We start from the raw sequence: 55,475 nt of genomic DNA, 5'->3' as shown, positions 1-55,475 counted from the left end.
CCTTCGCCGGTGATCACCACGCTGCGGACGTCGGGATTGTTCTCGGCCGCGTTCAGCGCCTCAACGCCGGCGGCGTAGATGTCGGGACCCAGGGCGTTCTTGAACTCCGGGTTGCTGATCGTCAGGATAAGGGTCTGGCCCTCGCTGGTACTTTTGATTGCGCCTGCCATGCTAGTTCTTTCAAAAATGTTGACACCCCCGTCGGATGCTCACTTCGTGTAGCACCTTCCCCCTCTAGGGGGCGGCGCCTGCGGCCTGGCAAAGCCAGTTCCGCGGCCCCCGCTGGTGGGAACCTGCAAATTACAGCCTTTGGGCTTGATTCACTCTTCCTGATGTAGGAGGCTGAGGCCGATGGCGCCGCGGCGGCGCAGCCAGGGGGAAGGGCGGTAGCGCTGGTCGCCGTAGACGGTCTGCATGTTGAAGAGCACTTCCAGCACGTTGGTGGGGCCGTAGCGGTCACCCATGGCCAGAGGCCCCAAGGGATAACCCAGCCCGAGCGTCACGGCGGTTTCCAGGTCTTTCGGGCTGCAGATGCCCTGCTGGCAAATATCACTGGCGATGTTGACGATGGCGGCCACAACGCGCTGCGTCACGAAGCCGCCGCTGTCGCGGATCACGCTGACGGCCTTGCCGTCGCGGGCGAAGAGGGCATGGGCGGCGTCGCGCATGTCGCTGCGTGTGGCCGGGTTGGTGGCCAGCACGCGCCGTTTGGTGGCCGCGTCGTCGATCAACATGTCGATACCGATGGTGCGGGCCGGGTCCAGGCGCTCCACCACGGCGACCGTGGTGATGTCAAAACCCAGCGGCGCGACCAGCACCAGGGCCTGCGGCGACGCGGAGGCGCCGGTTTCGATTTTGGCGCCCAGGTTCTTGAGCAGCAACAGCAGTTCCGAACGCCGCGAAGCCCGGGGTGACACCCAGACGGGCGGGAATTCGGCGACCTCGGGAACGGCCGGCTCGGCAGGCACCTGCATGGCGCCGTCGGCGTAGCGGTAAAAGCCTTCACCGGTCTTGCGGCCCAGCACGCCGCCGGCCAGGCGCTGAGCCGTGATCACGCTGGGGCGGTAGCGGGCTTCTTCGTAGTACTGGTGGTAGATCGATTCCATCACCGGATGGGAGACGTCAAGCGCGGTCAGGTCCATCAACTCGAAGGGGCCCAGCTTGAAGCCGGCTTGGTCGCGCAGGATGCGGTCTATGGTGGCGAAGTCGGCGATGCCCTCGCTGACGATGCGCAGCGCCTCGGTGCCGTAGCCCCGGCCCGCGTGGTTGACGATGAAGCCGGGGGTGTCCTGCGCCCGCACGGGCGTGTGGCCCATCTGTTTGGCGTATTGGCTGAGGCCCTCGCACACCGCGGCGCTGGTCTTCAGGCCCGCGATCACTTCGACCACCTTCATCAGCGGAACCGGGTTGAAGAAGTGGTAGCCGGCCAGACGCTCAGGGTGCTTGAGCGCCGCCGCGATGGCCGTGACCGACAGCGAAGAGGTGTTGCTGGCCAGCACGGTGCTTGCGGGCACCAGCGCCTCGAGTTCGGCGAACAGGGCGCGCTTGACGTCCAGCCGCTCGACGATGGCCTCGATGATGAGGTCGCAGCCGGCCAGGTCGGCGAGGGTGCCGGCAAGCTGGAGCCTGTCCTTGTGCGCGGCGGCCACGCCGGCATCGATGCGGCCTTTTTCCACCAGCTTGTCCCATTGCGCGCAGATGGCTTCGCGCGCCTTTTCGGCGGCGCCCGCTTGCGCGTCCATCAGCTTGACGGTGCTGCCGGCCTGCGCCGCGATCTGCGCAATGCCTCGTCCCATCGCGCCAGTGCCAACTATTCCCACATTTGCAAAATTTACTTTCATGGCCGAATTATGGCTGAGCGTATTCGGTGAAGGTGCGTGGCAAAATTTGCACACCCCATGAAATTTGCCGAGAAGTCGCTCAAATACCTGTTCGGCGCCTTGCTGATGGGGCTTGCCGCCAGCACCCTGGCAGCGTCCTTGGGCCGCATCCGCGGCGCGGCCATCGTGGGGCGCCCGCTGGACGTCACCTTGTCCGTGCAACTGGACAGCTCTGAAAATCTTTCCTCGGTCTGCGTGGCCACCGATGTGTTTTTCGGCGACGGCCAGGTCGCCTCCGACAAAGTCCGCGCCCTGGCCTCGCAGGGTTCCAACGCCACTGAAGTCCTGGTCCGCATCCGCACCACCGCCGTGGTTGACGAGCCGGTGGTGACGCTTTACGTGCGCGAAGGGTGCGCGCAGCAGTACTCGCGCAAGTACGTGTTGCTGGCCGAAATGCTGGGCAGTGGCGCCGGTGCGGTTGCATCGACCCTTCCGCAGGCCGTGGCGGCACAGGTGCCGAATATCACCATTGACCGTGACGTCCGCGGCAAAGCCGGTGCGGTGAGCGCAGTACAGGCGGAGGCCGTACCCCGAGCCGGGAAAGCCTCCCGTACCAAACCGGAAGGCCGGGCGTTGGACAGGAGTGTTGAACCCCTTAGCAGCGCCGCCATGTCTTCTTCCCTGGCTGCGCCGCCTGCCCGCACGGCCGGCAAATCCTCAAACGCACAGTCGCGCCCGTCCCGCCCACGCCTGCAGCTCGATCCCGTTGACCTGACCGTCGATCGTGATCCCGTGCTCAAGTCGTCGCCGGAGTTGCTGACGCAGCCCTCCACCGATGCTCAGCAACGGTCCGTTGCCGCCGCGCTCTGGCACGCCCTCAATGCCCAGCCGCAGGACGTGCTGCGCGACAGCCAGCGGCTCAAGTCCCTGGAATCCGACGTGGCCGGCATGCTGGCGCAAAGCCGCAAAACCGAGCAAGCCGTGACGGAACTGCGGGGCCAGCTGGAGCAGGCGCGCCAGGAGCGCTATAGCAACTGGCTGGTCTATGTCTTGGGCGGTATCCTGGTGCTGGCACTGTTGGCCGCTGGTTTCCTCTGGAGGCGCAACCGTCAGCACGCACTGCAGTTCGGCCATGGCCCGTGGTGGGACAAGGATGCCAACGAAGGCCCGCTGAGCGGCTTTGAGAGCCGTTTTGCGACCGATGCGCAGACGGGTCCGCGGTCTACAGGCGCTTCGACTCTCGCAGGCCGCTCGCCGGGGCCTGCCGTCGACCTGGATATCGATGCGCTTCATTTTGAAAGCGCGCAGAAGTTGCCGGCGTCAAGCCCGTCTGCGCAAGACCGGCCGGCTGAACCGGTTGAAGCGGGGGAACGTCCGGAGTTCCTGCCCAGCCTCGGCGGTTTCAGCGGCATGCCTCGCATCGTCAATGCCGAAGAGTTGTTTGACGTGCAGCAGCAGGCGGATTTTTTTCTGTCCCTGGGCAATACCGACAAGGCGGTGGAGGTGCTGCGCATGCACATCACCGACAACGTGGAGACCAGCGCGCTGGTTTACCTGGACCTGTTCGACCTCTATCACAACCTCGGCCGCAAGGACGACTACGACGCGCTGCGCAAAGACTTCCATCGCATGTTCAACGCCCAGGTGCCGGCGTTTGACGACTATGCGGCGGACGCGCACGGGCTGGAGTTCTATGTGGCGGCCTTGACGCGCATCGAGTCCTTGTGGCCGACCCCCAAGGTGCTGGATGTCCTGGAAGAATCCATCTTCCGCAAACCCGACTCACGCAGCGAGGTCTTCAGCCTTGCGGCCTACCGCGAGCTGCTGCTGCTTCACTCTATCGCCAAGAAAATCATCGCCCGGCCCGCAGGACAAGGGGACAGCGGCGGTGAGCCGGCGACGGCTTCCGCGCTGGACGCGTTGTCTGCGCCGCGTACCACCAGCTTTGGCCCGACCAGCATCCAGCCCTTGTCCGCCAAGCTCAAGGAAACACCGCCGCCGCTCCCTACCGCGCTTCCTATCGTGCCTGCCATGGCGGCTCACCTGGAAATGGTGCCGGCGCCAGATCTGACGCGGCCCCCTGTTTCACCCAGGCTGGGCCTGGACATTGATTTGAGCCTGAATGCGGAGGGGCTGCTTGTGCCCCTGCCTCAGATCACCGCTGCCGATGCGCCGTTGGAGGACGTCGAGTTGAGCAACATGATTGAGTTCGACCTCGACACGCCCATTCCAGAACCCTTGCAGAAAGCCTAAGAGGCCAGGCGGCCTGGCTTTTGGTCGCCGCCCGGTATCGCCTCAGCGCCGCACTTGCAAGGCGCCGGGATTCACGATGTTGGTGGGCGTGCCCTTGATGAAGTTGACGACGTTGTCGAAAGCCGCGCCGAAGTACAACTCATAGCTGTCCTGCTCCACATAACCGATGTGCGGCGTGCAGATGCAGTTTTCGAGGCGAAGCAGCGCGTGGCCCTGCAGGATGGGCTCTGACTCAAACACGTCGATGGCCGCCAGGCCGGGCCGCCCGCGATTGAGCGAGGCGATCAGCGCTTCGGGTTCTATCAGCTCAGCGCGCGAGGTGTTGACCAGCAGCGAGGTGGTCTTCATGCGCGACAGGTCTTCCAGCGTGACCATGCCGCGGGTCTCGTCGTTCAGGCGCAGGTGCAGGCTGAGCACGTCGCTTTGCTCAAAAAATTCGGCTTTGCTGCCGGCAACTTCATAGCCGTCGGCCTGGGCCCGTTCACGCGAAGCATCTCGGCCCCAGACGATGACACGCATGCCGAAGGCACGGCCGTAGCCGGCCACAAGTTGCCCGATCTTTCCGTAACTCCAGATGCCCAGCGTCTTGCCTTTCAGGACCGAGCCTATGCCGAAATTGGGCGGCATGGAGGCTGACTTGAGGCCGGCCTGCTGCCAGGCGCCGTGCTTGAGGTGGGCCACATAGTGCGGGATGCGGCGCATGGCGGCCATCACCAGCGCCCAGGCCAGCTCGGCCGGCGCCGTGGGGGAGCCGGTGCCTTCAGCCACCGCAATGCCGCGTTCGGTGCAGGCGGCAACGTCAATGTGGCCGCCAACACGGCCGGTCTGCACGATCAGCTTGAGCTTGGGCAGCTTTTCGATGACCTGCCGGTTGAGCTGGGTTCGTTCCCGGATAAGGACGATGACGTCGGCATCTTTGAGCCGTACGGACAGCTGGCCTATGCCTTTGACCGTGTTGGTATAGACCTTGGCAGGGTAGGCCTCCAGTTTGGCAGCGCAGTTCAGTTTTCGCACTGCGTCCTGGTAGTCGTCGAGGATCACAATATTCATGCCGATATTGTGCCTGCAAGATTTTTATTCCTCGCGGGAAGGGCTACCCGAATGCGCGCATTTTGTATCGCAAGGAAACCCCTTCGCGGCATTTCGGTCTCGTGGCATGCAGCCAGGACAGTCTGATTCCATCAACCGTCATCCGCCGCGAGAATGCCAATCCCGCCGGCGGAAGGCCGCCCCGGCTCCTTACCGCAGGGTGGCCTCGCGTTGCGCCATGCGGTCCAGTTCGGCGCACACGTCGGCCATGCGGCCGGAGATGACCATGCGGCCGGCGCAAGCCGGGCTGACATTGGCGTCGAACTCCCGCACGATACGCAGGCGGCTGGGTGCGCTGCCTTTGGGCGTCGCCTTGGTTTTTGGGGTGGATTCACGGGGCACCGTAGCCGCGCCTGAGGCAAAAGGCAGGGCCAGCTGGCCCGATGCGCGCTGGGCCCGCGCGGGCGCGGAAAACCGGCCGGACCTGTCTTGCGCGGGCACAAACCAGGCTGCCAGCGCTTGCACGGGGGCCAGCAAAATCGAGAGGATGGGTGAATGTGAAAAACTGACGATTCCCATGATGAACTCCTGGATGAGAGAGGTTTACACAGGCAGGATTTCGGGCCGGCAAACAGGCCGGCAGGGCCGCCGCACCAGGGTGTTGGCCACTAGAGCCAAACGCCCGCCACCTGGTGCGTGGCCGGATCAGGTGAATTACATGAGCATGGTGTTGCGAATCAAACCGACGGCCAAGCCTTCGAGTTCGAAGGGCTCACCGGGCTCGACCACGATGGTCTTGAAGTCGGGGTTTTCGGGCAGCAGCTCGATGACGTTCTTGTTGCGGCGAAAGCGCTTGACGGTGACTTCATCACCCAGGCGAGCCACGACGATCTGGCCGTTCTTGGCTTCCTTGGCCTGTTTGACGGCCAGCAGGTCGCCGTCCATGATGCCGACGTCGCGCATGCTCATGCCGCGGACCTTGAGCAGGTAGTCGGGCTGGCGCTGGAACAGGCTGCTCTCGAAATAATAGGTTTGCTCGATATGTTCCTGCGCGAGAATCGGGCTGCCAGCAGCAACCCGCCCCACCAGAGGTAGGGCGAGTTGGGCCAGGCTTTGCAACGGCAGGGAAAACTGTTTGGTGCGAGATTCGTTGATGGAGCGCAGTGCGTCGCCGCGCAGGCGGATGCCGCGGGAGGTACCGCTGACGAGTTCGATGACCCCTTTGCGGGCGAGGGCCTGAAGGTGTTCTTCGGCGGCATTGGCGGATTTGAAACCCAGTTCGTTGGCGATTTCGGCGCGGGTTGGCGGTGCGCCGGTGCGCGCGATGGCGCTTTGAATCAGTTCCAGGATTTGTTGCTGGCGCGCCGTGAGCTTGGGTCCTTCGGAAGGAAAATGCGGAAAATCAGCGAGGATGCTCATGGCGGGGACTCCTTGTTCATCAGATCGTAAAAGCGCGGGCTTCGTGCCAGTTGCTTGAGCGACCTGTTTTAATAACCAGTAGCTGTATTTTCATCCAGTTTTTTAAAGATTGCAAGATTACTTTCCATGCCTCCTCAAAATATTGTGATTCTGGGCACCGGCGGCACGATTGCCGGGCGGGCCGCCAGCGCTTCGGACAACATCGGCTACACAGCCGCGCAGGTAGGCATCGCGGAACTGCTGGCCGCGATTCCCGGCCTGACCGGGGCCGGCACGGTGCTCACGGAACAGGTGGCCCAGGTCGACAGCAAGGACATGAGTTTCGCCGTGTGGGCCAAGTTGGCCGCGCGTGTCAGCCATTACCTGGCGCAACCCGAGGTCCGGGGCATCGTCATCACCCACGGCACCGACACACTGGAAGAGACCGCTTTCTTCCTGCAGGCGCTGCTGGCCCCAGCCAAGCCCGTGGTGCTGACCTGCGCGATGCGGCCCGCCACGGCGCTGGCTCCCGACGGTCCGCAAAACCTGCTCGATGCGGTGGCTACGGCACGCCACCCAGGTGCGCAGGGCGTGGTGGCGGTCTGTGCCGGTGTCATCCACGGCGCGGCGGATGTCCAGAAGGTGCATACCTACCGGCTTGACCCTTTCAGTTCGGGCGACGCAGGCCCGATAGGCTACGTGGAGGAGGGCCAGCTGAGGCTGGTGCGCAACTGGCCGCAGGCCGATGCCGAACGCGCCCCAGGCGCCGCCAGAAGCATCAGCAGCTTGGCAGGGCCAGGCGCCGTGCCCCGCGTCGAAATCATCATGAACCATGCCGGCGCCGGCGGCGCTATCGTGCAGGCCCTGCAGGCGCAGGGTGTGCAAGGCCTGGTAGTGGCGGGAACGGGCAACGGCAGCCTGCACCACGAGTTGGAAGCCGCCTTGCTCACGGCCCAAGCGGCCGGCGTCAAGGTGATTCGCGCCAGCCGCTGTTTTAGCGGCCGTGTACTGCCCACACCAGCTGACAAGATCCCGGATTCAGAAGGCTTGAGCCCGGTCAAGACCAGGGTCAAGCTGATCCTGCAATTGCTGGCCTGAATCTTCCCAGGCCCGGCAGCGCAATATGCCGGCTCCGGGCATCCATTCCTTTCTTTGATCTCACGGACACCCCATGAAAACCCCGTACGAACTCGGCAACCAGAACCAGACCACCACCTGGGAGGCCTGCATCCAGTTTTACGAGACGCTGGCCCAGCGCTATCCCACCATCCTGCGGTTTTCGCAGATCGGCATTTCCGACGCTGGCGTGCCCATCCATGCGGGCGTCGTGAGCGCCGACGGCATGTTTGACCGCGAACAAATCCGGCAGGCGGGACGCCCGGTCTTTTTCAACAACAACGGCATACATCCTGGCGAGCCGGAAGGCATAGACGCCTGCATGGCGCTGGTGCGCGACCTGTGCCTGGAACCCGAACACCTGGCCGCGCTGGGCAGCACGGTCTACCTGTTCATTCCCGTCTACAACGTCGACGGCAGTTGCAACCGCGGCAATGCCAGCCGCGTCAACCAGGACGGGCCGGAGGCCTTCGGCTTTCGCGGCAACAGCCTGCACCTGGACCTGAACCGCGATTTCATCAAGTGCGACAGCCTCAATGCGCAGCTGTTCAACCGCTTCTTCACGGCCTGGGACCCGGACGTGATGGTCGACACCCACACCTCCAACGGCGCGGATTACAGCTACACGATGACCTTGATCCACACCCAGGCCGACAAGCTGGGCGGCGGCCTGGGCGCTTTCCTGCGGGAGCGCATGTTGCCGGTGATTTACCAGGGCATGGAAGCGCGGGGCTGGCCGACTTGCCCTTATGTGAATCCCGTCCACGTGAGCCCGGACCAGGGCATAGTCGATTTCCTGGAGGTCCCGCGGTTTTCCACGGGCTACGCGGCGCTGAGCCACACCATAGGTTTCATGCCCGAGACCCATATGCTCAAGCCGTTCAAGGATCGCTATGAGTCCACGCGCGCGCTGCTGGACGTGACGCTGGCTTTCACGGTGGCCAACGCGCCGGAGATCCAGGCGCTGCGCCGGCAAGCCCGGCAGACGGCGGGCAGGACCCATTGGCCTGTCCGCTGGAAGGTCGACGAAACCCGGTGCTCAAAGCTGCGCTTCAAGGGCTACGCCCCGGTGTACTCGGCCAGCTTGCTGGGCGATTACCAGCGCCTGGCCTACGACAGGTCTCAGCCCTGGGAGCGCGAGATCGATTACTTCACGCACTTCGCCGAGGAAACGGTGGTGCGCGCACCCGTGGCCTACGTCATCCCACAGGCCTGGCGAGCCGTGGTCGAGCGCCTGGACTGGAACGGCGTGAAGATGGAACGCCTTGGCGCGGCCCGTACGGTACAGGCCCAGGTCAGGCGCATCCAAAGCGTGCAGAGCCGGCCCGGTGCCTATGAAGGTCACATGTTCCATGACGAAGTGAGGTTGGAAACCGGCCTGCAGGCCGTCGGGCTGCAGGCCGGCGACTGGTGGGTGCCGCTGGACCAGGACAAGGCCCGTTATGCCGTCGAAACCCTGGAGCCGCAGGCGCACGACAGCTTTTTCCGCTGGGGATTCTTCAACAGCATCCTGGAGAGAAAGCAGCACTTCTCGGACTACGTGTTTGAAGACATGGCGTCGCAGCTCCTCAAGGAAGAGCCCGAACTGCGCGCGCGCTTTGACGCGTGGACGGCCGCCAACCCCCATCTGCTGTCGGACCAGCAGCAGGTCCTGGGTTTTATCTTCGAGAACTGCGCGCGTTATGCCGAGCCGGAGTGGTGCCGCTACCCGGTACTGTCGATTTTCGAGCACCCATGAAAAAAGCCGTCGGAATGACGGCTTTTTTGCGAGTGCGGAGGCTGCTTAAGCGGCCAAGGCCTCGAACGCCCGCGCCGTGATCTGGTCGACCGTGCCCATGCCGCTGATGGCGCGGTATTTGGGCGCCGCGTCGGGGGCAATTTTGGCCCAGCCCGAGTAATAGTCCACCAGCGGGCGGGTCTGGGCGCTGTAGACCTCCAGCCGCTTGCGCACGGTTTCTTCCTTGTCGTCTTCGCGCTGGATCAGCGCTTCGCCGGTCACGTCGTCCTGGCCTTCGACCTTGGGCGGGTTGAACTTGACGTGGTAGGTGCGGCCCGAAGCGGGGTGCGAGCGGCGTCCGCTCATGCGTTCGATGATGGCTTCAAAAGGCACGTCGATTTCCAGCACATAGTCGAGCTTGACGCCCGCCGACTTCATCGCGTCGGCCTGGGGGATGGTGCGCGGAAAGCCGTCAAACAGAAAACCCTTGGCGCAGTCGGGCTGGGCGATGCGCTCTTTCACCAGGTTGATGATCAGGTCGTCGCTGACTAGGGCGCCGGCATCCATGATTTTTTTGGCTTCGATGCCCAGCGGCGTTCCGGCCTTGACGGCCGCGCGCAGCATGTCGCCGGTGGAAATCTGGGGAATGCCGTATTTCTGGCAAATGAAGGTCGCTTGCGTCCCTTTGCCCGCGCCAGGCGCGCCCAACAAAATCAGTCTCATGGATGTATGTCCTCGGATTTTTATGAATTCGTGAAGTCAACCCCGGGCCGGCGTGCCGTGACCTGTTGGGGTTGCTTGGGACAGGTGTGGAGGGCTGCCAGCGCGTCCTGCAGGCCTCCCACTTGCGTTTCTCCCAAGGATAGCATGCACCCCTGACAGCAACTTACAGGAAAGGGCTTCCCGGCAAGGGCTTTCCCTCAGGTAAACAGCTTGCGCGCGCGCGCCAGGTCTTCGGCCGTGTCCACGCCCGGCCCCGGCGCGTCGTCGGTGATGTGCACGGCGATGCGGTGGCCGTGCCACAGGGCGCGGAGTTGCTCCAGCTGCTCGAGTTGCTCGAGCGGCGCCTGCGGGAGCCGGGGGAATTCCCGCAGAAAGCCGACCCGGTAGCCGTAGATGCCGACGTGACGCAGCGGCTTGGGCAGCTTGCTGCCGGCCTCCCACCAGGCCTGGCCGGCGAAGTCGCGGCCCGCCGGAATCGGTGAACGGCTGAAATAAAGCGCGGTGTGACGGGCGTCCAGCACCACCTTGACCACGTTCGGGTTCTGCAGGTCGGCCAACTGGTCGATGGAGTGCGCGGCGGTGCTCATGGCGCAGTCGGGCCGCTCATTGAGCAGGCGCGCCACGGCGTTGATCAGGGCCGGGTCTATCAGCGGCTCATCGCCCTGGACGTTGACCACGATGTCCTCGTCGGCCAGGCCCAGCACGCCGCAGGCCTCGGCCAGCCTATCGCTGCCGCTGGGATGGTCCGCGCGGGTCAGCACGGCCGCAACGCCGAAGGACGCGCATTTTTCAATGATCTCGTTGCTGTCGGTCGCGACGACGGTGCGCAGGGCCGCGCTTTGCATGGCACGCTGCGCCACGCGAACGACCATGGGCGCGCCGCCTATGTCGGCGAGCGGTTTGTTCGGCAGGCGGGTGGAGGCAAGCCGGGCGGGGATCAGGACGGTAAAGCTCACAGGCCCAGCTCTTCGTCCGTCAGCGTGCGTGCTTCGCTCTCCAGCAGCACCGGCAGGCCATCGCGCACGGGATACGCCAGGCGGGCGCTGCGGGAGACGAGTTCCTGTTTTTCCCGGTCGTAGTCGAGCGGGCCTTTGGTCACGGGGCAGACCAGCAGTTCAAGCAGTTTGGTGTCCATGCGTCGATGGTAATGGAGAAAGCAGCGGTGCCATCAGCGCGTCGAAGGCGGCGAAGAAGGCCGGCTCCGGCGAAAACACCAGGGGCACGGCCAGCAGATTCAGCCCGGCCGCGGCCGGCAGGGCAAACAGCTTGACGGCGTCTTTTTCGGTGCACAGCACGGTCCGGCCTTGCAGGCCGGCCAGGTCGGCTTCGCTGAACGCGTGGTGGTCGGGCAGGGTGATGCTGGCTTCCAGTGTCAGGCCAAGGTCCCCGAGCATGCCAAAAAACGCCTGCGGGTTGGCGATGCCCGCCAATGCCGTGACCGGCCGGCCCCGCAGGCCGGCCAGCGCGACCCGGCTCCCGTCGGGCGTCCAGGCGTCGTCGGCCAGTTGCCTGCGCGAGGTGAAGCCTTCAAAAGCGGGCTGCGCGCCGGTGTGCAGCACCAGGTCCAGGCCCTGCTGTTTGCGTTCGGGCCAGGGCTCGCGCAGCGGGCCGGCCGGCAGCAGCCAGCCGTTGCCCGCGCCACGGTCGTCAAACGCGGCGATTTCGATGTCGCGCTGCAAGGCGTAGTGCTGCAGCCCGTCGTCGCACAGCACCACGGCGATGCCGGGGTGTGCGGCCAGCAAAGCCCGCAGGGCATCGGTGCGCCGGTCGGCGACAAACACGGGCGCGCCCGTCATGCGGTGGATCAACGCAGGTTCATCACCGCTTTGTGAAAGGGAGGAGGTCGTGGTGACCTCGACGCAGCCCGTGCCGGACCGTCCGTAGCCGCGCGACACCACGCCCACCGCCACGTGCAGCGCCTGCAGGTGCCTGGCAAGGGCGATCACCAGTGGAGTTTTGCCGGCGCCGCCGGCGATCACATTGCCGACCACCACGACGGCAACGGGGAAGCGTTCGGACCGGAGAATCCCGCGGCGGTACAAAGCCATGCGCAGGCGCACGACCAGGCCGTAAAGCTGCGACAGCGGCCAGAGCAGGCATGCCAGCCCCCCACGGGTGAGCCAGGCATTCTGCAGGAGGTGTTTCACGCGCTTGCGGCCATTTCTCGGGAGGGACGGGGAAGGGCGGCTGGGGGCGCCATGCAACGCCGGTCTTATTTTGCCCCGGCCATCGCGGCGCTCTGGGTGGCAAAGGTGATCTGCGTGAGGCCCTGGCGGCGCGCCGCCTCCATGACGGTGATGACCGCCTGGTGCGTGGCGCTGGCATCGGCGCTGATGATGATGACGCTTTCCTTGCCGGCCTTGGCCGCCTCGGCCAGCGCCGCGCCCAGCACCTCGATGCCCCGGCCTTCCACCAGGGTCTTGTTGACCATGTAGCGGCCGTCGCTGCTGACCGCGACGATGACCTCCTTGGGATAGTCGCGCTGCTGCTCGGCATCGGCAACCGGCAGCTTGACCTGGAGCTCTGTGAACTTGCTGTAGGTGGTGGACAGCATCAGGAAGATCAGCACCACGAGCAGCACGTCGATGAAGGGGATCAGGTTGATCTCCGGTTCGTCGTGGGGATGCGGGCGGAAGTTCATTTGCGTAGCGTATTGAGGTGGCGGACAAAGCGCTCGGCCGCCAGTTCCATGCTCAGCAGGTAGCCGTCCACCCGGGCCCGGAAGTAACGCCAGAAGATCAGCGAGGGAATCGCCACCATCAAGCCGAAGGCGGTGTTGTAGAGGGCGATAGAGATGCCCTGCGCCAGTTGCGCCGGGTTGCCGCCACCGGGCGCACCGCCCATGCCGCCGCCGCCGCCTTGGGAGCCGAAGATTTCGATCATGCCGATCACGGTGCCCAAAAGGCCCAGCAGGGGCGCGGCGGACGCAATCGTCGCCAGTGCGGCAAGGTAGCGTTCCAGCTTGTGTGCTGCCTTGCGGCCGGCGCCTTCCAGGATGGAACGCAGGTCGTCTTCGCTGATGCGCGGGTTGGTGTTCAGCGCGCGAAAGCCGCTGGCCAGCACTTCGCCGAGCACCGAGTTTTGTTCAAGCTGCGCCACGACGTCGGGCGAAGGAATGGCGGCGCGGGAGACGGTGATGGCTTCGTCAAGCAGCTTGGGAGGGGCGATTTTGCGGGTTTTGAGGCTGGTAAAGCGCTCGATAACCAGCGCAAGAGCCAAGACGGAACAGGCAACCAAGGGCCAGATAGGCCAGCCTGCGGCTTGTATGATCGAAAACAATGCACATCTCCAAGCAGATAATTTGTGGTGGATTATGGCTTACGGATACTGCAGCGCCGCATGATTGCGGCACATCACGCATGAATGTTTTCAAGATGCTGTTTTTGTCAGACATAGCCCACAGAAGTTGTGGATAACTTTGTGAGCAAGTAAGGGCGATGCATCCGCCAAGCCGCGCCAAATCGTCGATATGACAAAACGATGAAATTTTGAGCAGAATTAAGTTATTCAAAATCAATGAGTTACACGAAGTTATGGCGTCGTCCGCAGGAAACCGCCTCTTTCGCCCACGCAGGACGCCGCTCTGTGGAGTACTGCCCTTGCAAAATCAAGGTGTTTAGCCATGTTTGAGCCATCGGCGCGTCCCGAGAGGCCGATGGCAGCGGGGCGCGAGGTGGGTGTGCGTATCTGGCCCGTGGGCTCCTTGCTGCGCGCGATTGCGGACAGCCTGGAGGCGCGTTTCAACCCGGTGGCCGTGCAGGGAGAGATCAGCGGTTTTTCGCGTGCCGCCAGCGGGCACTGCTACTTTTCCCTCAAGGACGAGCAGGGCCAGGTCCGCTGCGCCATGTTCCGGCGCGCGGCCGGGCTGCTGGATTTTTCCCCGCGCGACGGTCAGTTGGTCGAGTTGCGGGGCCGTCTGGGTGTCTACGAGCCGCGCGGCGAACTGCAATTGGTCGTGGAATCGATGCGGCAGGCCGGGCAAGGCAACCTGTTCGAGCAGTTTCTGCAGCTCAAAGCCAAACTGGAGGCTGAGGGCCTGTTCGAACCAGGCCGAAAACGCCCCTTGCCATTGTTGCCGCGCGCGATCGGCGTGGTCACCTCGCTGGGCGCAGCGGCCCTGCATGACGTCGTGACCGCACTGCAGCGCCGCGTGCCCCATATTCCCGTCGTGATCTACCCGGCCAGCGTGCAGGGCGGGCAGGCCGCGGGCGAGTTGCGTGAGGCCTTGAACAAGGCCTACCAAAGACGCAACCAGGACCGGGTCGACGTAGTGCTGCTGGTGCGCGGCGGCGGCGCCATGGAAGACCTGTGGGCCTTCAATGATGAACAACTCGCGCGCACCATCGTTGCCTCGCCGGTGCCGGTGGTCAGCGGCGTGGGCCATGAAACCGACTTCACCATCGCCGATTTTTGCGCCGACCTGCGCGCGCCCACGCCCACGGCCGCGGCCGAGTTGTGCGCGCAGCCGCAAAGCGTCTGGTTGAGTGCGCTGGACCTGGCCCTGTCGCGCCTGCAAAACGGCGTGGACCGGCAAATGCAGTCGCACAACCAGCGCCTGGACTGGGCGGCGTCCCGGGTCAGCCGGCCTTCCCACCTGGTGACGCGCCAGCATGCCCGCCTGGCCGGCCTGGGGCAAAGCCTGAACCATGCCGTCCGCTCGGCCATGCGGCATGAGAAGCTCAAGCTGCAATCCTTGGCAAGCGACTTTCCGCGCGAGGTGCAGGGCAGCTTGCAGCGCGGCCGGCAGCGAATTGAGCGCGCGCAGTTGCGGCTTGAATTGCTGGACCCGAAACTGGTCCTCAAGCGCGGTTACGCCTGGCTGGCCGACCTGCAGGGGCAGCCCATCACCAGCCCGGACAAGACCCATGAAGGCCAGCCCGTGCGCGCTACCCTTGCGGACGGCGAGGTCGATTTGACCGTTTCTGCGCGCCGCCTCATTTAGTTTTTACAATGGCCCGGACAGCACCCCACCGTTCAACAAAAGTTTATTCATCACCACGAGGAAAAAATCATGGAACACAAGCTCCCCCCACTCCCTTACCCGATCGACGCCCTGGCGCCGCATTACAGCCAGGAAGCCTTTGAATACCACCACGGCAAGCACCACAACGCTTACGTGGTGAACCTCAACAACCTGCAAAAAGGCACCGAGTTCGAATCCATGACGCTCGAAGAGATCGTCAAGAAGTCCAGCGGCGGCGTCTACAACAACGCGGCCCAGATCTGGAACCACACTTTCTTCTGGAGCTGCATGAAGCCCGCCGGCGGCGGCGAGCCCGGCGGCGCGCTGGCCGCGGCCATCAACGCCAAGTTCGGCTCCTACGCCGCGTTCAAAGAAGCTTTCGTCAAATCCGCCGTGGGCAATTTCGGCTCCGGCTGGACCTGGCTGGTCAAGAAAGCCGACGGCACGGTGGACATCGTCAACACCGGCCCGGCCGGCACCCCGCTCACCACCGCAGACAAAGCCCTGCTGACGGTCGACGTCTGGGAGCACGCCTACTACATCGACTACCGCAACCTGCGCCCCAAGTTCGTTGAAACCTTCCTGTCCAACCTCGTCAACTGGAGTTTCGCGGAAGCCAATTTCGCCTGATTGATGGCCCTGGCGCGTTCAGCGCCCCGAAAAAAAGCCGACTTCAAGTCGGCTTTTTTGTTCCCGGACGGGTAGAAATATCAGCGTTTGGCCTCGAACATCGGGCCGCCCAGCTTGCTGCCGGCCTTGATGCCTTTTTTGGCGAACCAGCCCTTGTTCATCTCCAGCACGTAACGCACCGGCTGGGCGGAGCAATGGGCATCCGTGGTCTGCGGCTTCATGTCGGCCAGGTTCACGATGGTGCCGTCGTCCGCCACAAAGGCGGCCGTCAGGGGCAGCAGGGTGTTTTTCATCCAGAAGCATTGCTGGGTGGCTTGCTCGAACACAAAGATCATGCCTTCCTGCTGGGGCATTTCCTTGCGGAACATCAGGCCGGTTTGCCGTTGTTCGGGCGTAAAGGCCACCTGTGCATCAATCAGGTGCATGCCGGCCGACAGCTTGACGCGCTGCAGGTCCATCTGCGGGGCATCCTGCGCCCAGGCACAGAGCGGGGAGAGCAGGGCGGCCAGGGCGAGCGCGCCAAATGCCTTGCCGAAAGACAGGGCGCCGGGTTTTGAAAACATAGAGTCACCACGCATGAAGTTGATCTGCCAGCATAAACGACGCGCATAAAAAATGCCCGCACGCGGCGGGCATTCTGACCGAAGTCACCAGGAATTACTTCTTGGCTTCAGCTTTCTTGGCATCAGCCTTTGCTTTTTTTGCAGCAGCGGCTTCAGCCTTCTTTGCGGCCTTGGCTTCAGCTTTTGCTTTCTTTTCAGCAGCGGCTTTTTCTTTCTTGGCGGTGGCGGCAGCGGCTTTTTCTTCCTTGGTCATCTTGGCTGGCTTGGCAGCTGGGGTGGCGGCAGGAGCAGCGGCAGCAGCGGGAGCGGCTGGGGCAGCGGCAGGAGCTTGTGCGTATGCACCAACGGCGAAGAGGCCAGCGATCAAAGCAGCGAGGATTTTGTTCATTTGGAATTTCCTTGAATAACGTTATTGGAAAAAATACCCCGAACTTCTCGGAGGCCCTTCCGTAACGGAGGCCGTTCACAAGGCGTTGACAGGATGCCCCCAAATTCTTTTGCCCAATGGTTTTACGGCTAGAATTTAGGGGTTTTTACCTAAACTGCTACGCGGCGTTCCTCTCGACGCCCCAGCGCTCACCGGAGACTTCCCTACATGTACCAGCACATCAAAGTGCCTTCCCAAGGCAAGAAAATCACTGTCAACGCCGACAACTCCCTGAACGTGCCTGACGAACCCGTCATTCCGTTCATCGAAGGCGACGGCACCGGCGCCGACATCACGCCGGTCATGTTGAAGGTGGTTGATGCTGCTGTTGCCAAAGCCTACGGCGGCAAGAAGAAGATCCACTGGATGGAAGTGTTCGCTGGTGAAAAGTCGACCAAGGTCTATGGCCCCGACGTGTGGCTGCCTGAAGAAACCCTGCACGCCGTGCGCGATTACGTCGTGTCCATCAAAGGCCCGCTGACGACGCCCGTGGGCGGCGGCATCCGCAGCCTGAACGTCGCGCTGCGCCAGGAACTGGACCTCTACGTCTGTCTGCGTCCCATCCAGTACTTCAAGGGCGTGCCTTCGCCCGTGAAAGAGCCTGAAAAGACCCACATGGTCATCTTCCGCGAAAACTCGGAAGACATCTACGCCGGCATCGAGTTCGAATCCGGCAGCGACAAGGCCAAAAAACTCATCAAGTTCCTGCAGGACGAGATGGGCGTCAAGAAGATCCGCTTCCCGAACACCTCGGGCATCGGCATCAAGCCGGTTTCCAGCGAAGGCACCGAGCGCCTGGTGCGCAAGGCCATCCAGTACGCCATCGACAACGACAAGCCCAGCGTGACCATCGTGCACAAGGGCAACATCATGAAGTTCACCGAAGGCGGCTTCCGTGACTGGGCCTACGCCCTGGCCAAGAAGGAGTTCGGCGCGGTGGAAATCGACGGCGGCCCATGGATGAAGTTCAAGAACCCGAAGACCGGCAAGGAAATCACCATCAAGGACAGCATCGCCGACGCCTTCCTGCAGCAGATCCTGTTGCGCCCGGCTGAATACAGCGTGATCGCCACCTTGAACCTGAACGGCGACTATGTTTCCGACGCGCTGGCGGCCCAGGTCGGCGGCATCGGTATCGCCCCCGGCGCCAACCTGAGCGACACCGTCGCGATGTTTGAAGCCACCCACGGCACGGCACCCAAGTACGCCGGCAAGGATTACGTCAACCCCGGCTCCGAGATTCTCTCGGCCGAGATGATGCTGCGCCACATGGGCTGGACCGAAGCGGCCGACCTGATCATCAGCTCTATGGAAAAATCCATCGACTCCAAGAAGGTCACCTATGACTTCGCGCGCCTCATGGAAGGCGCCACGCAGGTCAGCTGCTCCGGTTTCGGCCAGGTCATGATCGACCACATGTAAAGCAGGCCCAGCCTTCCGTTTTGGAACCGCCCGGGAGCAATCCCGAGGCGGTTTTTTCATGTTCGCGAAATAAGCTAAAAAATCACGCTTGAATGTCGCGTTCCCGCCACCAATTTCCCTATCAGGCGCACTGGACTACATCGGTGGCTAGAATGAAATCCATGGCAACCAAGTCTCCCAAAACCCCCAACACTCCGGCGCAGCCCCCAGTGCCCGCCGTCAGGCCGGACAACGGCAACGGAGGGGAGTCGGTCGTGCTGGAGCGCCGGCCGCAAAAGACCAAGCCGCCGCAGATGTACCAGGTGGTGCTGCTCAACGACGATTACACCCCCATGGAGTTCGTGGTGGTGGTGATCCAGGAGTTCTTCAACAAGGACCGGGAAACCGCCACGCAGATCATGCTGAAGATCCACCTGGACGGTAAAGGCGTCTGCGGGGTTTTCTCCAAAGACGTGGCAGCCACCAAGGTCGACCAGGTCACCGAAGCCGCCCGCAAGAACGGCCATCCGCTGCAGTGTGTCAGCGAGCCCATTGAATAATCGCAAATCCCGCCAATATTCGAGCTATAAGTCAGTTAAGTTAACCCAAGCAAGCCGAAAGGAAGATCAATGATTGCCCAGGAATTAGAAGTCAGCTTGCACATGGCGTTTGTCGAGGCGCGCCAGCAGCGCCACGAGTTCATCACCGTTGAGCACCTCCTGCTTGCCTTGCTGGACAACCCCAGTGCCGCCGAAGTGCTGCGCGCCTGCTCCGCCAACGTGGATGACTTGCGCAAGTCCCTTGCCAACTTCATCAAGGACAACACCCCGCAGGTGGCGGGCACCGACGACGTCGACACGCAACCCACGCTGGGCTTCCAGCGCGTGATCCAGCGCGCCATCATGCACGTGCAGTCCACCGGCAACGGCAAGAAGGAAGTCACCGGCGCCAACGTGCTGGTCGCCATCTTCGGCGAAAAAGACTCGCACGCCGTGTATTACCTCCACCAGCAAGGCGTCACCCGCCTGGACGTGGTGAACTTCATCGCCCACGGCATCAAGAAGAGCGACCCGCCCGAGCCCGCCAAGGCCGGCGAGAGCGCGGCCGAGAACGAAGAAGGCGGCGAGAAGAACGAAAAAGCCTCTCCGCTCGAGCAATTCACCGTCAACCTGAACCAGCTCGCCAAGGAAGGCAAGATCGATCCGCTGATCGGCCGCCAGTACGAGGTCGAGCGCGTCATCCAGATCCTCTGCCGCCGCCGCAAGAACAACCCGCTGCTGGTCGGCGAGGCCGGCGTGGGCAAGACCGCCATCGCCGAGGGCCTGGCCTGGCGCATCACGCAAAAAGACGTACCCGAAATCCTGGCCGAAGCCAATGTGTATTCGCTCGACATGGGCGCTTTGCTCGCGGGCACCAAATACCGCGGCGACTTCGAGCAGCGCCTGAAGGGCGTGCTCAAGGCACTCAAGGACAAGCCCAACGGCATCCTTTTCATCGACGAAATCCACACGCTGATCGGTGCCGGTGCGGCCTCGGGCGGCACCCTGGACGCGTCCAACCTGCTCAAACCCGCGCTCAGCTCGGGCCAGCTCAAGTGCATAGGCGCGACCACCTTCACCGAATACCGCGGTATCTTCGAAAAAGACGCGGCCCTGTCGCGCCGCTTCCAGAAGGTCGACGTGGTCGAGCCGACCGTGCAGGAAACCGTCGACATCCTCAAGGGCCTGAAGTCGCGCTTTGAAGAGCACCACAGCGTCAAGTACGCCATGGCCGCCCTGCAGGCAGCTGCCGAGCTCAGCGCCAAGTACATCAACGACCGCCACCTGCCCGACAAGGCAATTGACGTCATCGATGAAGCCGGCGCCGCACAGCGCATCCTGCCCGCGTCCAAACGCAAGAAGATCATCAGCAAGGCCGAGGTCGAAGAGATCGTGGCCAAGATCGCCCGCATCCCGCCCGCCAACGTGTCCAACGACGACCGCGGCAAGCTCAAGACGCTGGAACGCGACCTGAAAAGCGTGGTTTTCGGCCAGGACAAGGCGCTTGACGTGCTCTCGTCCGCCGTCAAGATGGCGCGCTCGGGCCTGGGCAAGGACGACAAGCCGATCGGCTCGTTCCTGTTCTCCGGCCCCACGGGCGTCGGCAAGACGGAAGCTGCCAAGCAGCTGGCCTACATCATGGGCATCGAGCTGATCCGCTTCGACATGTCCGAGTACATGGAGCGCCATGCCGTGAGCCGCCTGATTGGCGCGCCCCCGGGCTACGTCGGTTTCGACCAGGGCGGCCTGCTGACCGAGGCCATCACCAAGAAACCGCATGCCGTGCTGCTACTCGACGAGATCGAAAAGGCGCACCCGGACATCTTCAACGTGCTGCTGCAGGTCATGGACCACGGCACGCTGACGGACAACAACGGGCGCAAGGCCGATTTCCGCAACGTCATCATCGTCATGACCACCAATGCCGGTGCAGAGACGATGAACAAGGCGACGATAGGCTTTACCAACCCGCGCGAGTCCGGCGACGAGATGGCCGACATCAAGCGCCTGTTCACGCCCGAGTTCCGCAACCGCCTGGATGCGACCGTGAGCTTCAAGGCGCTCGATGAAACCGTCATCCTGCGCGTGGTCGACAAGTTCCTGCTGCAGCTCGAAACCCAGCTGGCCGAGAAGAAGGTGGAAGTCACCTTCACCGACACGCTGCGCAAGTACCTCGGCAAGAAGGGCTTCGATCCGCTGATGGGCGCGCGCCCGATGCAGCGCCTGATCCAGGACACGATCCGCCGCGCGCTGGCCGACGAACTGCTGTTCGGCCGCCTGATCGACGGCGGGCGCCTGACGGTCGACATGAAAGTGACGACCGACGAAAAAGGCGTGGAGACCGGCGAGGTCGAGCTCGACATCCAGCCGCTGCCCAAGAAAGAGGGCAAGGCCAAGCCCGAAGCCGAGGCGGCTGAGACCAACTGAGGCAGCGAGCCAGGGCGCTGATTTTTCAGTCGCCCCAAAGCAAGCCCCAAAAGGCCGGTAGCATCACGCTATCGGCCTTTTTTCATGCCCGCCAGCGCCGCCAACCCCACCAGATCCTGCCTTGACGCTTCCCGAACTCAGCTCCGAATGGAAAACCGGCCTCTCCCTGGCCTGGAGTGCCTACATCGCGGTGCTCTCCATCTGGATCGTGATGCAAAAGCGCGCCCCGGTGTCCACCATGAGCTGGATACTCTCGCTGGCCTTGTTGCCCTTCGCGGGCTTCGTCATCTACTACTTCCTCGGGCCTCAGCGCCTGAAGAAGCAGCGGCTCAAGCGACTGCGCAGCCGCGCTCACGAACGCGGCGACGCCGACCTGGCGCTGCTGCGCGAGGCGGCCGCCAGGGCGCCCGAAGCCTTGCGGCAGATGGCCGCCCTGGGCACGGCCGCCTGCGGCCTGCCGGTGTCCAGCGCGACCTCGGTCGAGCTGCTTTCGGGCGGCGCGCGCACCTTCGACAGCATCTTCGAGGCGGTGCGCGGGGCGCGCCACCACATCCACCTTGAGTACTACATCTTCGAGCCCGACCAGATCGGCACCCTGCTGCGCGACCTGCTGGTGGAAAAAGCCGGGCAGGGCGTCACCGTGCGCCTGTTGGTCGATGCGCTTGGCTCCCAGCGCCTGGGCCGAAAGTTCCTGGCGCCGCTGCAGGATGCCGGCGGCCACGTCGCGTTTTTCCACGACACCCGCATAGGCCGGCGGCTGCGGCCGGTCACCAACTACCGCACCCACCGCAAGATCGTGGTCTGCGACGGCAGCATCGGCTTTACCGGCGGCGTCAACATCACCGATGAAGAAGACAGGCGCACCCGGCGCGACGCCTACCACGACGTGCACCTGCGCATTGAGGGCAGCGCCGTGCGCTGGCTGCAGACCACCTTCCTGGAAGACTGGGCCTACACAACCGGCGAGCACCTGAACGACGCCCGACCCGGCCTGCCGCATCTTTTGCCGCAACTGCCGCCCGACGAAGAGGCCGGCGACATCCCGGTGCAAATCATCACCAGCGGGCCCGACACTTCGCTCGAGCCCATACACCGAATGCATGTCGCGGCCATCAATGCCTCCTGCAAGCGCGCCTGGCTGACCACGCCGTACTTCGTGCCCGGCGAGCCCGCGCTGATGGCTCTGACCAGCGCCGCGCTGCGCGGCGTTGACGTGCGCCTGCTGGTGCCGCGCCGCAGCGACAGCTTTGTCGTCAGCGCCGCCGCGCGCTCCTACTACGACGAGCTGATCGCCGCCGGCGTCAAGGTCTGGGAGTACAAGGCCCGCATGCTGCATTCCAAGACTTTGGTGGTCGACGACCACTGCGCCATGGCCGGCACCGCCAATTTCGACAACCGCAGCTTCCGCCTGAACTTCGAGGTGATGGCGGTGGTCTACGGCCCCGCGCTGGCCGGGCCGCTGGCCGCGCAGTTCAAAACCGACCTGCGCAGCGCCACCCCCGTGCGCGCCAACAGGCGGCAGAGCTTCCTGATGCGGCTGGCCGACGCCACGGCGCGGTTGTTCTCACCCTTGCTTTAATCCTTCCAAGACCCTCATGGCCTCCCACACCTTTCTCTGGCACGACTACGAGACCTTCGGCATCAACCCCCGGCGCGACCGGCCCGCGCAGTTCGCCGGCATACGCACCGACGCCGAACTCAATGAAATCGGTGAGCCGCTGATGATTTACTGCAAACCCGCCGCCGATTACCTGCCCGACCCGGAGTCCTGCCTGCTGACAGGCATCACCCCCCAGTTGTGCCTGGAGCGCGGCGTGGCCGAGCACGAATTCGCAGCCCGCATCGAGGCCGTGCTGGCCGAGCCCGGCACCATAGGCGTGGGCTACAACACCATCCGCTTCGACGACGAGGTCACGCGCCACCTGTTCTGGCGCAACCTGATGGACCCTTATGCGCGCGAATGGCAGAACGACTGCGGCCGCTGGGATCTGCTCGACGTGGTGCGCATGTGCTACGCCTTGCGGCCCGAAGGCATCGTCTGGCCGCGCAAGCCCGACGAGCGCTTTCCGAATGACCCGAAGGCGACCCGCCCCAGCTTCAAGCTAGAAGACCTGGCGCGCGCCAACGGCCTCATGCATGACGCGGCGCACGATGCGCTCTCCGACGTGCGCGCCACCATCGCGCTGGCGCGCCTGATCCGCCAGGCCCAGCCCAAGTTGTTTGACTTCGCCCTCAGCCTGCACAAGAAAGACCGCGTCGCCGCCGAACTCGGCCTGCCCACCAGCCCGCAGACGGCCCAGCCCTTCCTGCACATCTCCGGCATGTTCCCGCCCGAGCGCGGCTGCCTGGGCGTCATGTGGCCGCTGGCCACGCACCCCAGCAACAAAAACGAGCTGCTGGCCTGGGACCTGTCGCAAGACCCCAGCGAGCTGCCGCTGCTCGACGTCGCCACGCTGCGCCAGCGCCTCTTCAGCAAATCCGCCGACCTGCCCGAGGGCGTGCAGCGCCTGCCCATCAAGTCCGTGCACCTGAACAAGTCGCCCATGGTGGTGCGCAAGCTGGCCACCCTGACGCCCGAGATGGCGGCCCAATGGGGTGTGGACATAAACGCCGCCCTGCGCAACGCCGAAAAAGCCGCCGGCCTGCCCGACATGAGCGCCATCTGGCCGGAAGTCTTTGAGCGCCCCAGGGCCGGCACGCCCGACGTCGACGAAGACCTCTATGGCGGCTTCATCAACAACACCGACCGGCGCCGCCTGAACCAGTTGCGCGCACTGTCGCCCGCCGAACTGGCCCACAGCCGCACCGGCTTTGACGACGAACGCCTCGAAGAAATACTGTTCCGCTATCGCGCCCGCAATTTCCCCGAAACCCTGTCGCCCGAAGATGCCGAACGCTGGGAGGCGCACCGCGTGGCCTGGCTGCTGGAGGGCGAGGGCGGGGCGCGCAATGTGGATGCGCTGTTCGCGCGGATCGACACGCTCTCGGAAACCGCCGACGAGCGCGGCGAGGCGATCCTGGGCGCGCTGTATGACTATGCCGAGGCGATTGCGCCCGATCTTTGACGCCGGCGTCAGGCTGCGGCGCGTTCGGCCGGGTGCTCGGCATAAGCCCTGCCGAAACGATTCGCCAGGAAATCCCCCAGCGCGATCTCCTCCTGCCTCACAAATCCCCGCGCCGGCAGCTTCCCCGCTGCCAGCAGGTCCAGCACCGTGCAGATGCCTGCCGCGGTCGTAATCTGGATCGCGCTGCGCAGCACGCCGTCCACCGCCTGGCTGTAGACCTTGTGGGCATAGGTCTCCTGCATGAGGCGGCCGTCGCGCTGGCCGCTCACGGTGACAAATACGATCACCACATCCTGCAGCGTCACCGGCAGCGCGTTTTCCAGCAGGTCTTTCAGCACATGGCGGCGCTCGCGCAGGCGCAGGTCGTTCAGCAGCACCTTCATGATGGCCGCGTGGCCGGGGTAGCGAATCGTTTTGTAGTTGAGGTGGGTGACCTTGCCCTGCAGCGTCTCGCACAGCGTGCCCAGCCCGCCCGAGGTGTTGAAGGCCTCATAGGTCACGCCGTCCAGCGAGAACTCCTCGTGTTCGGCCAGCGGCGGCACCTGGCGCAGCACGCCTTCGACAATCGCCTCGCAGGGCTCGCAGTACTCGTTGATGACGCCGTCGGTGCTCCAGGTCAGGTTGTAGTTGAGCGCGTTCGACGGGAAGCGCGGCAGCGCGCCCACCCGCATGCGCACGCTGTGCAGGCTGTCAAAACGCCGGCACAGGTCGGCCGCGACGATGGAGACAAAACCCGGCGCCAGGCCGCACTGCGGGACCAGCGCTGAACGTGCATCGGCCGCCAGCTCCTTCACGCGCCGCGTGCTGGCCACGTCTTCCGTGAGATCCAGGTAGTGCACGCCCTGGGCCACGGCGGCCTCGGCGATCGGTGTGGTCAGGTGGAAGGGCGCGGCGCTGAGCACCGCGTACTGGCCTTGCAGCGCCGCGCGCAGGGCCGCCGGGTCGGTGATGTCCAGCGCCAGCCGCTGCACGCGCGGGCCGCTCTTGATGCCGGCCAGCGCCGCCGGCGACGCGTCGGCCACCGTCACTGAATAGTCGCCGGTGGCACTCAGCAAAGCGGCAATGGCCGAGCCGATTTTTCCGGCGCCTGCAACCATGATCTTTTTCATGATGTCTCCTTGGGGTTGCGCCCCCGATGCGGGGGCAATGGCCGATTGTGGAAGGCGGCGCAGGCGGTTACCAGTATCAATATAGTGAAAATAACGCGATACTTTAGGTAAATAGCCTATAAAAATGCGCGATTTAACCAATCCGGCTGACCAGGCCCCAAATCCATGCAACTCGACGCCATTGACCAGACCCTGCTTGCCGAACTGCGCGACAACGCGCGTTGCCCCATGGCCTTGCTGGCGCGCAAGGTCGGGCTGTCGCGCACGGCGGTGCAGGCGCGCATCACGCGGCTGGAACGCGACAAGGTGATTACCGGCTACGGCGCGCGCACGGGTGACGCGTATGAGCAATCGCAGGTGTCGGCCCACGTCATGCTCACTGTCGGCCCCAAGCTCACGGGCACGGTGGAAGCGGCGCTGCGCAAGATTCCCGAGGTGCGCTGGCTGCTGTCCATCAGCGGCGCCTACGACATGATCGCCATCGTGCAGGCCGGCTCCATTGAGAGGCTGGACGCGCTGATCGACGGCATAGGCCTGCTGGACGGCGTTGAGCGCACGCATACCTCGGTGGTGTTGTCTACGCGTATACAACGCTGAGGCCTTCTTGCTCCCTCTCCCAGGGGGAGAGGGAGTAAAGCGCTACAGACCTGCGCAGACGGGATTAAACAACCTGACGTTCGAGATGGCGCTGTTCGGCGGCGTCGCCTCAAACCAGATCCGGTGAATACAGCCATACGGCGGCCATAAAGGCGCTCGGGACCGGGAACACTCAAAGATGCCTTTGGCCCCTGGTTGAAACGACGTGCCTTCCATGCAGGAGAAGCCGCGAGGCTTCAGCGCCGCCACCGCATCGGCAAGCGGCATGCCGTCCTTGACCAGCGGGGCGATTTCGCCCTGCAGCAGCGAAAAGCTTGCCGGGTCGGGCATGGCGCAGGCTGAAAGCGCCATGCACACCGCCAAGGCAACTGAGCCTTTTATGCGGAAGCCATTCATGGTTTGGCGGGTGATTTCAGCAGCTTCCCGGTGCGTCCGTCGACGATGGCCACGGCGTGCGAGCGCACTGACAGGGCTGGGACGGCGCCAAAATTCTGAAGCAGGTAGTACGCATCTTCATCGGCGAAGTAGGTGCAGTTGTAATTGGCCTGGCAAAGGTGGCCGAACGAGGAGGCGACTTCCTGGGGCGAGATGTTGAAGTATGCCGGCTGCGAGAAGGCGGGATCGGGAACAAAAGCCCGGTTTCCCTGCATCCGGGCGATACCCACCTTTTGGTAATTCGAGATATCCAGCGGTGTGACGCAGCCTGCGAGGAGGCCGCATGCAAGAAGCGCCGGCAAAGTTCGGATTGTGCGCATGGAAAGTGGTGCAGCAGGTCTTGGGCAGGGGAAACAGGCGCCGCCTACCACCAGCCGTTTTGCCCGAGCACCATCCTCTTGTAGTAGTCGATGTTCGCGCGTATGGCGAAGACGGCGGCGACACCATAACCAAGTGGCTTGCCGAACTGGGCGTAACCGGTGATCTCCAGCAGCAGCTGGATGAGCACCACGACCGCCACGCACACCACAAACAGGGCGATGGCTTTTTTCCACATGCCTTTTGCCAGGTAATAGATCGGACCGAACAGGAAGGCCAGCACGTTGAACATGACTTTCATGCGTTCGCCGCTGCCCAGGGCCTTGGCATCGGGCAACTTCACGCCACCGGCTTTTTCGATGAGCTGGAACCTGGCTTTCCACGAATCGGAAACCGGCAGGGCGGCGATGGCGGCGGCGACCGGCAGCTCAGGCACGTCACTGACGGTCGACTGCGGCGGCGCAAAAGGATTGGGCTTGTTCAAGAAATTCCTCCCGGTAGTGGACTGGCATGGGCCGCAAGCCGCGTGATGTGGGGCTTGGGCGGCGGAGCTGCCGGCTGTGTGATCCGGTCTGGGCGACGCTGTGTGCTTTATATCAGTAATGAGTTCAGGCGTTCGCCGCCTGCCACGGCGCATGCTTGCCCATCACGCCGGCATACAGCACACTCGCCTCGAACTGCGCCAGCCAGGCTTGCAGCCGCGGCCAGGGCTGCGCGGCGAACCAGGCGGCATCGGTATGCGCGAACTGGCGCACAAAGGGCAGCAGCGCCATGTCGGCCAGGCTGGCGCGTGCGCCGTACAGCCAGCCGCCGTCCAGCATGCCGTCCAGCCGGGCCAGCCATGTCGCGCCTTGCGCGCGCTGCAATTGCGCAAACGCCTGCGCATCGCCCGCCGATTCTTCGGGGTAGCGGTTCGGGTATTTGTAGCGGTCCAGGCTGCGCTTGAACTCGCCGTCATTGCCGGCGACCAGCGCCAGCATGTCGTCGAGGGAGCCCCTGGCCGGTGCCAGCCAGCCCTCCGGGTCCTTGCGCCGCAGCGTCCACAGCATCACGTCCAGGCTCTGGTCGATCACTGCGCCGTCCGGCAACACCAGCACAGGCACCGTGCCTTTGGGCGAGGCCGCCAGCAGTTCGGCGGGCTTGTCGCGCAGCACGACTTCGCGCAGCGCATAAGGCTCACCGCTGATGGCCAGGGCCAGCCGCGCGCGCATCGCATACGGGCAGCGGCGAAAGGAATAGAGGACGGGCAGGGCGCCGGCCATGGTCAGGCGGTCAAGAAGCGATCAAGCGCCGGGCTGGCGCACGCCGATGTGCGCGGCCTGGCGTTTTTCGGCGAGTTCAACCTGGCGCTGGCGTTCGCGGTAGCCGGCTTTTTGTTCTTCGCTCGTCTTCGCGTGGCAGTGCGGGCAGCTCACGCCGAGTTCATACAGCGGCGACTGGCGGTCTTTTTCGCTGAGCGGGTCGCGGCAGGAACGGCACAGCGTGAAGCCGCCGGGCTTGAGCCCGTGGCCCACCGAGACGCGCTCGTCAAACACAAAACATTCGCCTTCCCACGTGCTTTGCGCCGCGGGCACCGTCTCCAGGTATTTGAGGATGCCGCCTTCGAGGTGGTAGACCTCGTCGAAACCTTTGGAGCGCAGCAGCGCGGTCGATTTTTCGCAGCGTATGCCACCGGTGCAGAACATGGCGACTTTGGGCTTCTTGCCGCCTTGCGCGGCGAGTTTGCCGCCTTCGGCCATTTCGCGCTCCACCCAGCCGGGCAGTTCTGAAAAGCTGCTGGTGTGCGGGTTGATGGCGCCCGCAAATGTGCCTATCGACACCTCATAGTCGTTGCGCGTATCCACCAGCACCACGCCCGCCTCATGGATCAAGGCATTCCAGTCCTGCGGCTTGACGTATTCGCCGGCCATCAGCGCCGGGTGCACTTCGGGCACGCCCATGGTGACGATCTCGCGCTTGAGGCGCACCTTCATGCGGTAGAAGGGCATCTGCGCGGCCCAGGCCTCCTTGTGCTCCAGCTTCGCCAGGCGCGGGTCGGCGCGCAAAAACGCCAGCACCGCCTGCACGCCCTCCGGCAATCCGGCAATCGTGCCGTTAATGCCTTCAGCGGCCAGCAGCAGCGTGCCCTTCACGCCGTGCGCTTCGCAGCGCGCGAGCAACGGCGCCTGCAGCGCGGCGAAGTCGGGCAGTTCCACGAATTGGTAGAGGGCGGCGGTCAGGAACTGGGGCATGGGCAAAAACGGGTGGAAAAAGGGGGGAAAGGCGAGTTTCAGCCGTGTGAAACACAGGCTCGATCGTAAAGCCTGGGGCTTTTACGTCGCTAATCCCTGATTTTGTGACGAAAGGCACCGGATTCAAGCCAGGCGGCAACGCTTTAAGCCCCTGGACGATAGACATTTTGCTGCAATGCAGCAAAATAACCGTGTACTTATTAACTGGACACAGCCAGGCTCCTTGCTGACCTTTTCCATGACCGCCCAACTTCACGCCCACCCATGCCAAAAAGCCTGAGCAGCCTCTGGCTGAAAAGCATGCGCCGCGTGAGCAAGGCCCAGCAGGCGCAAGGCCTGCGCCTGTTTGAAAGCCTGTTGCCCAAGGCCATGCCGGCCACCACGCCGCGCAGGCCCCGGCTCAAGCTGGTCAAGCCGGCCAAGCCGGTGGTGGCCCGCCCCGCCAAAAAGGTCCGTCGGCCCACCGCCGCGCAGGCCCGCGCCGCCGCCGGCTTGCCCGGCACCTGGCGCAAGGCCTGGTTCACCCTGCCGGCCGACGGCCCGCTCGGCGATGCCAGGCGCATGCTGTACTGGCTTTACCTTCCGGCCTCCGCAACACCCGCGCCCGGGCCCGATGCCGCCCCGGCGGCGCCGCGCCCGCTGGTCGTGATGCTGCACGGCTGCAAGCAGACGGCGGCCGATTTCGCCGTCGGCAGCCGCATGAACGAGCTGGCCGAACGCAAAGGCTTCGCGGTGCTCTACCCGCAACAATCGGCCGCCGCCGACGCCCATCGTTGCTGGCACTGGTACAAGCAGGCCACACAGCGCGGGGAGGGCGACGTCGAAGTCATCGCCGCCATGATTGCGCAGGTGCAGAACAAGCACGGGCTGGACGCCTCGCGCACCTACGTCGCGGGCCTGTCGGCCGGCGCCGCGCTGGCCGCCATCGTCGCCTTGCGCCACCCGGCGCTGATCGCCGCCGTGGGCATGCATTCGGCGCCGGTGTTCGGCACCACCCATTCGCCCTTCAGCGCCTACCGCGCCATGCATTACGGCTCGGGTTCGTCCTATGCCGCGGCCGCGCGTTCCGTCGCCGGCGACCAGCCGGATTTCCCGGGCATGCCGGCCATCGTGATCCATGGCGACCACGACACGGTGGTGCGGCGCGTCAATGCCGACCAGCTGGTCAAGCAGTTTGAAATCATCAACAGCTCGCTCATCACCCAGAGCGCCTCGCGCGACGAGCCCCAGCTTCGCCGCCACCCCGAGCGCCGCGGCGGCCGCAAGCCGCGCCACGCGTACCAGACATCCACCTGGTACGCCGGCCGCAAACCGCAACTCGTGAAGTGCGACATCGACGCGCTGGGCCACGCCTGGAGCGGCGGCGACGCGAGTGTCGAATTCAACGAGCCCGGCGGGCCCGATGCCTCGCTGATGATGTGGACCTTCTTCAACTACCACCGGCGTGTGCCGGCAACGCCGCCGGCCTGAACCCGCGGGTTCGGCGCGGCGCTTACCGGCGGGGCAGCAGGCCCGCGATAAAAGCGTCGACCGCCTCGGTGTACGCGCCGGGAAGGCCCAGCGTGGTGTTGACCTGCTCGTGCGTGAGGTCCTGCGGCAGCACGCCGGCGCGCCCGCCTTTGGCCGTTACCCTGTCCGCGAAATCGCGCGACTGCGCGCAGGAGCCGTCGGCGCGTTGTGTCGAGCACACCAGCAGCATGGGCGTGGCGTCCGGCGCCAGCACGCTGCTGGGCGAGACGCTGCGCCAGTAGGCCGGGTCCGCGCCGAACACGCGGTCATAAAAACGCATGTGGCGGGCGTTCATGATGCGCTCCAGGTCCAGTGCGGCGCTGTCCAGCGCGACCGTGCCCAGCCAGGGTTTGGCGCCGGCCTCGCGCGCCAGCGCCGGCGAGGCCGCCAGCAGCGCCGCCAGGTGCGCGCCCGCCGAATGCCCCATCAGGATGAACTTCGCCGGGTCGCCGCCCCAGGAGGCCGCCAGGCCCTGCGCCCTGGCCAGCGCCGTGGCAACGTCCCGCGCCTGCAACAGCGGGTCGGCCTGCGGCATCAGGCGGTAGCCCACCGAGACAAAGATATAGCCCTTCTGCCGTACCCACCAGGCGACCTTGTTGTCGACCACGTTGGGCATGGCCTTGTTGCCTACCATCCACGCGCCGCCGTGCACCATGACGATGACCGGCGCGCCCGCCGCCTGCGCGGGCAGGTAGACGTCCATGCGCTGGCGCTCTTCCTGGCCGTAGGGCAGGTCCGCCATGCGGCGCACGCCCTCGGGCAGCGCCGGCGCCGCCAGCGCGGTGGTGGCGGAAAGAAGCAATGTCGCGACCAGGCCGGCATGCCGTGCGTGGGTGGCAAGACGTGTCATGTCGTTCTCCCTCAAGGAATCAGTGGCCGCTGGAACGGAAATCCGCGATGCGGGCGGCATGCTCAGCCGGCAGGCTTGCGCGAGCCTTTTTTCGAAACCAGAAAGGTTTCGATGTCGGCCAGTGAAATCGTGCCGGCATGGGCGGTGTCGATGGCGTCGAAATTCTTGTAGATGCGCGGCATTTTGGCCTGCGCTTCCTCGCGCGTGAGTTTTCCGTCCCTGTTGGCGTCGGCCGCGTCAAAGCGCTTTTGCAACTCGGTGCGGGCTTTGTCCAGGCGGGCGGCATTGGGCGCCTGCGCATGGGCCGTGGCGGCCAGGGCCACGGTGCCGATGAAGACGGAAAGCGAAAAGCAAAGGGCTCGCTGGGTGAATGAAGAAGAGGTCATGAGGGTACTCCGGTTGATGTGATGAAGGGTGATGAAGGTTGGTGAAGGAAAGGCGAAAGCCCGGCCGGACGGCGCTCAGCGCGAGGGGCAACTCATGGCCGCGCCGCCCGCGTCGTAGCAGGTGGTGCTGCGGCTCACGCCCGTGGCCGGGTTGTAGGAGGCGGTGCTTTGCATGCTGTTGCCGGTCGCGGCGCTGGTGGCGCTGGTGTTGCGGCTGGCGTTCACGCTGCCGTCGGCGCCGCGGCTGCTGCTGCCGCTGCTCTCCACGCTGCCTTTGGCGCCGGCGGCGGAAAACCCGCCGCTGCGTTCGGCCGACCCATCGGCATGGCGGCTGGCCTGGCCGGTGCGCACGGCCGTGGCGCCGTTGGGGCCCGTCGTGGTGGCGCCGCCCACGGTATTGACGTTGCCCTGGCCGTCTCCGGCCGTGGCCCGGCCGCGTACCCGGGTGCCGCCGTGGGCGCCCTGGCGGGCCACGGCCGTGGTGGCCGTGGCGCTGCCATCGGCATGGGTGCGCAGCACGCGGCGGCTGGCCGCGCCGGCGTCCGTGGCGGCAAGACCCGCGGCCAGCAGGGCAAAGGCGAGGGCAGAGGCTGAAAGGGCGGTGTTCATGGCGGCTCCTTGTCGTGTGAAGAGGTTGGGGGATGGAACGCAACGGCGATTTGCGGTGCCGTGACGCCACTGTCACCGGCGGATGTGAGCCAACGATGGCGGGCGCGGGCCTCTTCATGACAAGGCGTGAACAAAGCGCGGCTTTGTCATCGTTTGTCATGATTTGCCGGCCGGCACGCCGCGGGCTGCCCGCTAACATGGGGCATCTTTCTTGCGACGGGTGCCCATGGTTTTTCGCAATGCACTTTTCCTGTTCCCGCCGGCGGGCCTGACGCGATGAGCGAAGCCTTGGCCCGCGTGCTGGTGGTCGATGACGAGGCCGACCTGCGCAGCCTGCTGCAGCGCTACCTGGGCGACCAGGGCTACGCCGTGCGCACGCTGGAAGACGCCAAATCGCTGGACGCCCTGCTCGCGCGCGAGCGTTTCGACGTGCTGGTGCTCGACGTCATGATGCCCGGCGAAGACGGGCTGGCGGTCTGCCGCCGGCTGCGCGCCCAGGGCGAAACCATTCCCATCGTCATGCTCACCGCCCGCGGCGATCCGGTGGACCGCATCGTCGGGCTCGAAATGGGCGCCGACGACTACCTGCCCAAGCCCTTCAACCCGCGCGAGTTGCTGGCGCGCATCCAGGCCCTGGTGCGCCGCCAGCGCATGCTGGGCGCCCACAGCGGCCCGCTGCCCGGCCGGGGCACCGTGCGCTTCGGCGCTTTCACCCTGGCGCTGGATGCGCGCCGGCTGGACAAAAACGGCGAAGACGTGCCGTTGACCACCGGTGAATTCAGCCTGCTGCAGGCGCTGGCGCTGCACCCCAACCGCCCCCTGGGCCGCGACCGGCTGATCGAACTGGCCTACGGCCGCGACCATGAAGCCACCGACCGCAGCATCGACGTGCAGGTCATGCGCCTGCGCAAACTCATCGAGGCCGACCCCTCGCAGCCCGCCCACATCCAGACCGTGTGGGGCGTGGGCTACGTCTTCGTCCCTGAAGGCGGCGGCGCCAAACACGGCAAGGCGGGCAAGCCATGAGGCTTTTTCCATGACGCTATTGCCGCGCAGCCTGTTCGGGCGCAACGTGCTGCTGATCGTGGTCCTCATCGTGGCCGGCCAGCTGGCCGGCGCGCTGCTGGTGCGCCAGTTGATCGTCAAGCCGCGGCTGGCGCACCTGTCGGCGGCGGCGGCGCGCAATGTGAGTTCGATACGCGCCGGGCTGGCCGCCATGCCGCCGGCCCAGCGCGAAACTTTTGTGGCCCAGTTCAACCGCCGTGCCATGCAGGACCTGGACGATGCGCGGGGTGCGCAGGGTGGGGCCGGCGAAGGGCAGGGCGATGCGCGCGGCGCACGCCTGCCGCTCAGCCTGCTGGAGCGCCGCTTCGTGCGCGACGCCTCGCGCGGCATTGCGGTGCACGGCGAAGGCTCTGAAATCATCTGGCGCCGCGAAGCCGGCGGCAGCCTGGCTGTGCGGCTGCGGCTGGACGGCGCCGACTACTGGGTGAATCTGCCCGGCGTGCTGCCCGCGCGCGAATTCACCGGCGCGTGGGTGGCGGCCTCGCTCACAAGCGCCTTGCTGGCCCTGCTGGGCGCGCTGCTGATTCACCGCTACCTGAACCGGCCGCTGCGCCGCGTCATGGCATCGGCCCACACACTGGCAGGCGGCGCCAGCCCGCAGCCGCTGCCCGAAGACGGGCCCACGGAAATCGCCGACCTGAGCCGCAGCTTCAACCAGATGGTGCGCAGCCTGGCCCAGGCCGACGAGGAACGCGCATTGATGCTGGCGGGCGTCTCGCACGACCTGCGCACGCCGCTGACCAAGCTGCGCCTGGGCATCGAAATCCTGCGGGACAGGGCCGATGAGGAACTCATGGCCCGCATGACGCGCGGCGTCGAGGAAATGGACGCCATCATCGGCCAGTTCCTGGACTTCGCCCGCAACACCGACGGCGAGGCGCTCGCGCCGGTCGACCTTGACACGCTCGCGGCTGAAGTCGCCGCCGCATCGGCCGGCCACGGCAGGCCGGTGGCGCTGCGGGCCGGTCACCCGCCTCCGGTTGCCCTGCGCCCGCGCGCCATGCGCCGCGTCGTGGACAACCTGGTTGAAAACGCCTGGCGCCACGGCCGCCCGCCGGTGTCCATCGGCACCGGAGCGCGGGGAGATTGGGTCTGGATAGAGGTCAGCGACCAGGGCGCCGGCATTCAGCCCGGGGACGCCGAGGCCTTGAAGCAGCCCTTTCGCCGCGCTGAAACCACGCGCGGCGGACCGGCCGGCGCCGGCCTGGGCCTGGCCCGCGTGGACCGCATCGTGCGCGTGCACGGCGGCACCTTTGAACTGCTGCCGGCCCCGGGCGGCGGCCTGTGCGCCCGCATCAGCTTGCCGCGGGCCTGATGCGCCCGGCAACGGCCGGACAAGAAAGGCCGGCGCGCATGCGCCGGCCCTGGCCGGGTTTTAGAGGAAGTGGTAGCGCAGGCCGAAGTTGACCTGGTTCACCGCGCTGCTGCCCGTGGCGGACGTGCCGACGCGGTTGTAGCGGACCAGCTCCGCCGTGGCGTCCACGTTCGGCGAAATGGCATAGGCCACGCCCGCGCCCAGCGCCAGCGAGGTGTTCGAGCCGGTCGTCGACACGTTCGCGGTGCCGCCGGTGGCCGAGGCGGTGTCAAGCGAGGTGTGCCACCGCTCGACGCCGGCGCGGCCGTAAACCGACCACTGGTTGTCCAGCGGCGCGATGCCCAGCACGTGCAGGCCGAAGCCGTGCGCCTTCCAGGTGCCCGACGCGGTGTCCGCAGCCGGTGAGGTGATGGCCGCTTGCAAATCCGTCGAGCCGATGCGGTCGTAACTGGCCTCGACGGCCAGGTTGGGGTTGAGGCGGTAGCCCAGCCGCAGGCCCGCCGTGCTGCCCGGTGTGCCGGTCGAGGTGCTGCTGGCCAGCCCCTGGCTGCCCAGGGCGCCGTCAATGCTGCCGCCCAGGCCGGGGGCGCGGCTGAAGGCGACATTGCCGCCAAGGTAAACATCCTGCGATGGCGACGCCAGGGGCGCGGCCAGAGCCGGCTGCGCCGCCAGTGCCGCGCCCAATGACAGCGCGGCGGCGGACAGCCGCAAAAGTGTGGATGGATGGGTGAACTTCATGTTGACTCCGGAAAAAGCCGGCGCACGGCGCCGGCAGGTTCTGACATGCCCGGGCGGGCAATGGGTGCACCCATCTTCAACCCGGGCCGCGCAGGACCCTGCGCACCGCCATTGAGCGGCGGCCCGGTAACCGGCCGGTCTAGCGGCGGTAAAGCAACGGTAAAAAATGCGTGGCGCCTGTGACTTTACGCAGCGCATCGCAGCGCGCCGGGCTGATGCGTCAGCGAGGTGTCAGGCCGGGCCTGCCCCGTCGTTCAAGCCGCCGGCAGACAAGGCGGACTTGAACCACAATCGCTGTCTCTCCTCTCCCTCGCATCGGAAGACCCTCATGACCCAATCCCTCAAAGTCGCCGTGATGGGCGCAGGCGCCGTCGGTTGTTATTTCGGCGGCATGCTCGCGCGCGCCGGGCATGAGGTCGTGCTGATCGCGCGGCCCCAGCATGTGGCGGCCATTGAAAAGGGCGGCTTGCGCATGGACACCCGTACGTTCGACGAACACGTGCGCCTGGCCGCCAGCAGCGACCCGGCCGCCGTCAAGGGCGCCGACCTCGTGCTCTTCTGCGTCAAATCCACCGACACCGAATCGGCCGGCGCCTTGATACGGCCGCACCTGGCGGCAGGCGCTTTGGTGCTGTGCCTGCAGAACGGCGTGGACAACGCCGACCGCCTGCGCGCGGTACTGCCCGGCGCCGCCGTGGCCGCCGCCGTGGTCTACGTCGCGACCGAGATGGCCGGCCCCGGCCACCTCAAGCACCACGGCCGCGGCGACCTGGTGATTGAGCCCTCCCAGCTCAGCGACACCGTGGCCAAAGCCCTGGTCGCCGCCGGCGTGCCCACCGAGATTTCCGCCAACGTGCGCGGCGCGCTGTGGGCCAAGCTCATCCTCAACTGCGCCTACAACGCCGTCTCCGCCATCGCGCAGCTGCCTTACGGCAAGACGGTGCAGGGCGTGGGTGTGGTCGACGTGATGCGCGACGTGGTCGCGGAATGCCTGGCCGTGGCCAAGGCCGAAGGCGTGCAGGTGGCGGGAGACGTGCATGCCGCCGTCGAAAAACTCGCCGCCAGCATGCCCAACCAGTACGCCTCCACCGCGCAAGACCTGGCGCGCGGCAAACCCACCGAGATCGACTACCTCAACGGCCTCATCGTCCAGCGCGGCGAAGCACTGGGCGTGGCCGTGCCGGCGAACCGCGTGTTGTGGTCCATGGTCAAGCTGCTCGAAGGCAAGGCCGCCGCGGCCTGAGCCGCATCGCCCCACCGGGATCGGCGGCTTCCCGGTTTTTCTGCCGTACACCGGCCAGGCGATCGATCGCCGCCAGGCCCCCATCCCCACCTTCCCCCAGAGGGGGAAGGGGCAAGAAAAATGGCAAAGCGGCAGGGCGCAGGCGTCACAAACCGGCCGCGTCAATCGTCATGGAGGCAGGTGGTACTCAATTCCGGGCCACTCAACCTCAAGGCACACATGAAAATCGTCGTCATCGGGGGCTCAGGCCTCATCGGATCCAAACTCGTCAACCTGCTGCGCCAGCGCGGCCACCAGGTCACCGCGGCATCGCCGGCCTCCGGCGTCAACACCATCACCGGCGAAGGCCTGGCCGAAGCGCTGGCGGGCACCCAGGTGGTGGTCGACGTGGCCAACTCCCCGTCGTTTGAAGACAAGGCCGTGCTGGAATTTTTTGAGACCTCGGGCCGCAAGCTGCTCGCCGCCGAAGCCGCCGCCGGTGTGCTGCACCACGTTGCGCTCTCCGTCGTCGGCACCGACCGCCTGGCCGAGAGCGGCTATTTCCGCGGCAAGATCGCCCAGGAAAAACTGATCAAGGCCGGCAAGATCCCTTACACCATTGTTCACTCCACACAGTTCATGGAATTCCTGGGCGGCATCGCGCAATCCGGCACCGAGGGACAGACGGTGCGCCTGTCGCCGGCCTTTGTGCAGCCCATCGCCTCCGACGACGTGGCCGCCGCCATGGCCGACTTCACCCTGGGCGCGCCCGTCAACGGCACGGTCGAGATCGCCGGCCCTGAACGCGTGCGCCTTGCGGAACTCGTGCAGCGCTACCTCACGGCCACCAGGGACCCGCGCAGCGTCGTCGCCGACGTGCACGCGCGCTACTTCGGCGCCGAGCTCAAGGACGACACCCTGGTGCCGGGCGACAAGCCGCAGCTGGGCGCGATTGGATTTGAGGCGTGGTTCGCCAAGTCACAGGCCGCGAAATAAGAGGGGGCTTGGTGAATGACTCCTTCCCCCTCTGGGGGAAGGAGAAAGATAAATGGCGAAGGGGCAGGGCGCTGGTGTCACAAACCGGCGCCGTCAATCGTCATAAAGGCAGGTGCATCTCAATCCCGAGCTACGCCATCAACGCAACGAAGAGTCCGTCATGAAGAAAATCTGCATTCCCCTGTTCCTGGCCGCCGCCTTCCTCGCCCAACCAGTTCTGGCTGCCGGCCCGCAAGGCATCAGCGTCACGCCGCTCATGGCCCAAAACCTGTCCGACATGCCCGGCAAAGAAGGCCTGATGATCACGGTAGATTACGCGCCCGGCGCAGCCGACCCGGTGCACCGCCACCGCGCGCATGGTTTTATCTACGTGCTGGAAGGTTCCATCGTCATGCAGGTCAAGGGCGGCAAGGAAGTCACCTTGACACCCGGGCAAACCTTTTATGAAGGCCCCAATGACATCCACACCGTGGGCCGCAATGCCAGCAGCACCCAGCCCGCGAAGTTTCTTGTGATGTTGATCAAGCAGAAGAAGGCCGAGGTTCTGGAGCTGGTCAAGTAGCGCGGGACGCTACCGGCTGCCGCCGAATTCCGCCAGCAGCGGCGGCAGCGCCCTGTCGGCCAGCTGGATCTGCTCGGGGCTGAACTGCGCCAGCAAGGCCTGCGCGGTCGCGTCCAGCGTGGCCAGCACGTTGGAGCGCCTTTGCGCGTCGACCAGCAAAAACTGGAACGCGTCCTTCGCGGTCTGTTCGTCCACGATGCGCGGGTCCGACGGGCCGCTGGTGGCCATGTCCAGGAAACGCCCGCGGAAGTTGTCCCAGGCCGGGCCTTGTTCGCGCGTGATCTGCAACTGCACCCGCAGGTCATACAGCCTGCGGCTGACCTGCTCCCAGCGCGAGATGGTGCGCGGCGGCGCCGGGCCGTCGGCCTGTGCTTCGCCGTTGCGGTGGCCGCGCGCGCCCCCGGTGGTGCCGAACTGGCCGTACTGGGTGTATTGCGCGTGGCCGGCGCAGGCCACGCCCGCCAGAAAGAGGGCGGCCGCCCCCCTTCGCCAGTGTGCCGATGAAATATGCATGTCCTTTTCCTGTGCTGGTTGGCGCGCAGCTCCCTGCGCCCGGCTATTTCAAAACGCTTGCGCGTCCGGCATGTAGTGTCGCGGTAAAGCGGGCGTAAACCGCGGGCCGGCGCGGCCAACTTTACCTTGGCGGCCGGCCAGGCAGGCGGGAAAGGGGTGGCAGAAACAGCAAGGGCGCGCACGCATGAGGAATGCGGCGCGCCCCGGAGGCGGTCCGGGCAGGCGGGGAAGGGCCCCGCCCGCCCTCAGAACTTGATCAGCTGTCCGCCCGAATCCCCCGCAGCATGATGATGCCGCCCAGGTTGCGCGTGTCCGCGCGCATGCGGGTGCGCAGGCCTTCAGCCGTGGAAGGCGCGGGCTGCCAGCCCACCGTGATCAGGCGCGCGCGCGTGTCGCTGCCTTTCAGCACCTCGATCACCGCCGCGCCCATCTTGTCGCGGATGGGGGCGGGCAGCGAGGCCGGGCCGGCCAGCGCGGTGAACAGTTCCATGTCCGCGCCCAGGATGCCCACCTCGCGCAGCGTCGCCAGTTCCGGCACCAGCATGCTGCGCTGCTCGGATGTGACGCCGATCGCCTTCATCTTGCCGGCCTTCACCTGCTGCATCGCCAGGCCAGGCGGCAGCAGCGCCGCCTGCAGCTGGCCGCCCAGCATGGCGGTGATGATCTGCGGGTTGCCCGGGTAAGGCACATGCATCACCTGCAGGCCGCCGCTGCGGCTCTTGATCAGTTCCATGCCCAGGTGGCCCGGCGTGCCCGCGCCCGGCGAGCCGTAGTTGGCCTTGTCGCCCTGGTTGCGCAGCCAGGTCAGCCACTCCTGCGCCGTCGCGCCCTGGGCAAAGTTGCTGACCACCAGCACCAGCGGCGTCGTGCCTATCAGCGCGATGGGCGCCAGGTCGGTCGCCGGGTCGTAAGCCGCCATGGGGTTCAGCAGCTTGGCAATCGTCAGCTGGCTGTTGTTCATCACGCCGAAGGTGTGCAGGTCCGTCGCCTTGGACACCTGGTCCGCCGCGATGGTGCCGGATGCGCCGGCCTTGTTCTCCACAATCACCGGCTGGCCCAGCGATTTCGACAGCTGCTCGCTGATCGAGCGCGCCGACAAGTCCTGCACCGAACCCGGCGGGAAGCCGATCAGCAGGCGTATCGGTTTGGTCGGCCATTCAACCGCCACAGGCGCCGCCGTGGGGGCCGCGGGGCGTGCCGTGGACTTGGCGGTCGCCGCCACCTTGCCGCTGGCCGTGTTGCCTTGGGTGGTGGGATTGGTCTGGGCCAGAACGCCGGGCGAAGCCGCCGCCAGCAAAGCCGCCTGCACAACGAGTGCGCGCCGTGAAAGAAGTGGTGTTGTCATGTGAAGCCTCTGTTGAAGAAAAAACCAAAAAAAACTGCGCCGGAATCAAGGCAGGTGAAGGCATGGGCCAGCCGCTCCCCGGCCTGCCCGTGTGGCGAAACCCGCTGTCCCCTGCAGGCCGCCACCGCTCTTCCTCCTGTCGTTCCGTCCCTGTTATGTAAATGATTGTGTTGAGTGCCCCGTCTCATGGTCAACCTGTCAGGATTGACAGGGGGCATGGACACAAAGCGCAAGAAGAGAGGACGAGATGCCGCGCCACGCCCCGAAAACACAGGCTGGGCGCGTGCTTGCGGTGTGTGTCAACGATAACAGTGCCCGGCAGCATGGGGCCGGGTTTGTTGCGCGCCCGTCACGCGGGTTAAGCCTAGGGCAGCGCGTGATTTTCGGGCCACTAAGCCATTGGTTCTCTTGCCGTGTGTGGCGTAGAGAACTATCGATTAGCGCCCCACAATCGCCTTCCAGTGCTTGGGCTCCACCGGCGTGATCGACAGCCGGTTGCCCTTGCGCAGAATCACCAGGTCCTCCAGCTCAGGCCGCGCGCGCAGCGCGGGCAAGGTGATGTTGGGGATCTTCTTGACCACCTGCACGTCCACCAGCAGCCAGCGCGGCTCCTCGGGTTTGGACTTGGGGTCGTAGTAGGGCGACTTGGCGTCGAACTGCGTAGGGTCAGGGTAGGCCGTCGACGCCACCCGCGCAATGCCCACGATGCCCGGCTCGGCACAACTCGAGTGGTAGAACAGCACGCCGTCGCCGACCTTCATCCCGTCGCGCATGAAATTGCGCGCCTGGTAGTTGCGCACGCCGACCCAGGGGACGGTGGAGTTTTTCGCCGCGAGCGCGTCGTCGACGGAGCACTCTTCGGGTTCGGATTTCATGAGCCAGTAGGTTGTCATGGGGCTGTCTAGTCTTGAGATGGGTTGAATTGATGAGGATGCAAGAATAGTTCCTTCGAAGAAAAGAACCCTGCAAGGATCGCTGTTGACGTAGCCTCGTAGAGCTCAATATTCTTCAGTCAGGCAGGCTCTTGAATAACCGAGTTTCATTGTTGTACTTTTGCTCTCTCCGTACGAATGCCGCCACTCCACCCTCCATAATCGCTTGAATATCATTACGTACATATTGATTTTCAACGGGGCCAACGTGGATCACTCGGTGTACCGCACCATCTGGAATTGCAACTTCGGTTGTCTTAACCACGAGGGCACCGTTCTTATTTTCAAGTGCTATGACCTGTTCCGCATCACCAAGAACTGGAATATTGGCATTGTGGGAGACAACAATAAGTTGTCGATGCCACCGACTCTGGCGTAATTCCTTTACGACGAGTTTGGATATCCATTCGGAATCCAAGTCATCTTCAGGTTGATCCAAGATCAGAGGCTCTCGGCCATGATGCAGGACAAATGCAAGCATAGCTGCGGTTCTTTGGCCTGGGGAGCCTTGAGTTACTGATTGCCAATGACCGTCATTTCCAGGGTTACCGTTTTCTCGCAAAAACTCCATCATTACGACGTCATCCGGAACTAGGCTTGCTAAGCGCAAGCGAATAGTTTCATCAAGACTCGCAAGACGTTCCGAAAAAGTCTGCCGCAATTTGGCTTTGCGTTGAATATCAGTCATCGCACCGGTTGCCATTGCCGTCCGCCACTCCAGCCAACGCTGCTCAGGGTTCTCTGTACCTGTTTCCCACAACCAAACGGCAAGGGCAGGCGTGTCTTCAAGAAAAGCATCAGCGCGAAATCCAGCCATAGCGCGCAATTGCTCTACCCATGGTGCGATGTCTGCAAGCCGCTTGGTTTTAAAGCGAAGCCGACCACTGCGTTGCTGCACTTCCTCAAGCAAAGTTTGTCGCGCACTACGGCGCCTCTCCATAAGGCCAGAAATCTTCATCCATGCTTCTGTTGTTTCTTGAAGAGTTGATGCAAGCTGCGGTTCTTTTTCTTCTAAGCGACGAATTGTTTCTCGAGTTTTTGTCAGCTCATCCTGCAGACGCCCAAATTCGGAGGTAGATAGTCCTTTATTTTGCAAGTCGCTTCTGTACGCGTCGAAGTCCGCTGCGGCACTCACCACATCCTTATGCCACTGACTTTCGTTTAGTTCTATTTCAAACTTATTTAGAGCCTCCTCGGTTTGAATGACTGCTTTGGAAAATAGTTCGGCCAGACTGTGCGTAAGCTCGCTAATTTTTAAATTGAGGACAGCGAATTCTTCAGTGAAAGGTTCGCCGGCTTGCTCCGTTGTAGGTTCAGTGGCGAGAAGCTCACTCTTTAAAAGTTGAGCCTCCCCGATAAGTCTTAGCAATCTTTTTTTCTTATTTAGAAGTGACTCTTCTTCTTGACGTCTGGCATTAATTCGCGCGAGTCTTGACTGGACCTCGGGAGATGAAAATGCGTCGACTTGACCTTGTAGCGTTGCCGCTTGTTGCCTTAGTCCAGGAAGCTGAGCAAGATCACTTTCTAGTAGTACATGATTTCTAACAGCACTACTCCAGACGACACGCGCGTCATCCAGCTGGCGTCCAAAGCTATCAATACTTCGGACGTCTGAACTGCTGTACTTAATGCTCCCATCCACCAAAGACAAAAGACTGCGAGAGGATAAGTAGGGGTCGTTCTTGTCGCCGGCGGCTCTCTCAAAAAGCTCTTTCTGGCTAATAACGGTCACAGAGAAGCTGGAGGGAACATTTTCACCACCAATAAGGGTAGTACTCCCCGTACTTCTGCTCCATTGCGCTTGGTGCTCTTCTTGTGATTCCTGAACTCGGTGCGAAGACTTAAGCGTAGCTGCTGAGAAAACTGTCTCAACAAAGAAATCGGCGTCTTCTCTGAGTCGCTTTGGCAGGCTTTCAGTACTTGAATATAGTTGTCGCAAGGCAGCTACCACTGAAGACTTTCCGCTACCTCTGCCTCCAATAATTACATTGAGATTGGGGTGAAATGGTATTTCTAATGAGGCGGTAGAGTTAGTTAGCTGGCCTTCGAGACTCACTGAGGAAATCCATGCGTGCCGTACGTTGTTGGGATTCTTATCCGGCATGCTGGCGAGAGCTGTTGAAGAGTCGCAGAGCACGCGAGACTCGTGATCTAGAAAGGCTTGTCTGAGTCCTTCAATGCTCATTTCCCCCATTCGCAACCAGGTAAAGCGGGAGCCAAGTGCGTCTAAAGAGTAAGCGTCTGACGTGGCAATAAATGCCATCTCGCGTAAACGAGGAAAGTCGTTTAGATCACGTCGGCGAAGCTTCGCGTTGAAACCTTCGCCAGTGGTGTCTGAGCAGTCTCCGGGGTCGATGGCAACAAGCCTCTCATGATGCAGTGCTTTCCATCTCATATCCCCTTTGACGGTCTTCGCTGAGGCCACGCCATTGTCATTTAGTACGTGAGGAGCGATTGCTAAGAATCCATCAGGGAGTTCATCCAAAATCTGAATGAGTGTTTTGGATGAAGTGCCTGGGATGCGGGAGCCATTTTGATCGAGAAAAGTAGGGCTGCCATGACCAAATCCCAAGCAACCATATATCAAACGATCAAAATCTTGGCTTGTTGCTTGCGGATCTCCTAGAACAATAAGGTGAACACCGTCAGCTCCCGTGTGAGTTGTTATCTCGCAACCGGGAAAGACTATGACGCCGTGGCGCTGGCCGGCCATCTTCACTTCATCGATCCATGCGCCAGTGTTGTGGTCTGCCAATCCAATGACATCAATTCCAGCAGCGCGTACTGCCGTCATATAGTCATCCAGAAATCGATAGCGCTCTTGAGCAACGTCGAATTTGAAGTTGGAACCCGCAGGTAACTTAAATTCCCAGGCCGGGGTAGCAACTTGAAGGTCACATTTCCACCACTTTGTACCTGACATAGAACCTCCTCAAAAATTTTCTCAAGCAATCAAATAATCTCTCAGTACTTGCTCGTTATGTCTTGAATTTTTGTGCTGTGGTAATTAACTATGACAGGATGAAGAGCATTGCGCCTCAGACGCCTTCCAGTTCCTGATTGTTTCTGCTGAAAAGCACTATGTCATCTCAAGAACACGTTCTTCCCCTGGGTGGATGGTATTGCGCCCGTCCTGCTGGATCCATGTGAGAAATTCATTTAGCCTAGCCGAATTGTTCTGCCTGACAGCTAGGATATTAGAAAGATTGTGACCAATCATGTGGGAGTAGCTGGGGTTGAAAGTGGAGACAAGGCCGCGCCAAGTGCTGTCGGAAAGTGCCACGTGAAATGGGTTTGAAAATGCATTATTCTGAGCCCGCGTAATGGGTAGAAGGTCACGCGATATTGCGGTGTAGGAAGCGTAGTGATTTGACAGTAGTACGTCCGTTAAATAGTCAAAGGATCTGACCTCAATTCCTTCGTCGCGTGAAATTTGGTTCCGCTCTTCCATTACTGCCTCATGCTGCTCGCGCCGTCCAATGATCAACATGAAGTTGATAGAGGGAACGCCCGTCACCGAGAATTGTTTTGATGGGAAGAGCCTTTTCGCAGTGTCCATGTTTGAGGTCAACCACCGCTTCCAGTTTCGTATCTGCTGAAGTGCAGTATTGAACGCTCCGGTTTGATTTTTTTTGTTTTTCGTGTACAGATGATTATGGGGAGATTCAATTTCAATTAATGTGTACTCGAATCCATAGCTTCTGTTGTTGTTTAAATTAACAAAATCAGTAACGTAATCACTTCCAAGCGCAATTTTCTCAAGAACCAATTGTTCTCTGGAAACGAGGCCAGTATTGGGGAAAAAGAATCCCGCGTGATCACGTAAGAAGGATTGATAGTCCTGCTCTCGTTTTGAGTGATCGCTGAGTAGGGAAATCCATTCAGTTTTTATGCTGAGAAGCAGCGGAGAATTTGCAACTTGTCTCCACGCGATAATTGATTCAGAAGTCGAAGCCATGTTGTTTGCTTAGTTATGGGGTAGATAACACTGCGGTCATTAGGATATCTCCGCGTTGTTTGTGTGGCATCCAGCATATCGTGGCTACCCATGCGAGACAAGCGGATTCGATATCTCGGTTGTGGAGCGAAGGCAAGGGTATACGGTGGAAGATTTCAAGGAAGATGATGTGAAGATGCCGGGTATCTTGATAGGTTCGTGACAAGGCTCCATGGCCTAGCGCATGGCATGCTGTGCTATTCACGGCTTCGCACCCCACCAAACCAAATAAGCATTTGTCGGCGTTCCACGCCACCATTGGCGCTCCAACCCTAGCTTGAAAATCTCGGAATATAGGTGAAGCGTGTTAAGTGATGTATTGCCGATACTGCCATGTAGCCGATTACCTAACTTTTGCGTTAGCTGGCGCGTTCGATGAGGCCTTCGGCGTGGCGTTCAAGTGGGGTAGTCGTCGGCGTACTGGCTGCTGGGATCAAACTGGTGAATCGTAATTTCGCCGAAAACAGCTTGGCGACTTTGCCGTCTTCCACGCCGAACACCAGCTTGTCGTGTGTTCGTGATGTCCTGCGTTTCATGCGGCGCCCGCTCCTCGCAGGCCTGGGTAATATTTACATATTCATTAAAAAGGCCGCTCTCTAGCCTTTTAGTAAGGTCTAACGTCATTGACCATCTTTGTATGCATCACTAGCCTCAATTACGGTTGGATCGAAATGTCTAACTTGTGCAAATCGCAGGCCCGCCGATTCAGCACACCACCGGTAATCTGCGAGCCACTGAAGGGGACGTAATGGATACCTGGAAAATTTATCAAGATGCCAAGCAGTAATGGCGATGGACTCGCACGGCGTCCAATGGAAAAGTGGTGGGCGCTTCTACCGAGGGCTATAAAAACAGGCCCGATTGCGTTGCCAACGCAAAACGGAATGGCTATACAGGCTCGTAGCTGGAGTACTTGGCTTGTGAATAAAAAAAACGGCGTAAACGCCGTTTTTTTTATGAAGGTTGATTCTTACCTGATATTCCCTAGCTTGGGGCGTCAGACTGATCCAATCCACTCTTCATGGCTCGGACTTCACGAACCCGTAGCTAGTCAAGGTATTTTCTCCAACGCCTTCCCGCCCCCGACCCCTTCCATATCCGCCAACAACTTCTGCAAAGCCTCAATCTCCGCAGGCTTGAGCAAATGGTGGTCAAACCCGGCTTCACTCGCACGGCGTCTGTCGTCTTCCTGGCCCCAGCCTGTCAGGGCCACGAGGACGGTGGGGTGGGCGGGGAAGCGGTTGCGGATGGCGCGGGCGACTTCGTAGCCGTTCATGCCGGGCATGCCGATGTCGAGCAGGACCACGGAGGGTTGGTAGGCGGCAAAGGTTTCCAGCGCCTGGGCGCCGTCGCGCGCGACGCGCACTTCGGCGCCCAGCATGTCTAGGATGACGGCCAGGGTGTCGCCGGCGTCGACGTTGTCGTCGACGACGAGCACGCGGGTTTTTTCGAGGCGAGGGGCGGCGGCTGCGGTGTCATCCGCTGTCCCGGCGCTGCCGGTGTTGACCAGCGGCAGGCGCAAAGTAAATTCCGTGCCTTTGCCGGGGCCGTCGCTGTGCGCTTCGAGTGTGCCCTGGTGCATTTCGGCGAGGCGCCGCGCCAGGGCCAGGCCTATGCCCAGGCCGCCCTGGTGGCGGGCGCTGTCGCGGTTGCCGCGGCTGAACATTTCAAACATGTGGGGAATCGCGGCGGGCTCCATGCCTATGCCGGTGTCTTTCACGCTGATGCGCACCTGGGCATCCGCGCGGCGCACCGTGACGGTGACGGTGCCGCCGGCGTCGGTGTAGCTGGCGGCGTTGTTGAGCAGGTTGGAAAGCACCTGGGCCAGCCGCACCGCGTCGCCTTCGACCCACAGCGTGTCGGCCGGCACGTCCAGCACCAGGGTGTGGCCGGCGGACTGCAGCAGCGGGTTGCTGGTTTCCACGGCGGTCTTGACGACGGCGGCGACCTCGACGGGCTCGCTGCGCAGCGACAGCACGCCGCGGCTGATGCGCGAGACCTCGAGCAGGTCGTCGACCAGGCGCACCAGGTGGTTGACCTGGCGCTCCATGATGCCGTGGATCCTGGCGAGGGTGTCGGCTTCGAGGCCGTCGCGGCGCAGCAGGGCGAGGGAATTGCGCAGGGGCGCCAGCGGGTTGCGCAGTTCGTGCGACAGGGTGGCCAGGAAGTCGTCCTTGGCGCGGTCTGAGGCGGCCAGGCGTGTGGCCTGTTCCTGGATGGACTGTTCGGCGGCCTGCCGGTCGGTGATGTCGCGGGTGGTGCCGGCGACGGCGACGACTTCGCCGTGTTCGTCAAACACCGGGGCGAAGATGTAGTCGTACATGCGCTTGCCGGTGGTGCCGCTGAAGGGGATCTCGCCGCGTATGGGGGCGCGGGTCTGGATGACTTCGTCGAGCTCGCGGTCGTGCAGGTCGGCATGCCACTGCTCGTAGCCCAGGTCCATCCACTTCTTGCCGCGCACGTCGGCCACGCCCCAGGTTTTGAGCAACGCGTCGTTGGCGTACAGCGCGCGGTGCTCCAGGTCGAAGACATAGACAAAGTCGGGCGTGCTGTTGAGCGCGGTTTCGTAAATGCGCTTTTGCCTTTCGGATTCGGCCAGCAGGGTGCCGCGTTCCGCGGTCAGCCGGCGCTGCTCGGTGACGTTGCGGAAGTAGACCGACATGCCTTCGGGCGCGGGGAAGGTGGTGACCTCATACCAGCGCTGCTGGTCGGCGTAGAAGGCGGTGAAGGAGGACTTCTCGCGTTCCACCATGGTGCGCCGGTAGAAGTGCTCAAACTCGGTGCCGCGCAGGCCGGGGTATTCCTGCCATATGACTTTGCCGGCCAGGTCGCCGGGGTGCCGGCCCAGGATGCGGTGCGCCTCGCTGTTGACGTAGTCATAGCGCCACTGCCTGTCGAGTGTGTAAAAGCCTTCGGTGATGCTTTCGAGGATGGCGACGGCGTCGCGCCGCTCGCGGGCGCTGGCCAGCTCGGCCGTCTGCACGATGTAGTCGATGCCGCCCTGGGCGTTGAACACCGGGCTGTTGGTGGCGGTCCAGTAGCGTTCTTCGTACGTGTCTTGCCCGGGCCGGCGGACGTCGTAACGCAGCGGCTCCATCACATGCGGCCGGCGCGTGGCGATGCATTGCCTTAAAGAGTGCGTGGTGTTCTTGACGCTGCTGGCGTGGACGTCGTCCGGGTTGGCGGGGAACACCTCGAACAGCTTGCGCCCGAAGATGCCGGCGTCGGTGCAGGTCGCCTTCAGGAAGGCCTCGCTGGCGCCGGCGATGGTGAAGTCCGCGTCCGCCTTGATGATCAGGAAGAGGCCGGGCAGGGGGCCGAAGAGGCGCTGGATGTCGGAAGGGGTCACGGTGGTGGCACTTAAGGTCTTGTTGTGGAGTGCGCGCCTCAAGTTTTCCCCTCCAGGCGCCGTTAATGATTCTATCGACGGGAGGGGATTCTGAAACAGTTTGCGGGGCCCGCGCGCGCTGTTGGCCGTGTGTCGAGGCTTTTTCCTACAGCGCGCGTCGTCAATACGGAAAGCGACAAAACCTTACCCCGCTCCCGGCGCAAGCTGACTACCATGGGGCATCGCGTGCCTTGCTGACCCACTGTGGCTGTGCATTTTTCGTGACCCTTCCATCCGTCTCCACCAGGTATCCATGGCCCGCCCAACATCACCCACTTTCCGCGCTTCCCGCAGCCCCCACAGTTTCAAAAAACGTTCGCTTGTCCTGCTCGCCTTGCCTTGCTCGGTGCTTCCGTGGGGGCCGGCCTGGGCCCAGCAGTGCAACGGCGGTGCCACGGTCACGGGGACGCTGGCGATCAGCGCGAACTGTGACGGCGGCAGTGCCCACCCGCTGAACATGGGCACCGGCGCGAACCTCACGGTCAATGCCGGCGTGACGGTCAGCAACGATGCGGGCAGCGGCCGGAACGGCGACCCGATCTCGGTGCTGTCGTCCGCCACCGCGTCCACGCTGACCAACCGGGGCACGATTGCCACGGGGCAGCAGATCGGGGTCAACGTCAACGGCGTGCTGACCAGCCTGGTCAACAGCGGCACCATTTCGTCGGGCGTGCGGCGCGGCCTGGTGATCACCGGCCCCGGGGGCGTGATAGGGACCCTGACCAACACCGGCTCCATCATCGGGCCGTTTTCGGGCATCACCAACAACGGTGGCATCCTGCAGACCTTCAACAACCTGCAGGGCGCGGGCAACGCCAATGGCGCGGTCACCTACACCGGCCCGGTGCCCGTCAACTACAACATCATCATCAACAGCCCGTCCACCTACGGCAAGTTCACCAACAAGGACGGCGTGACGGGTGCGCTGAGCTTCGGCATCTACGGCACCTCGACCGTGGCCATCGGTTCTTACACCGGCGTGCTGAACAACTTCACGACGGCCAACGTCACGGGGGCGACGACCGGCTTTTACGGCGGGCTCAACTGGGCGCTGGGCCTGGCGTCGGGCAGCACCACTGTCTGGAACCTGGTTTTTTCAGCGCCCGTGGCCAACACCAACATGACGTCTGGCGGCACCTATTCGCTGGCCGCGGTGGGGGTGACCCTGAACCCGGTGTTTGACGGCGGCACGCTGGTGCTGCCGGCCAATGCCGGTTCGGCCCAGGCTTTCACGCTCAACGGCGCGGGCGGCACGCTGGCCACGACGCCCGGCGGCGCGGCGAACCTGTCGGGCGTGTTTTCCGGCGCCGGCGGCCTGACGGTGAACGGCGGCGGCACGCTGGCGCTGTCGGGCACCAACAGCTATGCGGGCGGCACCACGGTGGCGGCCGGCACGCTGTCGGTCAGCGGCAATTCGCCGCTGGGCACCGGCCCGGCGTTTGTGGCGGCGGGCGCCACGCTGATGGGCACCGGCACGCTGCGCGGAGCGCTGACGGTGGCCGGCACGCTCAAGCCCGGCCATTCGCCGGGCCGTCTGGCGGTGAACGGCACGGTGACCATGAACAGCGGCAGCACCTTCCAGCAGGACATCGCGGGCACGGTGCAGGCCAGCGCCGCCAGCCCGGCGGGCGCCACGGGCTATTACTCGGTGCTGAACATCACGGGCGGTCAGTTTGTGATCCAGCCGAACGCGACGCTGGCGCCGCGCCTGCTGAACCTGTTCACGCCGGGCGAGCCGGGCTTCGGCAGCACGCCCTACACGCCGGTGCTGGGCGACAGCTTCCGGGTGGTCAGCGCAGACGGCGGCATTGCCGGCCGCTTCAGCACGCTGGCCCAGCCGGCCGGGCTGGCGGCGGGCACGCAGTTTGTGCAGTTCTACAACCTGGGCGGCAGCAAGAGCCTGGACCTGGCCGTCATCCCGGTTTCCTACACCACCACACTCGCCGCGGAAAACCTCAACACCCGTTCCGCGGCCGGCGCACTCGACCGCCTGGCGGCGGCCAACCAGTCCGGCACGGCCACGGCGGCGCAAGACGCGCTGCTGGCCGCCGCCGCGACGCGCAATGCGGCCGGCCTGCCGGCTTTCACGCGCGGCCTGGCCGGGGAGGTCTACGCCGCCACGCTGGTCGCCGCGCCCCAGGCGGGCCTTCGGATGCAGCAGGCGGTGCTTGCGCACCTGGACGATGCCGGCTCCGCTGCCAACCCCTTTGCCGCACAGATGGGCGGCCGCGGCAGCCTGCTGGCCAGCGCTGGCGGCGGCGCGGTGCCCGGCCTGCAGCTCGCCGCACCAGGTGGTGATGCGATGCGCGAGGGCGACGGCAGCAGCGCGGCCTGGGGCGAAGTCGCGTACCAGCGCGGGCGCCGTTCCGGCGACCAGGGCGCCGGCGGGTTTACACACGATCTTTACCAGGCAGTGCTGGGCGGTGACGTTTATGTGCGCGACGGCATCAAGGCCGGCGGCGGCCTGGCGCTGTCGAACACCGACGTCAGCGCCGGGGACGGGCAGGGTGAGGGCAAGTTGCGGCAGGGCGCGCTGTTTGCCTACGCCCGCATGCCGGCGGCCTCCTGGGTGGTGGACACCCTGGCCAGCTGGGGTGTGCAATCGACCCAACACACCCGCACCGACGTTACCGGCCTCACTGGCCCCACCGCGGGCCTGGGCGGCAAGACCAGCGGCCGCGACGCCTTGCTCAGCGCCGGGCTGAGCCGCCCAACGCCATGGCGCGGCATGGTGGCATCGCCCTATGCCCGGCTCACCTGGCAAAGCCAGCACCGTTCCGCCGTGGACGAGGGCAGCGCCGCGGCGGCATTGCGCGTGGACGGCTTTGACGCCCAGGGCCTGCGCGGCGTGCTGGGCGTGACGCTGGCCTCGACGGCCAAGCACCCGCTGCAGGAGGCCCGGACCTACCGCTTCAATGTGGGCCTGGGCGCGGACTCGGGGAAACTGCTGAATCCCGAACTCACGGCCTCCCTGGCGGGCATGCCCACCACCATCCGGGCGCCGCATGCCGGCAACGGTTTTTTGCAGCTGGGGTTCTACGGCACGCAGCGCCTGAGCGGCACGGCCTTCGGCTACGTCGGCGTGAGCACCGAGTCGCGGCGCGGATCCGTGCAGGGCAGCGCGCAGGCCGGGGTGCGGATGGTGTTCTAAGGCCGGGACACCTGCCCGAACGCTCTGCCAGCGTCAGGGTCAGGGTTTGGGGTCGCGCCAGACCAGGTAGGGGTTCAGCGGCGTGCCGCGCCACCATTGCTTTTCCGGGCCCAGCTTGAAGATCGCGAAGTGCAGGTGCGGTGCGTCGGGTGAGGCATTGCCGGTGCTGCCGACATAGCCGATCACCTGACCCTTGCGCAGGCTTGCGCCTTCGGCCAGGCCGTCGGCATAGCGGTCCAGGTGGGCGTAGTAATAGGCGTACTGGCTGCCCGGGTCGAACTGGTAAATCGTGATGCCGCCGGGCTTGCTCAGGAACAGCTTGGCGACCTTGCCGTCTTCGACCGCGAACACGGGCGTGCCGCGCGCGCTCATGATGTCGATGGCCTCATGCGGCGCGCCGGCCGCGCGCGACTGGGTGTAGGTGTCGCTGAGCTGGGCCGGCGTGACGCCTTGCACGGGAAGCGTGAGGGTGCGCTGGCGCAGCTGGGGGATGTCTGAATCGTCGCCTGCCACAAATGTGGGTGATGCGGGTGGCGAAAGAGTGGGCGAGGGCGTGGTGCTCTCGACGACCTGGACCACGGGCATTGGCTTGTCGGCCTGCGGTACACGCGGCACCAGCGCATGACTGGCCGGCACTGCAGCGGGCTGCACCACCTGCGTCGCCGGCTCGTCCTTGCGTGTGCCCAGCATCACGCCGGCCGCGACAGCCAGCAGTGCGCACACGGCCAGCGCCGTTTTCTTCAGCCGGGCATTTGGGTAAGCCATCAAGCCTTGACGTTCACTTTGAAGCCGGCCTTGGCCAGGGTGGAGAGGCGCTCGGCGTCCCAGTTGGTCATGTGGATGCAGCCATTGGTTTCGGAGTGGCCGACGTTGGAGGGGTTGGGCGTGCCGTGTATGCCCCAGTGCGGTTTGGTCAGGCCCAGCCAGATGCTGCCGACGGGGTTGTTGGGGCCGGCCGCAATGTCTACCTTCTGCGCATCCTTGGGCGCGGTTTTGAGGAGGGCGGGGTCGTAGGTGAAGCCGGGGTTCTTGACTTCGTTCTTGATGGCCATCATGCCCAGCGGCAGCGGGTCGTTCTTTTCATTGCCGATGCTGATGGGGAAACCCGCGACCAGGCGCTGGGCGGTGTCCAGCACATAGAGCACGCGCTCGGACTTGTCGATCTCGATGGAGGCCGCGCTGGTCGGCGTGGCGCTGGCCGCGACGTTGGGCACGGTGATCGGCTTGCCGCCCTCGATCTTTGCGCCGGCGTTGAGCTGCTGCAGGTAGCCGGTGCTGGTGTGGAATTTTTCCGCCAGGGCTTCGTCGAGCGACTCGTAGACCAGCGCCTTCATCCTGGCGCGCTCGTCCATCGCGACGGGCGTTTTCTCAAACGGGCCGGCGGCGTCCTTGTCGGTCACGGTGTAAGTCGTCAGCAGCGGCGCCCCGTCCTTGCGCAGCGAAGTCCAGGTTTCGGCGGTGACGGTGCCGGTCACCTTGAGGTCGTGCGCCGTCTGGTAGGCCTTGACCATGCGCTGCATGTTGGCGGCAAAACGCCCGTCGATCTCGCCGCAGGAAAACCAGGCCCTGTCCAGCATGATCTGCGCCCGCGCCACGGCCGCGCCGCTGCTGCCGCTGCGCAGCAAGGGCGCGTCGGTGGCGTTGTTGAAGCTTTCCATGTCGAAGGGCGCATTGGCGGCAGCCTTGGCTTTCGGCTTGGCAGCCCAGGCGCCATGGCCGGCCAGGCCCAGGCCTGTGAAGCACAGGGCGGCGACCAGGGTGCGGCGGGAGAGATGGGACGATGCGGGGCGCGGGGATGGATGGGAATGGAGTGGCATGAGGGACTTTCGGGTTATGGCGCCAGTCTGCGGCCAGGGGCGCCCAAAGGCTGTCAGCAGAGACGCCTGAAGGTGGTCAGGTTTATGCCGTGTGTTTTCCACACCCATGCTTGACACGGCCAGCCGGGTTGAATAAAGTAATTAACAAATAAGTTAATAAGTCAATGACTGCCTCCCTCGACAAGATCTTTGAAGCGCTCGCATCGGGCCCCAGGCGCCAGATCCTGGCCTATCTCACCGAGAAAGAGCTCAGTACCACCGAGCTGGCCGAGCGCTTTGCCATGAGCACGCCGGCCATTTCGCGCCACCTGTCGGTGCTTGAAAACGCCGGCCTGGTGACCAGCGAGCGCAGCGGCCAGTTTGTGCTTTACAAGCTCAACGGCGACAGCCTGGTCAACAGCCTCACGGGCTACGCCTTTGAACTGTGCCCGGTGGCGCGGCCCCTGAAACGGGAACGCGCCGCCGCCAAAACGCAAAAAGCAAAGTAACAACCAGGAGGGACTTTCATGTTGAATCTCACGCAGGTCGTTGGCACGTTTCCATCAGTCCGCATTCCGTCGGAATCCGGCGGGTTGGCGGTGGAGGTGTCCTTGATTGCCCAGATCGGGCACGGCGCCGGCAACCACCTGTTTGCCAGCGTGGCGTCCAGGCAGCGGCAGCACAGCGCGTTTGTCGATGAACTCGATGAGCCTTCGGCCAAGCTGGGCGGGACGAACTTCCCCAAGGGCGACGCCACCTCGCTGTACTCCTTTGTGGTCGGGCCCAAGGGGCACCCGTTTCACCGCCATGCGGGCCACCGCATCTTCACCGCGGTGTCGGGCAGCGGCGGCGCCCAGCTGCGTTTCTCCAGCGCGTCGGAGCAGCAGATCCAGGAAGACCCGCACAACTTCATCCGCGCGCTGCGCTTTGTGAACATCCCGCCGGACTGCCTGTTCACCGTGCGCTTCGGCGGGGAGACCTGGCACCAGTTCTCCCCGCTGTCACGCAACTCCCTGCACCCGGTGTTTTTCGCGCTGTCTTGCCATACCAATGAGCTGGGCGGCAATCTGCCGCAGGCCTTGAAGGAACAGGTGCTTGCCAACGAGGCCAGCATCCCGTCGCTGACGGAACTGTTGCCCGATGCGGTGAAAGCGCTTCTTCAGGCCAGGGACTTCAAGGCCGATGCCGTGCCGACCACGACCTTGTCGCTGGATGCTCCGCCCGGAACCTTCCATCGGGTGGTCTGCAACACCGTGCGCAGTGGTGCGGGCGTGATGCGGGGTTTGTGGGGTTCGTGGAAAGGGGCCTCGGGTTTTTTGTCGCACGGTGGGTCGGCCCGCAGTGTGAAGGAACTCGGCAGCCCGCCGGCCAATTCACTGTTGCTTCAGCAACTGACGGAACTGCGCGTGCACCATGAGGACACCTTCCGCCTGCGCGTGACCGGCACCAACTTCAGCCATACCAGCGCCACCCAGCTCCTGGCTACGGTGCTGGAAGGCTTTTTGCTCAATGCGCCCAGCGGTGTTTCCAACCTCATGGCGCTGCGCAACGTGCTGGTCAAACCCCTGGGCCTGCGCACCTCGCCCCTGGGCTGCCCGGTGTCGTCGTTGCTGTCGCCGGACACCAGCAACCTGTTTGCCAACCGCTACCCGGTGCTGGGCCAAAGCATCAATTCAGCCGACACCAAGGCGCAGGTCATCCTGGGCGCCAACGACAAACACCTGCTGTTCAGGTCCTGCGTCAGCGTGGAAATCGTCGACAAGCACCATGTCGACGTGATGCTGGGCACGCGGGTGCATTGCAAGAATTTCTTCGGCCGGTTTTACATGGCGGCGATTGACTATGTGCACCGCCACTACGTCACGCCCACGATGCTGCGGCTGGCGGTGGAATATGCGGTGGTGCAGGAGAAAGAGCCGGCTGTGCCCGCCAGGCTGGTGACGGCGTAAGGCGCCATCGTCCGGTCGCTGATGACCCTGTTCCAACGCTAGCGTTTCGCCATCCAGGTGGCCATGGTGTCCAGCAGTTCGTCGCGCACCTGCGCATCGGTGCGGCCTGAGCGCACCAGCACATGAAAGGCGTGGTCGGCGCCGTCCACGATGTGCAGAGTGGCCTTTTTGCCGAGGCTTGCCGTGGTCTGCGTGACCAGGTCCAGGTCGGCGAGGGCGTCGCGCGTGCCTTGCAGAAACAGCATGGGCAGCTTGACGCCCGCCAGGTGCTCGGCGCGTTCGGTGGAAGGCTTGCCGGCCGGGTGCAGGGGAAAGCCTACCAGCACAAGGCCCTTTACGCCCGGCAAGGGCTCGGCCGCCTGCGCCTGCGTGCTCATGCGCCCGCCGTAGG

At 64.0% G+C, this 55,475-nt stretch carries 53 protein-coding genes (2 of these 53 cut by a window edge); 20 read left to right on the top strand and 33 right to left on the bottom strand.

All coding sequences use genetic code 11. The annotated features are described in order from the left end of the window. Positions 1-170, bottom strand: the 5' end (the start) of a protein-coding gene (locus ACLV8F_RS00785; protein ID WP_411882342.1) for an oxepin-CoA hydrolase, alternative type. Its footprint begins 610 nt before the window's first position; 170 of the gene's 780 nt are visible here — the first part of the coding sequence; its start codon is at positions 168-170; its stop codon lies off the left edge, out of view. Positions 171-320: 150 nt separating this feature from the next. Then, on the bottom strand, positions 321-1,841 hold the full coding sequence (locus ACLV8F_RS00780; protein ID WP_411882341.1) for a 3-hydroxyacyl-CoA dehydrogenase: 1,521 nt from the start codon (positions 1,839-1,841) through the stop codon (positions 321-323). 57 nt (positions 1,842-1,898) lie between these two features. Here ACLV8F_RS00780 and ACLV8F_RS00775 point away from each other — a divergent pair, with 57 nt between their 5' ends. Further along, the gene (locus tag ACLV8F_RS00775) at positions 1,899-4,073 is read left to right on the top strand and encodes a FimV family protein (protein WP_411882340.1); all 2,175 of its coding nucleotides are present in this window, start codon (positions 1,899-1,901) and stop codon (positions 4,071-4,073) included. 42 nt (positions 4,074-4,115) lie between these two features. Here ACLV8F_RS00775 and ACLV8F_RS00770 read toward each other — a convergent pair whose 3' ends face one another. From ACLV8F_RS00770 to lexA, 3 genes are all read right to left on the bottom strand, one after another. Beyond that, positions 4,116-5,123, bottom strand: a complete 1,008-nt coding sequence (locus ACLV8F_RS00770; protein ID WP_411882339.1) for a D-2-hydroxyacid dehydrogenase family protein — start codon at positions 5,121-5,123, stop codon at positions 4,116-4,118. Positions 5,124-5,312: 189 nt separating this feature from the next. Further along, complete coding sequence (locus ACLV8F_RS00765) at positions 5,313-5,681, bottom strand: hypothetical protein (protein ID WP_411882338.1); 369 nt, start codon at positions 5,679-5,681, stop codon at positions 5,313-5,315. Positions 5,682-5,816: 135 nt separating this feature from the next. Then, positions 5,817-6,521 carry a transcriptional repressor LexA gene (gene lexA / locus ACLV8F_RS00760; protein ID WP_411882337.1) on the bottom strand — a complete coding sequence of 235 codons (705 nt, stop codon included), beginning with the start codon at positions 6,519-6,521 and terminating at the stop codon, positions 5,817-5,819. 126 nt (positions 6,522-6,647) lie between these two features. Between lexA and ACLV8F_RS00755 the strand changes: the two genes are divergently transcribed. Beyond that, the gene (locus tag ACLV8F_RS00755) at positions 6,648-7,598 is read left to right on the top strand and encodes an asparaginase (protein WP_411882336.1); all 951 of its coding nucleotides are present in this window, start codon (positions 6,648-6,650) and stop codon (positions 7,596-7,598) included. A gap of 73 nt (positions 7,599-7,671) precedes the next feature. After that, positions 7,672-9,354 (top strand): M14 family zinc carboxypeptidase, encoded by a 1,683-nt coding sequence (locus ACLV8F_RS00750; protein WP_411882335.1) that lies wholly within the window; start codon positions 7,672-7,674, stop codon positions 9,352-9,354. A 45-nt stretch (positions 9,355-9,399) separates the two neighbouring features. On the opposite strand, the gene adk is transcribed toward ACLV8F_RS00750, so the two are convergent. From adk to ACLV8F_RS00720, 6 genes are all read right to left on the bottom strand, one after another. After that, the gene (gene adk / locus ACLV8F_RS00745; protein WP_411882334.1) at positions 9,400-10,056 is read right to left on the bottom strand and encodes an adenylate kinase; all 657 of its coding nucleotides are present in this window, start codon (positions 10,054-10,056) and stop codon (positions 9,400-9,402) included. A gap of 197 nt (positions 10,057-10,253) precedes the next feature. After that, positions 10,254-11,012, bottom strand: coding sequence for a 3-deoxy-manno-octulosonate cytidylyltransferase (gene kdsB / locus ACLV8F_RS00740; protein ID WP_411882333.1), 759 nt, complete (start codon positions 11,010-11,012; stop codon positions 10,254-10,256). Continuing rightward, positions 11,009-11,191, bottom strand: coding sequence for a Trm112 family protein (locus ACLV8F_RS00735; protein ID WP_122956562.1), 183 nt, complete (start codon positions 11,189-11,191; stop codon positions 11,009-11,011). Before ACLV8F_RS00735 ends, kdsB begins: the two co-directional genes overlap by 4 nt. Continuing rightward, positions 11,172-12,203, bottom strand: coding sequence for a tetraacyldisaccharide 4'-kinase (lpxK, locus tag ACLV8F_RS00730; RefSeq protein ID WP_411882332.1), 1,032 nt, complete (start codon positions 12,201-12,203; stop codon positions 11,172-11,174). Before lpxK ends, ACLV8F_RS00735 begins: the two co-directional genes overlap by 20 nt. Before the next feature lie 65 nt (positions 12,204-12,268). After that, positions 12,269-12,697: an ExbD/TolR family protein gene (locus tag ACLV8F_RS00725; RefSeq protein ID WP_411882331.1), complete on the bottom strand. Its 429-nt coding sequence runs from the start codon at positions 12,695-12,697 to the stop codon at positions 12,269-12,271. Further along, positions 12,694-13,335, bottom strand: coding sequence for a MotA/TolQ/ExbB proton channel family protein (locus ACLV8F_RS00720; protein ID WP_411882330.1), 642 nt, complete (start codon positions 13,333-13,335; stop codon positions 12,694-12,696). The genes ACLV8F_RS00725 and ACLV8F_RS00720 overlap by 4 nt, the downstream gene beginning before the upstream one ends. Positions 13,336-13,678: 343 nt before the next feature. On the opposite strand from ACLV8F_RS00720, the gene xseA reads away from it, so the two are divergent. Continuing rightward, a complete protein-coding gene (xseA, locus tag ACLV8F_RS00715; protein ID WP_411882329.1) occupies positions 13,679-14,998 on the top strand; it encodes an exodeoxyribonuclease VII large subunit in 1,320 nt (439 codons plus the stop codon). Positions 14,999-15,067: 69 nt separating this feature from the next. Beyond that, complete coding sequence (locus tag ACLV8F_RS00710; RefSeq protein ID WP_007872493.1) at positions 15,068-15,649, top strand: Fe-Mn family superoxide dismutase; 582 nt, start codon at positions 15,068-15,070, stop codon at positions 15,647-15,649. Positions 15,650-15,729: 80 nt separating this feature from the next. Here ACLV8F_RS00710 and ACLV8F_RS00705 read toward each other — a convergent pair whose 3' ends face one another. Together ACLV8F_RS00705 and ACLV8F_RS00700 are read right to left on the bottom strand one after the other, a co-directional pair. Further along, positions 15,730-16,212 carry a DUF192 domain-containing protein gene (locus ACLV8F_RS00705; RefSeq protein WP_411882328.1) on the bottom strand — a complete coding sequence of 161 codons (483 nt, stop codon included), beginning with the start codon at positions 16,210-16,212 and terminating at the stop codon, positions 15,730-15,732. A gap of 94 nt (positions 16,213-16,306) precedes the next feature. Continuing rightward, positions 16,307-16,600 carry a cell envelope biogenesis protein TolA gene (locus ACLV8F_RS00700; protein ID WP_411882327.1) on the bottom strand — a complete coding sequence of 98 codons (294 nt, stop codon included), beginning with the start codon at positions 16,598-16,600 and terminating at the stop codon, positions 16,307-16,309. A 207-nt stretch (positions 16,601-16,807) separates the two neighbouring features. On the opposite strand from ACLV8F_RS00700, the gene icd reads away from it, so the two are divergent. From icd to sbcB, 5 genes are all read left to right on the top strand, one after another. Beyond that, the gene (gene icd / locus ACLV8F_RS00695) at positions 16,808-18,061 is read left to right on the top strand and encodes an NADP-dependent isocitrate dehydrogenase (RefSeq protein ID WP_411882326.1); all 1,254 of its coding nucleotides are present in this window, start codon (positions 16,808-16,810) and stop codon (positions 18,059-18,061) included. Between the two features lie 161 nt (positions 18,062-18,222). Further along, positions 18,223-18,600 carry an ATP-dependent Clp protease adapter ClpS gene (gene clpS / locus ACLV8F_RS00690; protein ID WP_411881156.1) on the top strand — a complete coding sequence of 126 codons (378 nt, stop codon included), beginning with the start codon at positions 18,223-18,225 and terminating at the stop codon, positions 18,598-18,600. Between the two features lie 69 nt (positions 18,601-18,669). After that, positions 18,670-21,006 (top strand): ATP-dependent Clp protease ATP-binding subunit ClpA, encoded by a 2,337-nt coding sequence (gene clpA / locus ACLV8F_RS00685; RefSeq protein ID WP_411882325.1) that lies wholly within the window; start codon positions 18,670-18,672, stop codon positions 21,004-21,006. Positions 21,007-21,127: 121 nt separating this feature from the next. After that, positions 21,128-22,585, top strand: a complete 1,458-nt coding sequence (gene cls / locus ACLV8F_RS00680) for a cardiolipin synthase (RefSeq protein WP_411882324.1) — start codon at positions 21,128-21,130, stop codon at positions 22,583-22,585. Between the two features lie 16 nt (positions 22,586-22,601). Then, positions 22,602-24,071: an exodeoxyribonuclease I gene (sbcB, locus tag ACLV8F_RS00675; RefSeq protein WP_411882323.1), complete on the top strand. Its 1,470-nt coding sequence runs from the start codon at positions 22,602-22,604 to the stop codon at positions 24,069-24,071. Between the two features lie 8 nt (positions 24,072-24,079). Here the strand turns inward: sbcB and ACLV8F_RS00670 are convergent, their stop codons facing one another. Then, positions 24,080-25,180, bottom strand: a complete 1,101-nt coding sequence (locus tag ACLV8F_RS00670) for a saccharopine dehydrogenase family protein (RefSeq protein ID WP_411882322.1) — start codon at positions 25,178-25,180, stop codon at positions 24,080-24,082. A 165-nt stretch (positions 25,181-25,345) separates the two neighbouring features. Here ACLV8F_RS00670 and ACLV8F_RS00665 point away from each other — a divergent pair, with 165 nt between their 5' ends. Continuing rightward, positions 25,346-25,777, top strand: coding sequence for an Lrp/AsnC family transcriptional regulator (locus ACLV8F_RS00665; RefSeq protein WP_411881854.1), 432 nt, complete (start codon positions 25,346-25,348; stop codon positions 25,775-25,777). A gap of 42 nt (positions 25,778-25,819) precedes the next feature. Here ACLV8F_RS00665 and ACLV8F_RS00660 read toward each other — a convergent pair whose 3' ends face one another. The 5 genes from ACLV8F_RS00660 to ACLV8F_RS00640 form a co-directional block, all read right to left on the bottom strand. Further along, positions 25,820-26,173 carry a hypothetical protein gene (locus ACLV8F_RS00660; RefSeq protein ID WP_411882321.1) on the bottom strand — a complete coding sequence of 118 codons (354 nt, stop codon included), beginning with the start codon at positions 26,171-26,173 and terminating at the stop codon, positions 25,820-25,822. Then, positions 26,170-26,532 (bottom strand): hypothetical protein, encoded by a 363-nt coding sequence (locus ACLV8F_RS00655; protein ID WP_411882320.1) that lies wholly within the window; start codon positions 26,530-26,532, stop codon positions 26,170-26,172. Before ACLV8F_RS00655 ends, ACLV8F_RS00660 begins: the two co-directional genes overlap by 4 nt. A gap of 44 nt (positions 26,533-26,576) precedes the next feature. Beyond that, positions 26,577-27,014: a DUF2628 domain-containing protein gene (locus ACLV8F_RS00650; protein WP_411882319.1), complete on the bottom strand. Its 438-nt coding sequence runs from the start codon at positions 27,012-27,014 to the stop codon at positions 26,577-26,579. 124 nt (positions 27,015-27,138) lie between these two features. Continuing rightward, positions 27,139-27,792, bottom strand: coding sequence for a glutathione S-transferase (locus tag ACLV8F_RS00645; RefSeq protein ID WP_411882318.1), 654 nt, complete (start codon positions 27,790-27,792; stop codon positions 27,139-27,141). A gap of 21 nt (positions 27,793-27,813) precedes the next feature. Beyond that, the gene (locus ACLV8F_RS00640) at positions 27,814-28,761 is read right to left on the bottom strand and encodes a rhodanese-related sulfurtransferase (RefSeq protein ID WP_411882317.1); all 948 of its coding nucleotides are present in this window, start codon (positions 28,759-28,761) and stop codon (positions 27,814-27,816) included. Between the two features lie 264 nt (positions 28,762-29,025). Between ACLV8F_RS00640 and ACLV8F_RS00635 the strand changes: the two genes are divergently transcribed. Beyond that, positions 29,026-30,231 carry an alpha/beta hydrolase family esterase gene (locus ACLV8F_RS00635; protein ID WP_411882316.1) on the top strand — a complete coding sequence of 402 codons (1,206 nt, stop codon included), beginning with the start codon at positions 29,026-29,028 and terminating at the stop codon, positions 30,229-30,231. A 22-nt stretch (positions 30,232-30,253) separates the two neighbouring features. Here ACLV8F_RS00635 and ACLV8F_RS00630 read toward each other — a convergent pair whose 3' ends face one another. From ACLV8F_RS00630 to ACLV8F_RS00620, 3 genes are all read right to left on the bottom strand, one after another. Continuing rightward, entirely contained in the window at positions 30,254-31,120 is an 867-nt protein-coding gene (locus tag ACLV8F_RS00630; protein WP_411882315.1) for an alpha/beta hydrolase, read from the bottom strand. A gap of 62 nt (positions 31,121-31,182) precedes the next feature. Then, the gene (locus tag ACLV8F_RS00625) at positions 31,183-31,506 is read right to left on the bottom strand and encodes an EF-hand domain-containing protein (RefSeq protein ID WP_411882314.1); all 324 of its coding nucleotides are present in this window, start codon (positions 31,504-31,506) and stop codon (positions 31,183-31,185) included. Positions 31,507-31,581: 75 nt separating this feature from the next. Next, the gene (locus ACLV8F_RS00620) at positions 31,582-32,115 is read right to left on the bottom strand and encodes a hypothetical protein (protein ID WP_411882313.1); all 534 of its coding nucleotides are present in this window, start codon (positions 32,113-32,115) and stop codon (positions 31,582-31,584) included. A 276-nt stretch (positions 32,116-32,391) separates the two neighbouring features. Between ACLV8F_RS00620 and ompR the strand changes: the two genes are divergently transcribed. Both ompR and ACLV8F_RS00610 read left to right on the top strand, forming a co-directional pair. After that, positions 32,392-33,141 carry a two-component system response regulator OmpR gene (gene ompR, locus ACLV8F_RS00615; protein WP_411882312.1) on the top strand — a complete coding sequence of 250 codons (750 nt, stop codon included), beginning with the start codon at positions 32,392-32,394 and terminating at the stop codon, positions 33,139-33,141. A 10-nt stretch (positions 33,142-33,151) separates the two neighbouring features. Beyond that, positions 33,152-34,495, top strand: coding sequence for an ATP-binding protein (locus ACLV8F_RS00610; protein ID WP_411882311.1), 1,344 nt, complete (start codon positions 33,152-33,154; stop codon positions 34,493-34,495). Positions 34,496-34,555: 60 nt separating this feature from the next. Here the strand turns inward: ACLV8F_RS00610 and ACLV8F_RS00605 are convergent, their stop codons facing one another. Further along, the gene (locus tag ACLV8F_RS00605) at positions 34,556-35,233 is read right to left on the bottom strand and encodes a porin family protein (RefSeq protein WP_411882310.1); all 678 of its coding nucleotides are present in this window, start codon (positions 35,231-35,233) and stop codon (positions 34,556-34,558) included. Positions 35,234-35,561: 328 nt separating this feature from the next. On the opposite strand from ACLV8F_RS00605, the gene ACLV8F_RS00600 reads away from it, so the two are divergent. From ACLV8F_RS00600 to ACLV8F_RS00590, 3 genes are all read left to right on the top strand, one after another. Beyond that, on the top strand, positions 35,562-36,476 hold the full coding sequence (locus ACLV8F_RS00600; RefSeq protein WP_411882309.1) for a ketopantoate reductase family protein: 915 nt from the start codon (positions 35,562-35,564) through the stop codon (positions 36,474-36,476). A gap of 219 nt (positions 36,477-36,695) precedes the next feature. Beyond that, positions 36,696-37,451: an SDR family oxidoreductase gene (locus ACLV8F_RS00595; RefSeq protein WP_411882308.1), complete on the top strand. Its 756-nt coding sequence runs from the start codon at positions 36,696-36,698 to the stop codon at positions 37,449-37,451. 160 nt (positions 37,452-37,611) lie between these two features. After that, positions 37,612-38,013, top strand: a complete 402-nt coding sequence (locus ACLV8F_RS00590; RefSeq protein ID WP_411882307.1) for a cupin domain-containing protein — start codon at positions 37,612-37,614, stop codon at positions 38,011-38,013. 9 nt (positions 38,014-38,022) lie between these two features. Here ACLV8F_RS00590 and ACLV8F_RS00585 read toward each other — a convergent pair whose 3' ends face one another. From ACLV8F_RS00585 to ACLV8F_RS00555, 7 genes are all read right to left on the bottom strand, one after another. Beyond that, positions 38,023-38,526, bottom strand: a complete 504-nt coding sequence (locus tag ACLV8F_RS00585; protein ID WP_411882306.1) for a hypothetical protein — start codon at positions 38,524-38,526, stop codon at positions 38,023-38,025. A 256-nt stretch (positions 38,527-38,782) separates the two neighbouring features. After that, on the bottom strand, positions 38,783-39,871 hold the full coding sequence (locus ACLV8F_RS00580) for a Bug family tripartite tricarboxylate transporter substrate binding protein (RefSeq protein WP_411882305.1): 1,089 nt from the start codon (positions 39,869-39,871) through the stop codon (positions 38,783-38,785). Between the two features lie 437 nt (positions 39,872-40,308). Continuing rightward, complete coding sequence (locus ACLV8F_RS00575; RefSeq protein ID WP_411882304.1) at positions 40,309-40,764, bottom strand: EVE domain-containing protein; 456 nt, start codon at positions 40,762-40,764, stop codon at positions 40,309-40,311. A gap of 115 nt (positions 40,765-40,879) precedes the next feature. Then, positions 40,880-43,726 (bottom strand): TrlF family AAA-like ATPase, encoded by a 2,847-nt coding sequence (locus tag ACLV8F_RS00570; RefSeq protein WP_411882303.1) that lies wholly within the window; start codon positions 43,724-43,726, stop codon positions 40,880-40,882. Between the two features lie 156 nt (positions 43,727-43,882). Beyond that, a complete protein-coding gene (locus ACLV8F_RS00565) occupies positions 43,883-44,761 on the bottom strand; it encodes a Shedu anti-phage system protein SduA domain-containing protein (RefSeq protein WP_411882302.1) in 879 nt (292 codons plus the stop codon). 398 nt (positions 44,762-45,159) lie between these two features. Next, complete coding sequence (locus tag ACLV8F_RS00560; protein WP_411882301.1) at positions 45,160-45,336, bottom strand: hypothetical protein; 177 nt, start codon at positions 45,334-45,336, stop codon at positions 45,160-45,162. Between the two features lie 515 nt (positions 45,337-45,851). Continuing rightward, a complete protein-coding gene (locus ACLV8F_RS00555) occupies positions 45,852-48,149 on the bottom strand; it encodes a PAS domain-containing protein (RefSeq protein WP_411882300.1) in 2,298 nt (765 codons plus the stop codon). Positions 48,150-48,441: 292 nt separating this feature from the next. On the opposite strand from ACLV8F_RS00555, the gene ACLV8F_RS00550 reads away from it, so the two are divergent. Next, positions 48,442-51,339, top strand: a complete 2,898-nt coding sequence (locus ACLV8F_RS00550) for an autotransporter domain-containing protein (protein WP_411882299.1) — start codon at positions 48,442-48,444, stop codon at positions 51,337-51,339. Positions 51,340-51,378: 39 nt separating this feature from the next. Here ACLV8F_RS00550 and ACLV8F_RS00545 read toward each other — a convergent pair whose 3' ends face one another. Beyond that, positions 51,379-52,104 (bottom strand): M23 family metallopeptidase, encoded by a 726-nt coding sequence (locus tag ACLV8F_RS00545; protein WP_411882298.1) that lies wholly within the window; start codon positions 52,102-52,104, stop codon positions 51,379-51,381. Continuing rightward, complete coding sequence (locus ACLV8F_RS00540) at positions 52,104-53,156, bottom strand: L,D-transpeptidase family protein (RefSeq protein ID WP_411882297.1); 1,053 nt, start codon at positions 53,154-53,156, stop codon at positions 52,104-52,106. The genes ACLV8F_RS00545 and ACLV8F_RS00540 overlap by 1 nt, the downstream gene beginning before the upstream one ends. Positions 53,157-53,320: 164 nt before the next feature. Here ACLV8F_RS00540 and ACLV8F_RS00535 point away from each other — a divergent pair, with 164 nt between their 5' ends. Continuing rightward, a complete protein-coding gene (locus tag ACLV8F_RS00535) occupies positions 53,321-53,644 on the top strand; it encodes a metalloregulator ArsR/SmtB family transcription factor (RefSeq protein WP_411882296.1) in 324 nt (107 codons plus the stop codon). Positions 53,645-53,662: 18 nt separating this feature from the next. Continuing rightward, a complete protein-coding gene (locus tag ACLV8F_RS00530; RefSeq protein WP_411882295.1) occupies positions 53,663-55,084 on the top strand; it encodes a DUF2867 domain-containing protein in 1,422 nt (473 codons plus the stop codon). A gap of 38 nt (positions 55,085-55,122) precedes the next feature. Here the strand turns inward: ACLV8F_RS00530 and ACLV8F_RS00525 are convergent, their stop codons facing one another. Continuing rightward, on the bottom strand, positions 55,123-55,475 hold the 3' portion of the coding sequence (locus ACLV8F_RS00525) for an alpha/beta family hydrolase (RefSeq protein WP_411882294.1). It continues 322 nt past the right edge of the window; the window shows 353 of its 675 coding nt (coding positions 323-675); its start codon lies beyond the right edge, outside the window — the gene reads right to left on this strand; its stop codon occupies positions 55,123-55,125.

Source organism: Polaromonas sp. YR568 (genome assembly GCF_943369675.1).
GTDB lineage: Bacteria > Pseudomonadota > Gammaproteobacteria > Burkholderiales > Burkholderiaceae_C > Polaromonas.
The sequence above is the reverse complement of the archived record's forward strand: the minus strand, read 5'-3'. Positions and strand labels throughout refer to the sequence as shown.

Coding starts and splice junctions, on each gene's coding strand:
- ACLV8F_RS00595 (WP_411882308.1), top strand. CDS start 36,696: ATGAAAATCGTCGTCATCGGGGGCTCAGGCCTCATCGGATCCAAACTC.
- ACLV8F_RS00580 (WP_411882305.1), bottom strand. CDS start 39,871: ATGACAACACCACTTCTTTCACGGCGCGCACTCGTTGTGCAGGCGGCT.
- ACLV8F_RS00770 (WP_411882339.1), bottom strand. CDS start 5,123: ATGAATATTGTGATCCTCGACGACTACCAGGACGCAGTGCGAAAACTG.
- ACLV8F_RS00665 (WP_411881854.1), top strand. CDS start 25,346: ATGCAACTCGACGCCATTGACCAGACCCTGCTTGCCGAACTGCGCGAC.
- ACLV8F_RS00550 (WP_411882299.1), top strand. CDS start 48,442: ATGGCCCGCCCAACATCACCCACTTTCCGCGCTTCCCGCAGCCCCCAC.
- ACLV8F_RS00755 (WP_411882336.1), top strand. CDS start 6,648: ATGCCTCCTCAAAATATTGTGATTCTGGGCACCGGCGGCACGATTGCC.
- ACLV8F_RS00750 (WP_411882335.1), top strand. CDS start 7,672: ATGAAAACCCCGTACGAACTCGGCAACCAGAACCAGACCACCACCTGG.
- xseA (WP_411882329.1), top strand. CDS start 13,679: ATGTTTGAGCCATCGGCGCGTCCCGAGAGGCCGATGGCAGCGGGGCGC.
- ACLV8F_RS00565 (WP_411882302.1), bottom strand. CDS start 44,761: ATGGCTTCGACTTCTGAATCAATTATCGCGTGGAGACAAGTTGCAAAT.
- ACLV8F_RS00765 (WP_411882338.1), bottom strand. CDS start 5,681: ATGGGAATCGTCAGTTTTTCACATTCACCCATCCTCTCGATTTTGCTG.
- ACLV8F_RS00560 (WP_411882301.1), bottom strand. CDS start 45,336: ATGAAACGCAGGACATCACGAACACACGACAAGCTGGTGTTCGGCGTG.
- ACLV8F_RS00625 (WP_411882314.1), bottom strand. CDS start 31,506: ATGACCTCTTCTTCATTCACCCAGCGAGCCCTTTGCTTTTCGCTTTCC.
- ACLV8F_RS00725 (WP_411882331.1), bottom strand. CDS start 12,697: ATGAACTTCCGCCCGCATCCCCACGACGAACCGGAGATCAACCTGATC.
- ACLV8F_RS00530 (WP_411882295.1), top strand. CDS start 53,663: ATGTTGAATCTCACGCAGGTCGTTGGCACGTTTCCATCAGTCCGCATT.
- ACLV8F_RS00710 (WP_007872493.1), top strand. CDS start 15,068: ATGGAACACAAGCTCCCCCCACTCCCTTACCCGATCGACGCCCTGGCG.
- ACLV8F_RS00540 (WP_411882297.1), bottom strand. CDS start 53,156: ATGCCACTCCATTCCCATCCATCCCCGCGCCCCGCATCGTCCCATCTC.
- ACLV8F_RS00670 (WP_411882322.1), bottom strand. CDS start 25,180: ATGAAAAAGATCATGGTTGCAGGCGCCGGAAAAATCGGCTCGGCCATT.
- ACLV8F_RS00600 (WP_411882309.1), top strand. CDS start 35,562: ATGACCCAATCCCTCAAAGTCGCCGTGATGGGCGCAGGCGCCGTCGGT.
- clpS (WP_411881156.1), top strand. CDS start 18,223: ATGGCAACCAAGTCTCCCAAAACCCCCAACACTCCGGCGCAGCCCCCA.
- icd (WP_411882326.1), top strand. CDS start 16,808: ATGTACCAGCACATCAAAGTGCCTTCCCAAGGCAAGAAAATCACTGTC.
- adk (WP_411882334.1), bottom strand. CDS start 10,056: ATGAGACTGATTTTGTTGGGCGCGCCTGGCGCGGGCAAAGGGACGCAA.
- ACLV8F_RS00780 (WP_411882341.1), bottom strand. CDS start 1,841: ATGAAAGTAAATTTTGCAAATGTGGGAATAGTTGGCACTGGCGCGATG.
- lexA (WP_411882337.1), bottom strand. CDS start 6,521: ATGAGCATCCTCGCTGATTTTCCGCATTTTCCTTCCGAAGGACCCAAG.
- ACLV8F_RS00545 (WP_411882298.1), bottom strand. CDS start 52,104: ATGGCTTACCCAAATGCCCGGCTGAAGAAAACGGCGCTGGCCGTGTGC.
- ACLV8F_RS00605 (WP_411882310.1), bottom strand. CDS start 35,233: ATGAAGTTCACCCATCCATCCACACTTTTGCGGCTGTCCGCCGCCGCG.
- ACLV8F_RS00585 (WP_411882306.1), bottom strand. CDS start 38,526: ATGCATATTTCATCGGCACACTGGCGAAGGGGGGCGGCCGCCCTCTTT.
- ACLV8F_RS00700 (WP_411882327.1), bottom strand. CDS start 16,600: ATGAACAAAATCCTCGCTGCTTTGATCGCTGGCCTCTTCGCCGTTGGT.
- ACLV8F_RS00735 (WP_122956562.1), bottom strand. CDS start 11,191: ATGGACACCAAACTGCTTGAACTGCTGGTCTGCCCCGTGACCAAAGGC.
- ompR (WP_411882312.1), top strand. CDS start 32,392: ATGAGCGAAGCCTTGGCCCGCGTGCTGGTGGTCGATGACGAGGCCGAC.
- ACLV8F_RS00640 (WP_411882317.1), bottom strand. CDS start 28,761: ATGCCCCAGTTCCTGACCGCCGCCCTCTACCAATTCGTGGAACTGCCC.
- ACLV8F_RS00705 (WP_411882328.1), bottom strand. CDS start 16,212: ATGTTTTCAAAACCCGGCGCCCTGTCTTTCGGCAAGGCATTTGGCGCG.
- ACLV8F_RS00660 (WP_411882321.1), bottom strand. CDS start 26,173: ATGAATGGCTTCCGCATAAAAGGCTCAGTTGCCTTGGCGGTGTGCATG.
- ACLV8F_RS00655 (WP_411882320.1), bottom strand. CDS start 26,532: ATGCGCACAATCCGAACTTTGCCGGCGCTTCTTGCATGCGGCCTCCTC.
- ACLV8F_RS00570 (WP_411882303.1), bottom strand. CDS start 43,726: ATGTCAGGTACAAAGTGGTGGAAATGTGACCTTCAAGTTGCTACCCCG.
- clpA (WP_411882325.1), top strand. CDS start 18,670: ATGATTGCCCAGGAATTAGAAGTCAGCTTGCACATGGCGTTTGTCGAG.
- ACLV8F_RS00590 (WP_411882307.1), top strand. CDS start 37,612: ATGAAGAAAATCTGCATTCCCCTGTTCCTGGCCGCCGCCTTCCTCGCC.
- ACLV8F_RS00635 (WP_411882316.1), top strand. CDS start 29,026: ATGCCAAAAAGCCTGAGCAGCCTCTGGCTGAAAAGCATGCGCCGCGTG.
- ACLV8F_RS00620 (WP_411882313.1), bottom strand. CDS start 32,115: ATGAACACCGCCCTTTCAGCCTCTGCCCTCGCCTTTGCCCTGCTGGCC.
- ACLV8F_RS00630 (WP_411882315.1), bottom strand. CDS start 31,120: ATGACACGTCTTGCCACCCACGCACGGCATGCCGGCCTGGTCGCGACA.
- sbcB (WP_411882323.1), top strand. CDS start 22,602: ATGGCCTCCCACACCTTTCTCTGGCACGACTACGAGACCTTCGGCATC.
- ACLV8F_RS00645 (WP_411882318.1), bottom strand. CDS start 27,792: ATGGCCGGCGCCCTGCCCGTCCTCTATTCCTTTCGCCGCTGCCCGTAT.
- ACLV8F_RS00575 (WP_411882304.1), bottom strand. CDS start 40,764: ATGACAACCTACTGGCTCATGAAATCCGAACCCGAAGAGTGCTCCGTC.
- ACLV8F_RS00610 (WP_411882311.1), top strand. CDS start 33,152: ATGACGCTATTGCCGCGCAGCCTGTTCGGGCGCAACGTGCTGCTGATC.
- ACLV8F_RS00535 (WP_411882296.1), top strand. CDS start 53,321: ATGACTGCCTCCCTCGACAAGATCTTTGAAGCGCTCGCATCGGGCCCC.
- ACLV8F_RS00775 (WP_411882340.1), top strand. CDS start 1,899: ATGAAATTTGCCGAGAAGTCGCTCAAATACCTGTTCGGCGCCTTGCTG.